This window comes from Oligoflexus sp., assembly GCF_035712445.1.
GTDB lineage: Bacteria > Bdellovibrionota_B > Oligoflexia > Oligoflexales > Oligoflexaceae > Oligoflexus.
In genome coordinates this window covers 1-56,739 of the sequence record NZ_DASTAT010000042.1, presented here as the reverse complement: position 1 = coordinate 56,739, position 56,739 = coordinate 1, and the positions used below count along the sequence as shown (strand labels likewise).

Sequence of the window (56,739 nt, the reverse complement as noted above, 5' to 3'; positions counted from 1 at the left end):
CGCACGGGGCTCATCCTGAACATAAAATGAAGGGTTCGTTCTCCACCTTCGGACGCATCCTGCGCGATCGGGAATTTCTGCGTTATACACTTTCCGGAAGTATTGCCCAGGCCGGCATGTTCGCTTACATCACAGGTTCGCCTTTTGTGTTTATCGAATACTTCGGAATACCCGCGGATAAATTCGGGTGGGTGTTCGGATCCAACGCCTTGGGTCTGATTGCTGTTTCGCAGCTGAATGCAAGGCTCTTGCGAACATTCAGTTATGAAAAAATTCTGACTGTTGCCATAAGAATCGTGGCCGTTGCCGGTACGCTTCTGATGATTGCGGGAGTTGCGAACGCAGGTTTGTGGGCCGTGATGATTCCGCTCTTTCTTTACGTGGCCACGCTCGGGGCAACATTCCCGAATGCGGCCGCGGGCGCGCTTGCCAGTCAGGGTCGGAATGCGGGCAGCGCTTCAGCTATGCTGGGTACGCTTCAGATGATGGCGGCGTCTTTGGCTTCCTTTATTCTATCCAAAATGCACGCGACTTCGGCGGCACCGATGACTGTGATTGTCGGTGTCTGTGGGTTGCTGTCGCTTTTGATTTTTACGCTTATGAAAAAGCCTCAGGAATCTAAAGAGGACATTGCAGCAGGTTGAGTTGCAAAGCGATCCGCACCTTTTCTTTCGGCTCAGCGCATTTCACAGCGCCGTCATCCACAAAGCGGTCGACCAGTGGGGAGGTGAGGGACAATTCTTCCTTGGACCAGTCGGGACCTGAAAGTCCGGCTGCCACCGTTCGGGATAGGTCCTGGGCCAGATCCTGCAAACATTCCGAGGATTTTGCGGTTCTGTAGGTGAGGCATTGGTTCCACTGGTTGAACGTGATCGGAAGGCTCTCCCGGTGAACGTTGATCGTGGCTATATTCAATTCCTGGTGTCGGCTTGAATCGAGTTTCATTCTGCGCTCCGACGCCTTGCCTTGTGACCGATTCCTTTCCGGAAACAGCAGCAAAAGCCCCAGAATAACAAGTGAAAGCGCTATGACGGTTCTTATCTTCATGGGCTCGATTCTGAATAAATCGTTCTCACCTATTCCCTCCCCTATGCCGTCATGCTTATATCAAAGCCCCGGCAAGGGGTCCATAGACCATCTTGCCTATTTGACTTACAATGTAAGAAGGTCCAGGAAATATCGTTCTCAGAGGATGAATATGGAAAATAAATCAACGATCCTGCTGGAAAAAACCATCCAAGGTCACCACCTCATCCTTAGGGCCCCCAAGCCGAGCGATGCTGTCCATGTCGCCGAATACTGGTTTGGACCCGCCAGTGCTCACCTTCTGGCCTTTACCGACGTCACGGCCTTCGGCACGAAAGAGGAAGTCCTGGCACAAACGGAAAAATTCTTCGCGAGCATCAGCCAGCAAGGACCCTGGTCCACTCTTGTCATGGACGTCGATGGCCGGCCCACAGGCAACGTTTTGATCAATGGTCTCGTTCCCGAAGAAGAAGCTCTGGTCCATGTCCACATCTGGGATCCCACCCTGCGCCGCATGGGAATTGCAAGCCTGTTGGCTCGGGACGTCTTCGCCTACTTTCTGGATGCTTTTAAGCTTAAAAGACTCATCCTTCAGGTCCAGACAGAAAACACACCCGTCATCCGTCTTATGGAATCCCTGGGTTTACAATCCGAAGGAACCTACTTCGGTAAAGCCGCTCCTATCTGCAAGGAAGGAAACTATAAGCGCTTTGTTATCCCGCGCTCTCAGTAAAGCCCGCGGTTTGAGCAAGACCCAGAAGACGTTCCAGTTCCCTGCAGTGATCGCTGAGATCCTCAAGCTTACAGGAAAGCAGTCCCGCGGCCTTTCGCGTGACCTCAAAGGCCTCCTCCCTTTGACCAAGAATGCCCAGCGTCAGAGCAAGGGCCAAATATCGTCCTGGTTTGGGTGCATCCAGGGCCAGCAGCGTTCGAAAAGCCTCCGCCCCTTCCTTGGCAAACGACCGGGCCTCCCGGAACTGACTCTCTTGAATAAGATGCAGAGCCTGATGCAGGCAGCCGAAGCCTATACTCAAAATTCCAAGAGCATTCCCCCGGGCGATCTCGGCATGACCGAGTGCGATATTCTCAAGATGCCGCCGAATCTTCCATTGTACTCCCCAGCCTCATCCAAAATTAATCGCGTGTCCATAAAACCCCTTTTCCGTCTTATTCATTCCTCCTGTTGCAGTTGCTAGGTATTCCGAATCCGACCAGAGGTCTGGTCGAAACCTAATCCAGGCAACCGATGCAGGATCAAACACATGGGCAAAATTCTTAGAAGACTTTCACGTCCCTTTTCCTCCGACGCAGCTCAAGAGGGCATGACCATCATCGAAATCCTCATTGTCATCGCACTCATGAGCACTATCATGGCCATACTGGTGAACACAATTCTAGAGAAATACGAAAGAGCTAAAATTGACCTGACAAGCGTGAAGCTGTCCCGCCTCAGCGAAAGCCTTGTCCAGTATAAACTCGATTCATCAAGATTTCCGACGACAGATGAAGGCCTAAAAGCTCTGATCGAAGCCCCCGCCGGTGCCCGAAACTGGAGAGGTCCCTACACACAATCGGACAAGCTGCTGGATCCCTGGGACCGACCCATCCACTATGAACTGATTACTGTGAAAGCCTATAAAATAGCCTCCGCTGGCCCCGATGGCGAGTTTGGGAACGAGGACGACATCACACTATAAGAAGACACTTTACTCGCGCTTTAAGGCTATAGTCATTAACCCCTAGATCCCGCGATCTGGGGATTCGTTCAATTCCTGTCGGCATCCACATACAAGATGAATTCCTCTCACACGTCGAAAAAAAACACATTCCTGCGAGAAAAATTTTAAAGATGAGGGATACCCCGGATATTTTTTATCGAAGTTTACCCTTAAAAAGGGGGGGAAGGTTTAAATGACAATTCCATCGCATTATTGAACAGGAGACTTATTATGTCTATTTTCACAAAAGTCTGCGCAGGTCTTTTGATTTCCACCCTGAGCGTTGCCGCTCAAGCCGCCCAACCTGGAACAGAAGGACAAACCCCGGTTCAGGAGCCCGGTGATATCAATGTCGAGGTGACCAATCCTACAGAAGTCATCCAGGTTCTTCATGTCGGCGTGAAATCCGAAATTAAGATCATTGACCTTGTGAAAGAAAGAAACCCCGATTCTGATCTGCAGCGTTTTGTGGATCAAATCTCTCAGGAGGTTACCGAATTCGATCAAAGACTCCAGGAGCTGGCTGCCAGCAAAAGCGTAGACCTTGCCCCTGCGCAACTGAGCGAAAATGCAAAGCAGATCGAAGCTCAGATGTCTCAGGAATTTCAGGCTCTGACCAAAAAACAGGATCAGGAATTCCGCGCAGGCGTCATCGAAGTCCTCATGAGAAAATATGAAAACGCCCTGGATCTTTATACTCAAGTCACAGAAAAAAGCATGGACGAAGCCCTCAAGACAGCTGTCTCCGAGCTTCGCCCTATCACCCAGAAGCATCTGGATGACATCAAACAACTTCAGCAAGGCACTCAGCCTTCTGAACCCATGCAGCCAGCACAACCAGATGAATAAGGGATGATAGCCTAATCACGCTGCATGCAGATGAGGACGCGTCTTCATCTGCATATTGGCTATTTTCGGGCATTTCCGGGTGGATGCTCGGCGAACCACTGGGCGATATCAGGCATGTCTTTCTCAAAGCCGCCTGGAATCGAAAAGTTCAGAAGACCAGCGCGTTTGTCGGTTCTGTTTTCGAAATCATGCTTCATTCCGGCCGGAGCAATCAGAAACGAACCCTTGGGAGCATCCACCCACTCTGTCCCCAAAAGAAAGCTCATCGTACCCTCGATGACGTAAAAAACATCGTCTTCCTCATGTGAGTGCGCGCCCGGACCCTGAGTATTCGGCTCCAGCCACCATTCCGAGATGGAATAGCGGTCGCCTGTTTCCTTGCCATCGGCTTTGAACACACTACTGATGCGCCCCATGGGATAGGACCGGCCTTCACCAGGAGGCAGAAATATGGCTTTTTTCTTCATGGTATCTCCGTGCGGAAGTCTTGTAACTCCATGATATCATGGAATATCACGCAGTGGTGAGGACGAATTTAACCCGGTGTTTATATACTTCCTAAATAAACCCGGGTAATATTCCGATAGGTCCCCATCACTGTTTTGGAGCAGCCCAATGGAAGAATCAATCCCGACCTGTACAGCCTTTGCCGGTCATAAAAAAATCGCCGCCGGACCTGTCGTCGAAGTCGCAGGCAAAGTCAAACGTTATCAGGATAAAAATCCGGACGCGCAGATTCTGATCTTTGACGACAGCAGCAGTCAGCAGGTCGAACTCGATTTAAGGGGAACGGTCGCCGATGTCCTCAGTCGCATCCCCGGAAACCAGGACCCGGACCAGGAAAAGTCGGGCCCCGGTCGACCCAGGCTGGGCGTCGTCTCGCGAGAGATCGGCCTTCTTCCCAGACACTGGGATTGGCTTGCTCTGCAGCCAGGTGGAGCCTCGGTAACGCTCAGAAAGCTGGTGGAAGAAGCGAGAAAGCAAAACAGAAGCAAGGATGCGATGCGCCAATCGCAGAATGCGGCCTACAAGTTCATGTCAGCCATGGCGGGGGATTTGCCGCATTTTGAAGAAGCGACCCGGGCCTTCTTTGCGAAGAATCGGTCGCTTTTTGAAACACTGACAGCAGGCTGGCCCAAGGACATTCGTGATCACGCTCTTAAGGTCGGTGAGCTGGCCTTTCACGATGACAAATCCGCTAATCCGTAATCTCTCGAATCACACGGCAGGGATTTCCCGCAGCGAACACTCCCTCGGGAATATCCCTGGTCACCACGCTTCCCGCACCAATGACTGAGCGGGAACCGATCGTCACGCCTGGGCAGATGATGGCCCCACCGCCGACCCAAATATCTGAACCCAGGCTCACCGGTTTCCCGAATTCCACCTCACGCCGCCGCATCGCATTCATGGGATGCATGGCAGTATAAATCTGAACAGCCGGCCCAAAGAGGCAGAAATCGCCAATATCGACTGAGCACACATCGAGCACAACACAGTTGAAGTTGAAAAAGTTCCCCTTCCCCATCCGGATATGGGATCCATAATCACAGGAAAAGGGTGGCTGAATCCAGCTGCCCTCTCCCACCGATCCCAAAAGCTTTTGCATAAGGCCAAGGCGCTCGTCCCGCGCGGATTCACGCGACACATTCAGCGCCAGCAAAAGATCACGGCAATGTTCACGCGCAGCCGTCAATTCAGGATCAAGCGGATGATAAGGCTCCCCCGCCAGCATTTTACTTCGTTCCGTTTGCATCGGATCCTCCTTCTGCAGCAGGATCAGGCTAGCTGAAACTTTGGATGGGGTCACTTGAAAATCCTAGGTCTTCACAGCCGGCTATGGATCAGCAGGAGCCCCGCAATCAGAGAAAGAGTCGGGCCTATGAAACTCTTGATGGAAAGACTATCCCTTTCATGGGGTGCTTGACGCCGCCAGAGAATAAAGAGCCAAAAAACCGCCATAGCAGCCAAGGCCAGCAGACTCTCAAATTTTTGAATACCGAAGGAATTGGCCAGTATCCCCGAACTGAAATAGCCATAAGTCGTAAGCGCGAAGTTCGGCTGATTTCTTTTGCGGAAAAGCAGCAGCATGCACACAGCGCTCATGAGCAAACCAAATTTAATCCGTGAAAGAATCAAACTCATAAGCGCAGACTGGGAGTGAAAGGAGGGCAAGTCAGGTAGCGGGCTGCCTTTTTCTAAAAAGCGATAGATGTGATTGGCCAGGTTTGGAATTTGTTCTCCAGTATTCACATTCCCCAGGACTATAATGCGATGGCCTTCCCTATCGAATACAAGATCAGCGGTATAGCCGATGGGGCTCAAAGCCCCATTATGCCAATAGACAGGCTTTTGCTCGGTCCCAATGTTTACCAGTCCCGCGAAATAGCCTCGTTCTGACCAGAGGGAAGCATAACGCGCAAAGTCACCCTGCTTCCGGGATGACAGGTAATCGACCCAAATCTTCATATCCGAAACAGTCGACACCAGGCCCCCGTCCGAAGCCTGAGGCCAATCGTACGTTCCGTGAATGTGAAAGTCATTGACCTCGTCCGAGGGGAACAGCTTCCCATGAATCGTGTTGTGTCCATAGGCCCGGCGTGATGGATCCTGAAACGTCATCCCGGTCGAAGCCATTCCAAGAGTCGTGAAGTACTGTTCCTTCACATATTCATCAAAGGGTTGACCGCTCACTCGCTTGATAATTTCTCCGAGCATAAGGAAATTGAAATTCGAGTACTGATGAACAGCACCAGGTCTGTTGCGATCCGAAATCCACTCCAGGCACTTTAAAAAATATGAGAAGCGAACCGGGCTGCCCCAATGATAGGCCAGGCCCGAAACATCCGGCAGACCCGACCTGTGAGTGAGAAGATCCTGGATGGTCACAGACCGACCGTCTTCTGTGAAAATTCGGCTATCAACCTCGGGAAAAAATTTGGCAACCGGATCATCCAGCTGGAGCAGCTTTCGATCCACCATATCCAAAATTGCAAAACCCGTGACCTGTTTGGTGATCGAACCCACTTTGAAAGTCGTTGTATCTTCAGGCATAGCGCCATCGGGAAAGCGCGTCCGGCCATAGCCCCGAGAAAGTTCCACACCCTTCATGGACACGAAAACCCGGCCCGAGAATTTTCCATCTTTCACCAATTGTGTCAGATAGTTATCAATTTCACTCAGCGGATCTTGAGCGGAAAGTTCGGCGGAATACCCCAAAAAGCTCAAAAATAGGGCGAGAAATATATGGAATTTCATAGGGTCCTTTGGGAAGTTTAAGCCAGAAAAATGCCTTCCGCCTTGCTTTGATACACGGCGGAATGCTGAACATCGAGAAGTTTAAACAGCAGACCATTGGGCCGCTGTGGGTTCCACGCTATGCCATTTTCCCAGCCTTTCAGTTCTAGACGCGCGCTTCATAATCCTTTGTGTGTGGCCTCTCTCGGGGAAGCTCGGTGGGCGTCCAGGTCGGTCCATCGGATTTAGGAATGCCGTCTTCGAAGTAAAGCTCATCCATACACATGCGCCGGGCCCGCATCTCAGGATCCCATGCATGATAGATAATCATGCGCGTTGAATCATCAGGCGCTATCGCAATCGAGCAATGTCCGGGCCCAATGACTTTGCCGGGAACAGTTTTCAAAATACGCGGAGCCTCCACGCCGGCTTCGATGGAGTATGGCCCCAGCACATGGTCCGAGGCCGTGTAATCCACCCCATAGGTATCCGTCTGCCAGCTTCCACCACTGTAAATACAGTAGTATCGTCCCCCTTCCTTGATCACAGAAGGACCTTCCAGCGTATGCCAATCAAAAATTTTTCCGTACATCGGCCGATCCGCGGCATAGAGCTGCCAATCACAATAGGATCGCAGGACAACATGCATGTTCTTCGAAAGGCGGGTCATCGTTTCAAGTTCAGACACCACCAAAGCCGTCCCCGCGCGGATCGAACCGGCGGCATCCGAACCTGTATCCAGGAAATCACGAGCATGAAAAAGATACCAGCGCCCATCATCATCCTGGAAGGGATGCGGATCTATCGCGAAAGGAACGTCCTTGGGATTGGTGAGCTGCGCCCTGTCGCGATAGGGTCCAAGCGGATGATCACTCACGGCCACCCGCAGCTGATGCAGCTTATCACCATGGCCAACCGAATAATAAAGATACCAAAGTCCACCCGCGTGGGCGATTTCAGGCGCCCAAAAATTAAGACCCAGCGCCTCGTCAGGAGCAATGAGAGCATGCCCGGCCGGCGTCCAATGAATCATGTCGTGTGATCGCAGCAGCGGGAAAATAGTCGCGCGTGTCGTATGTGGCGTCAGCCCTTCCGCATCGCCTGGGCCGGTGCCTATCGCGTAGTATTCATGGTCATGACGCCAGACGAAGGGATCTGCAAAATATTCTGCATGAATGGGATTCGTATATACTTGCATCTCAACGCTCCTCACTTTGCAATGAGCTTCAGTTCGCCAGCGCATCATAACCTTTTTTCATTGAATTCAATGAGACAAAATCAGTGATCGAAGGGATGGCCCATCAGGGCGATTTCTCCATAAGGCACTCTGCGAACGTCACATTCCGCCCGCTGCACCGGCGGCGCTGTATTACCTGAAACCCAAAGACCCCACAATAGAATGCCTCGGCTGTCATGATATCCTGAACGTCAACGTTGATCAGTGATCTCGTGGTCGCCATGGGAGACGGGCACTCTTTTGTGATAGGCTTTTGGAGTGTACTCTGAAAGGGCTGGACCACATTGGAAAAGACAAATTCATCCCGCTGGCTCCTGGATGGGCTTGGGAAACTTTGGGCATCACCGTATACCCTTCTGGGTCTGCTTTATGGGCTGCTTGGTTATGCCGTGGGTCAGGCGCTGTTTCGTTGCAGATGGTCGGCGCTGGAACCGAAAATGAAAGCCGGACACAATGCGCTGCAATTTTTGAATAATCCTTTAACGATACCCTATGCGGCGATTACCCTCGGCAACACGATTTCCTATGGTCGGGGCACTGCGCCGGATCACTGGGGAGCTTACGGCGACCCGACCGTTCATATCGGACGCCACGAAGAGGCCCACACATGGCAGTATCAACTCCTGGGACCATTCTTTATCCCATTCTACTTTCTGTGCGGCGGCGTGATTGGCCCCGCGCGCAATCCTCTCGAATATGCCGCGCAAAACTTCGGACGCGGCAGCGGATCATGGTGGCCCTGGTCAAAGGTCAAGAATCCATAGGCCATCCCATTGCGTGAGGCTTTGCGTTCCTCTCTTATAACCAAGGCCCCCAAATACTGCGTATTTGCGAGGCTCAAGATTCACAAAGCAATGCGCGATGCGGCCCTGAGGATTTTCCTTCGTTCGAAGGAGTGACCATTCGGAGCGCTCGATATCATAGGACCAAAGCTGATCGTTAAAGGCCTCTAAACCAAAACGTCCGCCAAAGAGCAGAAAGCTGCCTGTTCCCTGCGCGACCACCTCAGCACCCTGCAGTCTTTGAAAACGCGGATCCGGTATGGACGGTAGCGGCGTCCACTGCAGGGATTTCACATTCAAAAGAGCCCCATCCGGCATATGTCCGTCAGGACCGGCTCCACCCCAAACAAGAACCTTGTCACCCAGAAGCAAGGCCCTGGCATTGGCTCGCGGAGTGATCGCTGGAAGACTCGTTACAGCCTGAGTCTTCAGATCAAAAATAAAACCATCCCCGCGCCGCTCCTTGCCTTCAAAACCGCCCCAGATCAAAAGTCGTGATTCATCCAGGCCAATAGCCACATGACTCACGCGCGCGCTGATGGCCTCAGGATAGGAATGCACCTGCCAACGCGCAGCGCCCGGGCGGAAGCGCGCCCAGTTCGTGACCGGCTCGGTTCCCTTGCCGCCAAAGATCACGAGCTCCGCACCCACACGAGTCAGCGTCGCCTGTTTTCGGGCGATCATAGGTTCGGGAACGGGAAGTGAAGACCAGAATCCCTCGGAGGCATCGTAAACATAAGCATCAGCGCTTGCAGCGTTCTGTGCGGTTTCGCCGCCGAAGACATAAGCCTTCTGATCCATCAGGGTAAACGAAGCGAAATTTCGTGCAGGCGGCCCTTCCTGGGCATCCGCCTTCTGCCAAAGATTCTGAAGGCTATCATAAACAATCATGCTGGAGTTCAGTGGCGATTCTCTGCCCTCTTCAATACCACCAAAAGCCATAAAAAGCCCGCCGCTCCCACCACAAAGACTATGGGCCAGAGATCCCACACCCTGGGGCGTCGGTATGAAAGTCCATGCCGGCCCTTTTCTCCATGAGTCTTCCACGGTCTGGCATGAGCTGACAAGCAAGGTGAAGGGCACGAGAAGGCTAAGACCGAGAAACCCGATCCTATCGGTAGTATTTTGCATGAATGTCTCTTCATTTTATCGAGGGATGAGAAGAACTATAGCCCCGTACATCCCCTCTTGGCAATCGCCTGAAAGCCCGCTAATCTCCGCCCATCATTCACGCGCGCTTATTCTGGAGAAACGGTATGACAGGACGATTTTATACCTGGCTTCAAAGCCTCACGGGGCTTTTGCTGACGTCAGCTCTGCAAGCAGCCCCTGCGGAACTCCTCTTGACGAACGCCAGGATTCACACACTGAATAAAGAGAAACCGATGGTCGAGGCACTGGCTATCCAGGGCGGCCGCGTTGTGGCTACCGGCAGCATAAAGGAACTGAAAACCTGGCAAGGCCCGGCCACACGAGTTGTTGATCTCAAGGGCAAGGCTGTGTATCCCGGTTTTCACGAAGGTCACGGTCATCTGAAAGGCCTTGGTTATCAGCTTGTCCGCCTGGATATGGCGGGCATGACGTCCCTGGAAACCATCCAGGGCAAGGTGAAAGAGGAAATCAGCCACACACCGAAGTCAGACTGGGTTTTGGGTCGGGGCTGGGATCAAAACCTTTGGGCGAAAAAGGAATTTCCCACGCGTCAGGATCTGGACAAGCTGGGTGACGGCATTCCCGTTTCCCTGACACGAGTTGATGGACATGCGATCTGGGTCAACACGCTGGCGCTGAAAAAAGCCGGCATTACTCGGGATACCCGCGACCCTGTCGGTGGCAAAATCATCCGTGACGCTCAAGGTGAAGCCACGGGTATTCTGGTCGATCGCGCTATGGACCTTGTCACGGCGGTGATTCCACCCGAATCCAATGCCCAACGCGAAAAAGCCATCCGGGCCGCTCTTGCTCGCTGTGCGGAATACGGATTGACAAGTTTTCATGATGCGGGCGTCTCAGGCGAGGATATTGCCATCTACGAAACGCTCGCAGCGCAAGGTGAGTTGCCCCTGCGTTTGAATGTAATGCTGGCTGGAGCCGATGCGAAGCTCATCGATCGCTTTATGAAATCAGGTCCGCTTGTGAAGGACATGCTTCAGATCCGTTCGGTTAAACTCATGGCGGATGGAGCCCTCGGATCCCGCGGAGCGGCCATGCTGGAAGCTTATACGGATCAGCCTGGATACTCCGGCCTGGAAATCCTCACCGAAGAGCAGATCTATCAGTCGGTCAAAAGATTTGCTCAGTCCGGCTTTCAAACGGCTGTGCATGCCATCGGTGATAAGACCAACCGTAGCGTTTTGAATGCCTTCGAACGCGTGATCAAGGAGTTTCCGAAGGCCGATCTGCGTTTGCGTGTCGAGCATGCTCAGATTCTCGACGCCCAGGATATTCCGCGCTTTGGAAAACTGGGCATCATCGCTTCGATGCAGCCCACGCACCTGACCTCGGACGCGCCCTGGGTTCCAACCCGGATCGGCAACGACCGCATGGAAGAAGGCGCTTATGTCTGGCAAAAGCTGCGTCAAAGCCAGGCTGTTCTGGTCAGCGGTTCCGATACCCCTGTTGAATCCGCCAACCCTCTTTGGGGACTTTACGCGGCGGTGACCCGGCAAACGCAGAACGGGCAACCGCCCAAGGGCTGGAGCTATGATCAGCATCTGACCATGGATGAAGCTCTGGAATCCTATACGAAGAACGCTGCGTATGCCGCCTTCCGGGAAAAGGACATGGGCACGCTGGAGGCCGGAAAGCTGGCTGATATCGTGGTGCTCGATAGCGATCTGGGTCAGATCATGGCCGATAGGAAACCTCAGGATATCCTGAAAACAAAGGTTCTGATGACGATCTCAAACGGCCGCGTCGTTTATGAAAACAAAAAGGAGCTGGCTGGACTTCGAGGTTAAACGCAATCCGGTGGAAATCCACCACCGGACTCTTTCATAAACCTGACCGGGAATGAAGGGGAGAGACGTAGGTGCTGATCAGTTCTATCAGAACCGGCCGATCAATCGGCTTGGGATGAAAGTCATTGCAGCCCGCCTCCAGGCAGCGCGATCGCTCGGAACTCATGGCGTTGGCCGTCAGAGCGATAATAGGTTTGGCAAATCCCTGATCACGCAGCGAACGCGCTGCTGCATAACCATCCATCACCGGCATCTGCATGTCCATGAGGATCACATCGTGGATATTGTGAAGCGCCATTTCAATGGCCTCACGACCATTGGTGGCCAAGTCCACAGTCGCGCCCGTGGACTTGAGGATCTTGCTCATGAGCAGGCGATTGTCACCGGAATCATCCACCAGCAGTACATGAACATTGCTGAGCGTGAGCTGCGACGTCACCGCTGTCGCCGATTCAGCGACTTGATTCGGGATGGCGTCTTCTTTCACAAGGGCCATGATGCGCAGGGTGAAGGTGCTTCCCTTTCCCGGCTCACTTTTGGTCAGCACAAGGTCTCCCTGCAGCAGGCGAGCCAGCTGCTTGGAGAGTGCAAGACCCAGTCCGGTGCCTCCGAAGCGGCGCGAAATGGAACTGTCGGCCTGGGAAAAAGGCTTAAATAAAAGGCCCTGATGCTCATGGGATATGCCAACCCCGGTATCGACCACGGTAAATTCCAGGGCATATTTTCCATCGGCTGGCCTGCCGCGTCCGACGATCACGCTCACGCTGCCGCTATGAGTGAATTTGATGGCATTGCCGATGATATTGATCAGAATCTGTCGCAGACGATTGGGATCGGTCTGAATTTCCTTCGGCAGGCGGTGATCATAGACGAACTGCAGCTTCAGGCCTTTTTCACGGGCTTTCGGCGTGAAAAGATTTTCGAGGTCGACCAGCATGGAGGCGAGGGAAAAGGGCAGGATTTCAACCGCAAGTTTTCCAGCTTCCACCTTCGACATGTCCAGGATCTCATCGACGATCTGCAAAAGGCTCTGTCCATTGCGAATGATGATGCCGACCGTTTCACGTCGCGAGTCTTCATCTTCATTGGATTCCAAAAGCAGTTCGGAAAAACCCAGGATGGCTCCCAAAGGCGTGCGAATCTCATGGCTCATTTGAGCTAAAAAATCGCTCTTGGCCCGGTTCGCGGCAATGGCCTCCTCTTTCGCCAAGAAAGCCGCTTTTTCAGCGTCCCGACGAGCCTGGCGACTGGCGGACTCGCGCAGTTCCCTTTCAATGGCCGGCATCAGGCGCGCAAGGCTGCCCTTCATCACATAATCGTGAGCCCCGGCCCGCATCGCTGCGACCGCGGTTTCCTCGCCCACCGCGCCCGAGACTATGATAAAAGGGATATCCAGGTCACAGGTCTTTAAGATTTCGAGCGCCGGCAAGGCTCCGAACCCGGGAAGATTGTAATCGGACAGAATCACATCCCACGCCTCGGTTTTCAGGTGGTGCTGCAGGTCCTCAGCATTTTCCACACAATGATGCTGGACATCAAAGCGGCCTTTGCGCAGTTCGCGCAGAAGGAGCAAAAGGTCATCTTCTGAATCTTCGATAATGAGGACACGGAGACACGCCTTTTCCTGCATGATTTTCATGGCCCTTTTAAAGGTGGACGTTCATTGATGAGCAGCCAGTACATGCCAAGGTTCTTCACAGCATCCGTAAACTCGACGAAATCAACGGGTTTGGCAACGTAGCTATTGGCACCCAGCCTGTAGCCGCTGATCAGATCCTTCTCCTCTTTGGAGGTGGTCAGGATCACAACCGGGATGAGTTCCGTTCTTTTATCGGCGCGGATGCGCTCCAGAACCTGAAGTCCATCAATTTTGGGAAGCTTGAGATCGAGCAGAACAATCTGAGGCTGGACGCTGGTATTTCGCCCCTGATAGTGGCCCTCAGCGAAAAGATAGTCCAGAGCCTCGGCGCCGTCGCGGGCCACAATCACTTCATTGCTGACGTGAGCCTTGCGCAAGGCGCGTATGGTCAGGGCTTCATCATCAGGGTTGTCTTCAACCAGTAGGATGGTTTTTCCAGTCACCGAACGGTCTCCTTATCCGTATGCGTCGTAGGAAGCGTGAAAAAGAATTTGGCGCCACGTCCGACTTCGCTCTCGGCCCAGATTCGCCCGCCGTGCCGGTGGATGATTCGTCGAACCGTAGCGAGGCCTATGCCCGTGCCCGAAAATTCGTGGGCCTGGTGCAGCCTTTGAAAGGCTCCAAAAAGTTTGCTGCCATACTGCATGTTAAAGCCTGCGCCGTTGTCCTCGACGAAATAAATTATCTCGCCATTGATGCGTTCGGCTCCAAAGACAATGCGGGCCTTTTCCTGTTTGCCGGTAAACTTCCAGGCATTGGACAGAAGATTTTCCAGAGCGATCCTGAGCAGGGAACTGTCGCCGGTGGCCAGAAGCCTTTCCTGGACCAATGTTTCCACCTGACGGCTTTTATCAGACGATCGGAATTCATCAAGTATTTTCTGAACCATCTCGCTGATATGGATGCGTTCCGTCCGCATCTGGGTCCGGGTGAGTTTGGATAGATTCAAAAGATCATCTATGATGCGGCCCATCTTTTGCGAGGCTGCGCGAATTCTTTGCAGGGAATCCTGGCCTTCGGCGTCCAGCTTGTCTGCATAATCCTCGAGCAGGGCCTGGCTGAAGCCATCAATGCTGCGCAAAGGACTCCTGAGATCATGGGAGACGGAATAGCTGAAAGCCTCCAGCTCCTGGTTGGCCGCAGTCAGATTCACCGTGCGTTCGACGACTCTTTGTTCCAATTCCTCGCGCGAACGCTGCAGCTCATCCTGAATGCGCCGGGTTTCGGTGATATCACGAATCGTGATGACCACACCCTGGACGCTTTCCTTCTCGACGAAGGGTGCAGCCAGATAACTGGCTGGAAAGGAACTGCCATCCTTTCTTATGAACGTGCTCTCGCCTTCCACCATTCGCTTCTGATGCAGGACCTTATTCCAGACGGCGGTGTTTTCGTCCGCAGGGAAGACCTCGGTCAGATCCTTGCCCATCAGCTCGCTATGACTCCATCCGAGCAGGCGGGTCGTGGCCGGATTCACAAAGATGACTTTGCGATCCTGATCAAAAGCGCAGAGCCCTTCCCCTAAGCTCTTGGTCAGGGCATCCGTAAAATTCAGCTGGGACTGCAGGCGATTTCTTGAAATATTCGCCGTATCGAAGAGTCGCGCATTGTCGATCGCGATGGCGGCCTGTGGGGCAAGGCCCGCCACCAGCTTTTCGGCTGATTCGGTAAAGACTCCGGGCTTTTCATGTCCGAAGAAGAGCCCACCCAGGACCTCGCCGGTCCGCGATATCACAGGGACAGCAAGGTAACTCCGCACCGGCAGGTGACCCGCTGGCATCCCGTGGTAGGGCGCGTTATGTCCGAAATTTCCATCCCTTGTTACATCATCAAGGCGAACGATTCGCTCACCCATGAAGGTGGGGGCGAAGATTTTCGTATTGCGGGGCATGGGAAACTGCGAGAATTTTTCCCGCGGCACGCCCGATATGCAATAAAGGGTGTAAGCCTCGCCATCTTCTTTCAAAACATTATAAAAAAAGGCTCCAAACTGCGCGCCGGAAAGCTCTGTGGCGGCGTCCGTCACGGTCTGGACGATCCGATCCAGATTCAGCTCCGCCGTCAAAGACAGGCCGACTTCATGCAGTTTCTCGTTGATGCGGGCCTGCTCACGGATCTTTTGCTCCATGTTTTTATGGTCGGTGATGTCGTAGATCAGGACCCCGATGCCCAGGACTTCGTTGTCACTGATGACCGGAAAATAGTTGGCAAGGGAATGCCTGGTCTCGCCCGCATGGACCGGAATATTCAAAAGGGGTCTGCGGCTCTTCATCACCTCCATGAGGTCCAGGTTCAAATCCCGAACATCCTGAGCGTAATGCGAGCCGAAGATGGTTCCAATCACCTCGTCTCTGGGCTTGTCCATGAGTTTTTCAAAGGCATTATTGACACGCGCATAACGAAGATCCCGGTCCAGAAAAGCGAAGGCCACGGGCGCAGACATCAGAAGGATATTGAGGACTGCCGCCGACTCCTTCTCACGAAGCACGGACTCGCTGGCCTCCGTAAAGAGCCTGGCGTTCTCTATGGCCAAAGCCGCACGGGAGGCGAGGTCATAGACGAAGTCCAGATCCTTCGCGCGATAGCGTCGATCAGATTCGGCGAAGACGAGGGTGATGGCGCCCAGCACCCTGTTTTGAACCTTCATCGGCATCACGATGGCGGATTTCATGCCCAGCGAACGAATGATTTCCAGGTGTTCCGGATCGAAGGCGGTGCTCACCAAAAGTTCGTCAGGAATTTCAGGGTAAAACTGAGGGGCTCCCGTCTTCATGACGAGAACAAGTCCGTGGGCATCGCTTGGCTGCGGCGGGTATTTCTCAAAAAGCTCGAACCCGAGCGCTGTTTTTTGACTATCGGAATGGACCACGGCCAGCCGCCTGATCCGGCCGTCCTTTTCAAACATGTCGACGGCGCACCAGTCCGCGCAGACCGGCACCGATAGATGAGCGACATTCGAGAGAGTGGTTTCATAGTCGAGCGAGCCGGAGAGAAGCTGGCTGGCGTCGGCTAAAAATTTCAAACGGATTTCAGCTGTCTCGTTGATCATGAGCGGCCCTTGCCCAGCCTTGAAAACGGTTGAAATATCACGGCGATGTCCATACTTGAAAACGCCTGAGTACAAGCTTTGACGTATACTCATTCGTACCCAGGAAGTCGACATAAAAGCCAATGTGCATTGTCCAGTAGACGGTCAGCTTTGCTATGCGCTCCTGGAAACAGGAAAAATTTCATGTTAAGACTGTGAGAGGAGGACCTTTATGAAATTCGTGTCTCTCATATCTTATCCTGATCGGATGATTGCCAATCTCAATGCCAACATGCTGCGCGGTGCGGGGATCCTGGTGCAGGTCCGTTCTGATGATGCTGGTGGCGTGGATCCCGCGCTGGCCCTGGTGAACGGGGTTGAACTCCTGGTTCCCGAGGATCAGTTGGCGATGGCTCAGGAACTTCTTGCTGACGACCTGGAAACCTGATTTTTTGTCTTCCCGAATTCCTCGAACAACCCCAAACGGATGAAGCAAATTTAATACATAAGTCAAACTCATCCGTTTATATCCCTTTCACCGCCTGGTCTTGCTGGTTTTCTCCTTCACAATATTCTGCAGATTCCCTCCAGGAATTCCACTGTAGCATTTTCTGTTCATGGTCATCTGTGTCATCCAAAAATACCCAGGTTTTAAGCTTGGACACATCGCTCTGAGCCTGTTATAGCGAGATCTAGATGGTTATGTTTTTAAACAGAGACAAGGATTTTCCGCATGCTTGGGACAAGGATAATTTTCCTGATTCTATGGATCGGCCTAATAATATCGGGACAATCGACGGCCAATAATCTGCACGATCAGATGATTCGGACCGCAGTCGCCCCGATGATCGACGATGAAATCAAAAATGAATCGGCCCCCAAGAGCAAGGCGGGTCTGCAGCTTTCGCTAGTCGAAAGCCAGGAGCTGCCGGCGAACATCACCTATCGCATCCTTCCCGTGGAAACGCAGCCACCTAAGGCCCGCGAGAAAAAGGCCGCATCTCTGCTTGAGCCTGGCCTTTATGAACTCATCGTTTCCGTGGATAAGCGCGAGACCTTTCGCAAGAAATTCATAGCCTTTCCTGATTTGCAGTCGAGTCTGCGTCTCAGTTATGCGAAGGACGGCGGCTTTGCCCTGGAGCAAGGCATTCAGCTGCCTCAGTTGAAATTCAAGAAGAGCAAAAGGCAGGTGATGCCGGAATCCTATCCCGTGCTTGAATACCTGGTCGCCCTTCTGCAGGACGAGAAAGCCATTCAATCTCTGTCGGTCCTTGTGCATACCGACTCTGGCGGCAAGGAACCATCCAACATCAAGCTGACTCAGGATCGTGCGGATGAAGTGGTGAGCTATCTGAAAAAGAAGGGAGTCTCCGCCAAGCGTCTTCTGGCACTCGGCCTGGGCTCGTCACGCCCCCTCGTTCCCAATACAAGTCGCGAAAATCGTTTGATGAACCGCCGCGTGGAATATGTCGTGGAAACGGTTCAAGATAAAGTTCTGCTCGGTAAAGCCCGTTGATCAGTTCCGCAGAGCGAGTCGCGTCAGCTTCAGTTGGGAAAGGGCCACGAGTTGCTGGAGCAGCCCAGCCTGTTCATGGACATTCATCTCGTCAATGTTGCCGAGCTTAATGTTAAGAAACTCTGCAAGGTGTCCAATATCCACTTTCTGATTACCGATCGGCTGATTTCTCATGGCGCGAAACTCCCGGTGAATGGCCTGCGTACCTTAAAAGAATACTGCACGATCCATTCCGGTCAAAAAAGCTAACCATTTCCGTTGATGTTTCCAGGGTCACGCAAGAATCAGCGCAATTGAGGTATTTCATCCCACTCTTTCTGCGGGTAAGAGTCAGGCTCTTTTGGGAATCTTTTTGTCCTGAAGAAGTCGCATGAGACTCTGAGGAATCTTATCCAAAGGCAGAACATGATCGACGGCCTGCAAACGGACGGCCTCGCGTGGCATACCGTAGACTGCGCTGGTGGATTCATCCTGGGCAATGGTGGGAGCACCGGCTTCCTTCATGCTCTTCAATCCGCGGGCTCCGTCCTGACCCATGCCAGTCAAAAGAACACCGATAGCCTGAGGTCCGAGCCGTCGCGCCACGGACTCAAAGAGAACATCGACCGAGGGTTTGTGTCGATTCACTGCGGGCCCATCGCTCAGGCGGACGTGATACCCTTTGGAACCGGACTGAAGTTCCATATGCCGGCCCCCTGGGGCAATCAGCACCTGATCATTCAAAACCAGATCGCCATCCTGCGCTTCTTTTACCTGAAACGCACAGAGTGCATTCAGACGTTCAGCAAAAGGCCGGGAAAAAGCCGGGGGAATATGCTGCACGATGAGAATCGGCGGAATGGAATCCGGCAGCTGAGTCAGCACTTCAGTCAAGGCCTGAATCCCGCCTGTGGATGAACCGATGGCAACGATGATCTGTTTGCTCGTCGCTAAACTTGCCGAACGCTTGGTGATGGTTTTCGACGGCAGCGAAGGTTTCTGCCGATGGACATGCGCATCCGCAGCCTGGCAGACGTGTTCAATCAAGGATGCGCTGGAGTTTTTAAGATCCTGAAGCGTCGGCTTTTGCAGGTAATCCACGGCGCCGAGTTCAAGCGCTTCCAGCACCAAAGGCCCCTCCTCGCGCGTCACAGCGCTGATGATCACTACGGGAATGGGATATTTCGGAAGGATCTCCCGCAGCAGCTGACAGCCGTCCATATGCGGCATTTTCAGATCCAGGGTGATGACATCCGGCCGAAATTTTTGAATGGCACTTTCCACATCACGCGGATCACCCAGAGCACCCACCACTTCAAGACGATCGGACTGGGAAAAGGCCGTCGTCAGAAGCTGCCGAATGGTGAGGGAATCATCAACGATCAGCACTTTCTTCTTCGGACTTCGGAAACGCTCCGGCTGCGAAGCTCTGCTCAGGGGTGGCGGTGTTTTCACCGCCGTGGCGGTGGCCGCTCGTTTCCTGTAAATGGAAGGCCCCTGCGTGCTCCAGATCGCTGGCGGCAAACGTACCGATTCGGAATGTCCCAGGATCAATAGCCCATCCTTATTCAGGACCTGGGAAAATCCCCGGATAATCTCCTGAATGGTTTCCTGCTGAAAATAGATGAAGACATTCCGGCAGAAGATGATGTCGAACGGCCCAAGACCAAAAAAATTCGTCTCGACCAGATTGATGCGCGTGAAACGCACTTTTTCGGCGATAGACTTGCGAATTTTAAACCAGCCTTTGACTTCGCGCTGACCTTTGACGACCGCCCGCTCCACATAATCCATGGGGATTTCTTGCAGGCGGTTGTTCGCATAGACACCGTTCTGCGCCAGCGCCAGAACCTTGGTATCTATATCGGAGCCAAGGATTTCAAACCTGTCCTCTGATCCGAAATAACGATTCAGAACCATGGACAGCGTATAGGGTTCTTCACCGGATGAACTGGCCGCCGACCATACCCGCAGACGGCCGGTGCGGTGCCTTCTTTCCCATTCGGGAAGAAACGTATCGGTCAGATACTTGAAGTGCGCCGGTTCGCGGAAAAAGTCGGTTTTATTGGTCGTGATCTGGTTGACAAGATGCTGCCATTCCTTATCCTGGGCAGGCAGCGTCTCCAGAAAACGGCGATAATCGCGGATGGAAGGCAGATTGAGTTCGGCCAGGCGCGCGATCAGGCGTGCCCTTACCAGATCCGTCTTTGATGACGTCAGGTGAATACCGGAGAGTTCGTGAATCCGCTTCTGAAAAAACTTGAAATCATCGTCACTGATCTCCGGCAATCCACCATAAGTCATGCTTTCAACTCCTAGGCAGCTTCGTCAAATCCACTGTTCTGATTGCTGGGCACACCTTCAACGGATTTCACCGTATCGGATTTTTTCAGACGCGATACAGATTCTTCCGGCGCTGCACGACGGAGAGGCACCCGGGCAACGGATTTGCGTGTCGGATGGCCTGATGCCGCAACCGGCTCCAGATTGCCACGCTCCGAACCATTCAGAAGTCGCAGAAGCTCTTCCACGGAAACGCGCAGGGATTCGGCCTGATGCGAGAGTTGCTCGGATGCCGCCGCCGATTGCTGCGAAGCCGAAGCGTTCTGCTGGGTCACCTGATCCATCTGCGTGACAGCGCGGTTGATCTCGGTTATGCCACGGGATTGTTCCTGGCAGGCGCTGGCAATCTCATTGGCCATGTTATTGACTTCTGACACGCTTTCCACAAGTTCATCCAAAACATCTCCACAGCGCTTGCCGACGTTCAGACCCACTTCCACTTTTTGCTTCGAAGTCTGAATCATGCGTTCAACCCGCTCCAGACTCTGTTCGAGCATTTCGCTGATTTCGCGGGCTGCATTGCCGCTCATCTGGGCGAGATTGCCGACTTCCTCGGCGACCACGGCAAAACCTTTGCCATGCTCACCGGCACGGGCGGCTTCGACGGAGGCATTGAACGAAAGCAGTTGGGTTTTGAAGACAATATCATCGATGACCTTGGTCTTGTTGCCGATCTGACCGATGACCTTGACCACTTCACCAATTTCCTTGTTTGCAGCATCGATCTCGCCCATGGCGCCCAGCATTTCAACAATGACCTGCTTGCCGCGACCGGCTGTTTCCTGGCCGGATTTGGCGGTTTCCGAAGAGCGGGCAGCGTTGGCAGCATTCTGCTTCACCATGCTGCTCATCTCCTCGATGGACGAGGCGGTTTCCTGAAGGGACGAAGCCTGCTCGACAGCGCTGGCAGAGAGCTGCTCGGCCGTCGATGAGATTTCGGTGGCAGCGGACGTGACTTCATCCGCGCCAGTTGAAAGCTGACCAGCCACCTGGCTCATGGTCCGGCTGATGGAACTGGCCATGTAAAAACCAATCAGGAGCGCAATCATAAAGCCGGACAAAACCGTGGCGGACAGTATCCACGTCGAAACATTGCGGGTTTCTTCAGCGCGATCCCCCCATTTTTTGGCTTCATCATCCTGGAATTTAACAAGATTGTCGGTGATTTCGCGGAACTCAACGCGAGCCCGAGGCAGCTCGCCGCTGCCAATCACATCGCGCTTCGCCCGATCCTCTTCAAGGCCGGTTGTGCTCAGTTCAATGACTTTTTCCATCAAAGGGCGCAGATTTTTCCAGGATCGAACCACATCCTTCCACTTTTGCTCCTCACCTTCCGCGAATTCCACAGCCTCGTATTCCTTGGCCGTCTTCTCGAAGTCTTCGACAAATTTTTTATAGTTCTCATAGCCCTTCAAGGCTGCCTCGCGAGTGTTCTGGGTATTCACAAGGCTCAGGACAACACCAGCCATATCACGCTGGGAGATCAAAAGACGGGACAGCTTCTGAGTATTCGGAAGATTGACATTCGACACATGGCGATAGGTGTCCGAAACATTCTTCAGGGCATAGATGCCGACGCCACCGACCACCAAAAGACACATTCCACCAAAGAGAGCAAAGGCAATCAATTTCGCTTTCAGACTCCAACGATCGAACATAAAAGTCCTCATTCCAAAAAAAGTTTCAGTGTTACGCAGCGTTTTTCTGACTTTCGATAAGTTTCAAATCCTGGACGTTCAGCGCCTTGTGAACATCAAGCAGCAGGATCATCTTCCTGTCGCGATGGACAACGCCTTCGATGTAATCAATATTCTCGGTGCTCTCGATCATCGGCCGCTCGCGAATTTCCTCCTGCGCAAAGGCAAGGACCCGATTCACAGTGCCCACGGCTATGCCCAGGCAAAAGGATTCGAAATCCAGGATGATCACCGCATTTTTTTTACCAAGCTCCTGGCGCACGCCCTTGAGTTTCATGCTCAGGTCGATAATCGAGATAACCTGCCCCCTTAGATTCATAATCCCAAGGTAATAAGACGGCGTGTGGGGCATGGGGGTGATGTCAGGAATTTCTATGACTTCCTTCACCTTCAGAAGAGGCACAGAATACTCTTCTGTTCCAAGGGAGAAGATCAGATGGCGATCCTCCCGCCCCTTGACCTTGGACAGATTTACGGGTAGCGTTGTCAAGCAGACCTCCGTTCGATGATTTCTTCCAAATCCAAAATAAGAGCAGCCTTGCCGTCACCAAGGATGGCGCTGCCGCTGATGCCCGATATTTTCTTCAGGTCCTGACCCAGTTTCTTGATGACGACCTGCTGCTGACTCACGATGGATTCCGCGAGAAAGCCGTATTCCTTCTGATTGATGCGCGAGATGATGGCGACGCCCCGGCTCTGATGCCTCGATGGGACGGAATGTCCCAGAATCTGATCCAGGTGATAGAGGGGAATCGTTTCACCCCGAAGACTCATGACGTTCTGCCGATGTCCGACCAGGCTGATTTCCGCCGCGTTGATTTCAATAATTTCGTGAACCTGAGACAAAGGCACGATATAGCGCTCAGTTTCATTCAAGCGCACGACCATCCCATCTATAATGGCAAGCGAGAGAGGCAGGATAATCCGAAAACAGGTTCCCTGCCCTTCCACGGTATCGACCTGCAGCTCGCCTTTCAGCTGGCAGATATTGGTCTTCACGACGTCCATACCCACACCGCGGCCTGATACATCGGTGACCTGCGCTTTGGTGGAAAAGCCGGGTTCAAAAATGAGTTGGTGAATCTCGGCGTCTGACAGGAGAGCGTCTTCTGTAATAATAGATTTTTCCAGGGCTTTTTTGCGAATATTGGCAACACGAAGGCCATCCCCATCATCCCTCACTTCAAGGACAAGGCGCCCGGCATGATGTCGCGCGGTGAGCCAGACATGGGCCTGCGCGGGCTTGCCCGCCTTGAGCCTCAGCTCCGGAGTTTCAATGCCATGATCTACCGCATTGCGGATCAGGTGGACCAATGGATCACCGAGGTGATCAACCACTGTCTTGTCCATCTCGATGTCCTCGCCCGAGGTGTGAAAGACGACGTCCTTCCCAAGGGATTTTGAGGTATCTCTCACGACTCTTTGCATTTTTTGAAAGGTCGGCTGCAGCGGAACCATGCGGAGGCTCATCGAGGACTCCTGGATCCGCCTTGTGATCTTGCCGAGTTGATCCACGGTTTTTTGCAAAAGATTCGATGGAATCAGATGCTTGTTCTGCCTTAAAACAGTCTGCAGAATCACAAGTTCGCCGACATCATTCACAAGTGCATCCACCCGATTCAGGCTGACCCGCAGGGATTCATCCTTGTGCCCGGCCGCCACGACCTGGACGGGAACGGGGTTGTCATGGAACTCATGAAAGCCTTGCATGGCAGCGGCTGGGGTCGCGACCGACAGGTCCGGTTCTTTAGGCTTCAGGTTCTGAAGGCGCAGCAGCAGCGGAAGGAATTCGATGGTACTTTGGTAATTCTGATGAAGACGCTCAATCCAATTGATAAGAAGGTCGTGACATTGAAGGAGCAGGTCCACCGCATGCGAGTCAACCGCCAGTTCACCTTTCTTAAGCCTTAGCAGCATGGATTCCATTTCGTGCACGAAGGAACCGAGTTCGTCCAGTTGAACGGCTTTGGATGCCACGCGGCTTGATGCCCGAATGTATAAATTTTTTTTGAGGTCGATGCCTACCCGTGGACAGAGCGAAGATGAAGCTGAGGATGAAAAGCAGGATCACGGAACGCGAGGGACGTTAGAGTTGGCGCTTTGTGGGCCGAATCACTCAGCCCGCGACTTCATTCATAAGGACTAGTCTCTGCCAAATTTTATAGCATCAGCTGCGATCCATTGCGTCAGACATTCAAAGACCAGAGCTGCAGTTCCGAAAAACGCCAGGGCATAGGGGGCCAGGATCTGAACAAAGTTCAGATACGGAATCGTCGGCTTGGAAAAAAACCAGAGGATCGCGCTAAAGACGCAGGTCCAAAGAGTGGCGGCCATAAGACCAGCCTTGACGGCATTCCATAAACTTTTGCGTGCTGCTGCGAACATGAGTGTCTGACCTCCCCTTGGAATTGGGTTACGCGAGAAGAGACGATGGGCAGGAAAATATATTGCTGATATTTTGCGGCGCCTCAAGTTTTCAGCAGCTGACCAGAAATTTGACAGACTCATCAAATGCAAGCCCCCGATATTCATGAATTAAATTACAGACCGATTTTTGCTTGAAGTGCCCCGTCGCTTCGCAGGCGACTGCTCCTTCTCCTGCTGTTTCCGTTGCTGAGGTAATTCCATGCTGCGAATACTTTGTTGTGTTGTTGTACTCACTGCCTGCACGGAGCGTTTGACTCCCTGGGCGGTTACGGTGCCGGATGATTACAAAAATCTCACCGACCGCAATCTGGCTAAAGTCGAGGCTCTGCCCGATCCAGAATTCCCTGTTCGCCTGGCTTTGTTGGGTGACCCTCAAGGAACTCCCTATGACCTGGAACGAGTCGTCGAAAAAATCAATGACCGTGATGATGTGAGCCTTGTCCTCGTGCTCGGGGATCTGACCGATTATGGTTTGCAGCATGAATACATCTGGGCTGCGGAAGCCTTGGAAAAGCTGCGGGTTCCGAATTTGACCGTGGTTGGCAATCATGATGCCATCGCCCACGGCAAACGCATCTATCGGGACATGTTTGGGCCTTTTGATTACACCTTCGGCTTTGCCGGCTTGAAATTTGTGATGTTCAACAACAATCAATTCGAGTTTGGCGACACGAATTTTTCCTGGCTGCAGCAGCAGCTTGATCGTAACACCATCACCGCCTCGCATATCCCGCCTGTGGTGGATGCACATCGCGAAGAGCAGGTTTCGCTTTGGAAAGGCAACAACAGCGAAGCCGGTATTCTGGCTTCGCTCCATGGTCATCGGGGCGGCAAGACCGATTTCTTCTCTGTGGAAGATGGCATTCCCTATTACATCGTCCCCAAGGTGGAAGGCGTCCGCTATTCGATCATGACGATTAACGAGGATCGCTCCATCCAATTTGACCTCTGCCATCTCACCTGCAGCGAGGACAAGTAATCATGAAAAAAGCATGGGCTCTGTCCATCGGTCTTCTGTTTCTTGCGACCCCGGCTCGGGCGGATGTGTTTCTGAACACCCAGCATGCGGCGTACGCAGGCTATGCCGCGATCGGCCTCGGTTATGTCGGCTCGACTTTTGGTGCCGATGCGCTTTATGGGTGGACGCCGCAGCGTCTCGCAGGCCTTGATGTACGGTCCTTGACTGTGAAAGGTCTTTGGTATCTTTTCACGGTGGGTCATGAGGCGGAAGTTTCGCTGCGCCCCTACCTTGGACTCGGGGCGATTTACAGTCCGGATGATGAACTCTTCCTGCAGCTTCCTGAGCAGTATCCCAAAGGCTACTATGTGCCCTCAGCTTTACGTCCCACGCTCTTTACGGGTCTGCGCCTGAAGCTGAATCCGAGTTTCAGTGCGTCGTTGGAATATGCTCTGCTGGATTCCGAGCTGGCTTTTGTGAAAAATCGCGGAGGCATTTCGTACAATCAGGTGGGCAGTGTAGGCTTTGCTCTGCACTATAATTTTTCAGTGGAATAGATCACTCGCACCGTACAGGCCAGGGAAGGTTCTCCAGAGTGCAGCCATCATTCCCGCAGCGGAGCTGAATGGGAAACTCTCCACACCCTGGTCGGGCTCGAAACGAGCAATGAAAATTGGGCCCGGCCTTGAACGTGAATTCACTTAGGACAGCATCCTTTCCATAACGCCGACAGGGAAAACCGTGCAAAAGGGTTGTGTGGGATGCAGCGTCGATGGAATAGGTGGAAATCGGACTCTGCACTGTATGTTCTTCTTCAAGAACACTCGATATTTCCAGATTCAACGCAGCATCACGGGTATTTTCGACGTCAATGCGCAGAAGGCCGCCCTTGACCCCTGCTACGAAAACATCGCAGGCCATCAGAAGAGGAAGGCATAGAGCCGCGATCCCTCGCATGGTCACTCTCCCAAATCAATTTGAATAAAGACCCGCATATAGATAAGGCCGATTTCATCAGGCCCTGCATAGGTAGGCCGCTCATAGAAATAAAAATCATCGACCACGATCCCGCGAGGTCGTGAAAGATTGGTCTGATCGGCTCCACTTTCATAGTCAACAGACCCGGCGGAAACACGGGCCATTCCTGCTTCCAGACCAAAATTCACATGATTGTTGAGTGGCTTCACGAAACCGGCACCAATGCGGGTATAAAGAAGATTCCAGCGGGCCTGGACGTTATAGTCGCTGTCATCTTCAAAAAGAACGCGCCGACTCCCCTTGCCTCTATAATGCGAAAGGCCGGCTTTGAGGTAAAAATCCGGAAACCGCCAGGCCAGGGCCAATGACCAGGGATGACCGAGAAGATTCTTCTTGGAATGAACGCCATAGCCAAGTTCTGTGCTCAGATCCTTCCAGTTGACTCCGGTGTAGACGCCAAGACCGTGATCCGAGTGACTTGTCCCAGCATCTGCGCCGGCATAGAAGGTCTGCGCCCCGAGCGGTGAGGTCAGCAGAATAAAAACGATGACAAGAAAGGTTCGACCCACCATCAAGCCGCCGGTCGACTGCGCGGCAGAATCCCGACCTTCCGCCCCAGGCGGCCGATCACATCACGCAGACCTTGAACAAAACGTTCCTCTTCCTGAACGGTATTTCCCATGAACTGGCAGCCGTGGATGATCTGCCCCGAATCCAAAACCCGCGACCAGCAGGTCTTCACCCGGATTTCGTGAGCCGGTTCACCCTCGCCCACATCAAGGCTCAAACGCAAAGTCTCCTCGCGATGGAGCCTCTGGTTCAGAATAATCGCGACGCCACCCACCGAGAAATTGACCAGGGCCGCCTCGCCCAAGGCTGTCTGAAGCGTGATGTAGTCACTCGCCTCAAGATACCAGCGTGGTTCATTGGTATAAAGCTTGTGATACTCCCCATAATAATCCAGCGCAGAACGCAGGGAGCCATCAGCTTCATGAAAGGGATTGTACTCAAAGCAGCGAATAGGCTTTTTATGGTGTTTGATGTGAATTTCCTTGCTGCTCACACCCGGATCGCGCGGAGAAAATTTGGCCAGAAGATCAAACGTGGAAAGACCCAGCATGATTCGATAGGGAGCACAGGCATGTTCCAGGCGCGCGGTAAAGTTAACGCCGTTGCCAATCAGCGTAAAATCAATGCGGCCTTCCGTCCCCAGGTTTCCGATATAAACGGTCGCTGTATTGATCCCAATTCGCAAGGGAAAGACCGGCTTGCCACTGCCTTTCAAAGCCTCGGCTCGCCGCAGAGCTTCCTTTTGAATTTCGATCGCACATAAAAGCGCCTGATCCGCGTGCCCCACCTGGCTGGCTTCCCTATCGAAATGATAACCAAAGAAAGCCAGCACACCATCACCGAGACTCTTATCCACCAGTCCACCAAACTCATGGACCTTTTCCACGATATATTCCAACTGGTCCTTCAGCTGCTGAAAGGCTTCCTTGGCCGTCAGGCGTTCGGTGGTCAGACTGAAACCCACAATGTCCACGAACATGATGCTGACGATCTGCTCGACCGGATCGCCATGCAGGATCTTCGGATTGCGGGCTATGCTGTCGGCAAGCTCAGGCGATAGCGCACCGCGGAGGCTGCTGATCAGTATGCGGGATTTATGATTTTCCGATCGCATGCGTTCCAGCAGCACCACACTGCCTCCCAAACCCACAGCCAGGCTGCACCAGAGCCAGGGTAGAATCAATCCCTGGTAGCTGAAGAGCATGAGTCCCAGAGCAGGCAGAAGAAGGGTCAAACCCATGATGACAAGCGCTGCGATCCAGGGCGGCAGGAAAAGAGCGGTGATAGCAGCCCCGCCCAGAGTCACAGTCAAGAGCGCGACGTTCCAGCTCAAGGATTCCTTCAGCCAGGAGTTCTGAAGCGCGCTGTTCAATAGCGCCACCCCAAAGTATCCGCCCTGCAGGCGACCCACCGGAGTATCCTTCCAATCGGTATTGCCGGTGAACATCGCGGGCAGGATGACCACGATATCGTCCGGTCCGACATCAGTTTCAGGTGTTCCCTGCTGCAGTCGCTGCAGAACAAATTTCAGGCTTTTGGTTTTGCCGCGTGCAACATAGTCTTCGCGCTCATTGAAGTTGATGGGAATCAGGTTGCGATGATTCAAGGGAATCACCTGCTCACCCAAAAGCAGTTCCTGCTGCTGGACCTTAAGACTGCCGAGACTTAGAAAGGCGGCATGGGGAACAAGGGACTGGGGATCTATGCGAATGAAAGGTCTTGCATAACCAAAGTCGCTGTTAGTGATGTGCCCGATACGGAAGGCATCGCGAAGAAAAGGATGGGGACCATAGAAATATCCCTGTTCAATGGGTGGCCATGCCGGAGCATCTTTCAGATAGTAGTCAGGATGAAAGAGCGACATCATCCGCCGCCCTGGTAACTGCAGAGCCGATATAAAGCCGCCCGAGATGACAGGAACACCAAGCGCTCGCATGCCATCCACAAAGGCCTTCGCTTTATTCGGATCGAGCGGGTCGTAAACACGTTCCTGAAGCGGCAGACTGAAGAGCTTATCTATGTAGAGCGCCCGCGGATTCCTGGCCGCAAAATGCGCGGCCAGCTTTTGCCAGCCATCCAAAGTGAGATCATGGTAACCGAGATAGCTCACGGTCTGGTCATCAAACGCAAAGATCTTAATACGTGGATCCAGCGTTGGAGTTTGACCCATCCAGGCGCGAAAGCGGAATTCGAGAGGCCGACTGACTTGTTTGGAAATATAATCCTGGACCGGCGTGAAATAAAGCGCGAGAAAAGCAAGGCTCAGAAGACCCGCAAGCAGGGCTGGAAGGAATCCAGGTTTGTCAGGTGTCGCTCGGGACATCCTTGTCCTTCCTTTTGCGCTTAAAGCGCAGCGGGCGTTTCAATGGCCACGACAGCCACTCCGGTATCGGCCATGGTGATGAAAATAAAGTCGCCAAAGATTTTGACCCGCGTCGGGAGTCCGGCGACCAGCATCTGATTCAGAATCAAAGGATGAGCAGGGTCGCTGATATCAATAAGGCTGACCTTACGCACGGCATCGACGGCCACAAGGTACTTGCCGGTGGCGGCCATATCCAAAACCTGCGGCAAACTCAGTCGGCCCAGTATGCTGAGGGTACTGGGGTTTAAGGCATTCACGGACATGATCCCGGTGCTTTTCTCGGCCACATAAAGGCGGCTGGCATGAAAGAGAACTTTTTCACCTGAACCATCAAGCTCCACGCGACTCATAAGATTGATGCGATCGTTTTGGGTGATATCATAGCTGGAAATTCCCGTGCGGCAGAGTCCATAAGCAACCGTTCCGGAAATCTGAATGGCGAAGGCATTGGGCGTGCTGTCATCCGGCCCCAGAGCGCCGGTGACTTCATAGCGAGGCTGCGCCTGCTGGATATCAAAGCGTGAGATGCCGGGGCGTGTACCATTGTCTCCTGTCGCTTCCTGGGTCACATAGATGTTATTCAGATTTGCCGCCACGGCGATGCCATTGGTCACGCCGCGTGCATCGGTCATCTGAAGCGTAAGGTTCAAAGGATCGAGGACACCGAGCCCTGCAGCGCCCGCCGCAACATAAAAGCGGCTCCCTGCTTTGATAATCGAATTGATGGTTCCCGTTCCATTGACCCGGGTATTGGCGCTCAAGCCGTTTGCAGCGGACCAGTTTAAAATTTCGATGCCGTTGCCATCCGCAACGTAGGCAGCCGTTCCATCGATCACGATATCACTGGCGATGTCGGGGGTATTATAGCTGAAAAGAAGTTTCAGGCGCGGCGTGTTTACGGTCAGAAGTGGAACCTGACGCGCCTCCGGGATTAGAACTGGAGCCATGGCCGCCTGATAGACACCAAGGCCTTTGGGCTGAAAGCTAATGGAATCGGCCTTGACCTCAAGGTCCTTTCGCGGAATCAATCCATAGAAGGCTTCGCCTTTTTCCGTCGTCATTTGATAAAGAACGACAAGATTATTTTCCGAAGGCAAGGCGTTTTTGGGGACCACAAGCTTGATGGACTGCACCATGGCATCGGTAACCTTTTCCTGAGCCCGGATGGCAATGGCTTTGCCGGCTTCCAGGATTCCTTTGGGAATGGAAAGATAGGTGCCTGTGATGTCGGTGGCAATCGAGGCCTCCTCACCCACTTCAAAGTTGGTGAAGTCACTGGGATCACCGCCTGGATATTCCACGCGCGGAATTGCATCCTTCGGCGCTGCGGTCGGTGTTTTGGTGGATGGTTCGGGGTTCACGCTTTTGCTGTTGCTGCTGGGCGTTTTCCCGAAATTCTCGTTTTTGCACGCCACGGTCAGCAGCATGATGGCGCTCATAACTGAGGCAAGAGTGCGGCGATGGAGATGATTCATACTCAATTCTTTGCACCCGTATAAATCGGTGACTCTTGAGTTCTTTTCGGAGAAACGTATCAGTTTCTTGAAGGGAATTCGGAAAATCGAAAAAAGACCTGAGAAGAAATAAGAAAAAAGCGGAGGTCTTGTTCTATATGGCGGAAATCAGGGAAGGAAATCCCGGGGTCCTGGGACCCCTGCGTTCTAGCGCTGCGTATTCATCACAGGAAGAAGCTCGGGATGCTTCCAAAGAGCAGGAAATTTTTCCGTGTCCTGTGACGTCGCCAGCTGAAAATCCTGAAAATCAAAGCCCGGTGAAACCGTGCAGCTGACGAGGCTGTAATCCTCGCGACCAGCCGCAAGGCGCGATCCAAACCAGCATCCGGCGGGCACCATGACCTGCGGATGCTGACCGGCCGCGATATCAAGGCCCAAAAGCAGCCTCTTTTCACAGTCATCATTCAAAAGCACAATGACTTCCAAAGGCGCGCCGGCGTGATAAAACCAAAGTTCATCGCTTTTAATGCGGTGCCAGCGCGAAACCTGACCAGACCGTAAGAGAAAGTAAATGGCTGTTCCGTAGCAGCGCTCCCCCTTCATGCCGGTCGGGAGCGAGGATTCCGCGATCAGGCCGGAAGAGCGATAGCTCTCCCGATAGTAACCGCCCTCGGGATGCGGCGTTAGATTCAAACAACGGATCCACTCGTCTGCTGTCCTTGCCTGGGCCATGTGACGCTTTCCCCTTATCTGGTTGGTGAGTCTCGCAGCATACTGCGCACCAGTTCAGCATCATCCGTTGGCTGCTGGCAACTGCCTTTTTCACAAAGATAGTAAAGCGTCCTTCCGCCTCGTGTGTCTTTGCCGGATAGGTTCGGACACAGGTCAGCCAGACTTTCATCCGCTTTCAAAAAGACAGCGTGTGGAGTAAAAGCCGGACTCAGCTCGGGCCAACGGAGATCCTTTTCTGGATGCTCCGACGCGATGACCACTTCCCAGTGCTGCCCGCTGATCCAATCCAGCGCCAGCATCAACATCGGAAAGGAACCGGGAAATCTTTGCATCAGGTCGGCGGTCTTGCGCAGAATCTGCTCGGCCTTGGCTTCCCGCTCCAGACTGCCGCTCATCGCGCTCAGTCGCAGGATATTCCAGGCGCTCAGACTGTTGCCCGCTGGCGTCGCGTTATCCAAAAAGTCCTTGCCGCGCAAAAGTACGGTTCCATCCTCGCCATCATGATCGAAGTAAGCGCCGCCCAATTCATCCCAGAAAAGTTCATCCTGCTTATTCTGCAGTTCAATCGCAGCCCGTAGCCACTTCGCATCAAAGCTGGCCTCATAGAGTTCGATAAGTCCGAAGATCATGCCGGCATAATCTTCAAGATAGGCATTGAAACGGGTCTGACCGGCTCGATGAGACCTTTGCAGACGCCCATCTTTCCGCATGCGCGTGAGCACGAAGTCAGCCGCTCTTTGCGCGCTTTGCAGCCAGGCAATTTCACCGAAGACTTTATGAGCCTTGGCCATCGCGCCGATCATAAGGCCATTCCACGCGGCCAGGACCTTATCATCCCTTAGGGGACGCACGCGTTTTTCCCGGACCTTCTGCAATTTTTCAATCAGGTCGCGATAGATGGGATCGGCCATGGTTGCAAGCCGCGGCCTTTTCTGCTGATGCAGAATATTGGCCCTTTGCACCGCCTTCAGTCCAGCCGCCTGCTCCAGCTCTTCCACGCGCTGATCAACATGAAAGTTGCCTTCGTCCTTCACTTCGAAATAGCCGCGGAACTGCTCCAGCTCTTCGGGATTGAAGATCTGTTTCAGCTCGTCCATCGACCAGACGTAGAACTTGCCTTCGGTTTTTTCACTGTCCGCGTCCTCTGCCGAGTAATAACCGCCCTCGGGGCTTTGCATATCGTGCATGACGTAATAAAGCGTCGTGGCAACGACATCGCGATAGTCATCGGAACGCGTGATCTGATAGCCTTCCGCATAGGCCAAAGTCAAAAGCGCATTGTCATAGAGCATTTTTTCAAAGTGCGGCACGAGCCAGGTGGCATCCACGGAATAACGGTGAAACCCACCCCCCACATGATCGCGCATCCCGCCGCGAGCCATGCCATCCAAAGTGCCGATCACGGCTTCGCGGGCACGCTCATCGTCTTCGTTTCGGGCAATGCGCAGGAGAGCCATCAAAGCCATGGCCGGCGGAAATTTCGGAGCGCTTCCGAAACCGCCCCATTCCGGGTCATAGGCCTTGAGTTCCCGCTCCAAAAAACCTTTCAAAGGCCGAGTATCGAAGTCCTTTTCCTGGCTGACTTCATCCTCCACCATTTTCAGGTGTTCCATCAGTTCAAAGGCGCTGTCTTCGATATCCTGCTGCTTATTCTTCCAGACTTCCGCAAGACGTCCGAGAATCTGCTTAAACTGCTCGCGTGGAAAAAATGTTCCGCCCCAGAAAGGCTTCCCTTCCGGAGTCAAGGCCGCGGACAGGGGCCAGCCGCCCCTTTGGTTCATGGCCTGCACAGCCCGCATATAAATCGCGTCCACATCGGGACGTTCCTCGCGATCGACTTTCACCGGCACGAAATATTGATTCAGGATGGCCGCAACGTCCTCTTTTTCAAAGGAATCGCCTTCCATCACATGGCACCAGTGACAGGTTGCGTAGCCAATGGAAAGAAATATGGGTTTATTCTCCTGGCGGGCGCGCGCAAAGGCTTCCTCGCCCCAGGGATACCAATCCACGGGGTTATGAGCGTGCTGCAGCAAATATGGAGAAATTTCCTGTGATAACCGATTCATAAGCCCCTCCTTCAGCGATGGTTCGCCCCCAGAGTGTAAGGTTTCCTGACAGCTGTCGAGGGAAGAATCTTACGGTCGCAAATAAAGTCCAACGAAATCAATTTGTCACAGGCATATTGACAGGCACAGGGATTGCTTTATAATCCGCAGAACTGGCCGAATCCCGTTGAGCTGGGCCAGAAGCGGAATTGATGTGGAGTTCTTATGCGGATGTTGAAGTCGTTTTTGCATTGGATGTGGATGATCTCGGTTGCTGGTGTACTCTCCTCGTTTTTTCTTTCCAACGTGTCCTTCGCGGCCGCTGTGAAAGCCTGTAAAAAACTCAAGGAAAGCTCCTTTGTGGATGCCAGTCGTGACCAGGGCAAGGACAAAAAAGTCTTTTGCACCGTCACCCCCCGTCTTGGCACTGTCGGTGATTATGTTGAAATCAAAAACCAATATAATTACATTGTCGCAGTGGGTCGTGTGATCAAACAAGGCAAGGCCGCGACGATCGTCGTTCTCACGAAGTACAATCGTGACGAAGGTTCGATGGCCGGATACCCTGCCATGCTGCGGATCAACGAAAACCAGGATTATTGGACGGCAACCAACGCCCCCTTCTGATGCTCCAGGCATGATCGGTGAGACCTCGATCGGTCAGACCTCGGTCAGTCAGAGCTCGATCGGGGCATCTCATTTGAGATCCCATGAACGAGCCCCTCGATCTTTCTGTCGTTATCATCGCCTTCAATGAGGAAGCCAATCTTCCTCGTTGTCTCAAAAGCCTTCCCCCAGGCAGTGAAATCATCGTGCTCGATTCCGGCAGTACGGATCGAACTGCGGCCATCGCCCAGGAATTCGGGGCGCGGGTCTACCAGCGCCCTTTCACCAATTTCGCCGAGCATAAGAATGCCGCTCTCGCGCATGCAACGCGCCGCTGGGTGCTTTCCGTGGATGCGGACGAGGAACTGGACGCCTCCTTGCGGGATGCGATTTCAGGGGCCATTTCGGACGCTGAGGCAGGGGTTCAAGCGTACCGCGTGCAAAGGCGGCTCGTCTTCATGGGAAGGCGCATGCATTTCGGAAAAACACGGGACTGGCCGGTCCGGCTTTTTTTGCGAAGTGAGGGCCGGTACGTCGGCAGCATTCACGAGGAACTGAAAGTACCAGGCCGCGTGGCGCGACTTGCGCAGGGACTTCTTTGGCATTATAGCTACCGGGATCTAAGCGATTATTTCGTACGCTTCAACCGCTACACCACGGCGATTGCCGAGCGGCATATGGCGGAAGGCAAGCGCGTGCCGATGCTGGGCCATCTGCTGCGGCCCTGGCTTGAATTTGTCTCGCGCTATGTTTTCCGTCTGGGCTTTCTCGATGGCTATCCTGGTTATACCTACGCTTTGATTTCCTCGCTCTACGCCTATATCAAATACGCGAAAATCATCGAAAAGAGGCGCCCTTCATGAGTCAAGGAGTTGCCTGGATCCTTTGTTCCAACCGCTGGAACAGTGCCATCACGGAATACGCCTTGAGCGCGGCGCGGGCTCTTCGGCTGAACGGCTGGACTGTGTTTTTTTCAGGGCTGACGGATTCACCGGGGGAGCGTCGGGCGCGATCCTACGATCTTCCTGGGGATTCCTTCGTTGATTTCGGCCTGAAAGAAAGCCTCAAGCTGCGGCGTTTGAAAAAGAGCATAAACCCTGATGCCGTCCTGCTCTTCGGCGGACCGGAGACTTTTCTCGCACGCTTTATCCCGCGAACTTTGCGGGTGCGATTTCGAGGCCAGGACAGGGATGTGACCGATCGCCTGCCGCCGCTTAAAACGCGCCTGAACATGCAGCACTGCGTGGCCATGCTGGTGCCTGCCAGGATTCTTGAGGAACGCTTTCAGAACATCATCTGGCAGCCGGTCTGGTCTGTGGCGCTCGGCATTGATTCGGGGAAGTTTTATTTTCATCCCGAAGCATTCGCCGAGGTCAGACGTCCCACTCTTCGCATATTGGGTCGACTCGATCCCATCAAAGGGCATCAGACTTTTTTCAGTATCTTTCGCCAGGTGCTGCGGCTCTGGCCGAAGAACCGACCCGAGCCCTTCCTGGAAATCATCGGTGAAGGCGCAAATATTTCCCCCGAGCAGCTGCGCCGGATGGCGGCTGATCATCGCCTGCGGGAAGGGGAAAATTGGCGTCTGCGCGCGGAACGCGTCGATCGAATCGGTGAAGTGATGAGCGCCACGGATTTGGCTGTGATTTCAAGTTTAGGATCGGAAGTGATCTGTCGGGTGGCCGAGGAATTTTTGCTCTGCGGCGTGCCGCTCTTTGTTTCGGGTGTGGGGTCTTTGGAGGAATGCCTGAGCGATAAAAGCTTTGGCAGCAGTTACCGTGGACTCAGTGAAGAACGGGCGGCCACGCTGCTGACGGAAAAACTGTGGCAGGCGTCGCAGGAGTCCACGAGCCAAAGGCAGGCCCGGGCCGAGGCCGCGCGGCAGCTCTTTAGCCTCGAAACCATGGGCAAGGAACTCAGTACTATGCTGGACGCGCTACGCTCAGGGGATCCAGACGATTAAGAAATTCCACGATGGCATCCCGATAGTCAGGGATATCCACAGGACTGGCGCCATGTCCACTGTTGGGAAGCTGAACCAGCTCCGCCTTGGGAAGACGATCCATCATTTTCTGCGCCGCGGCTTTGCTGAGAAGTGAGCCTTCCTGTTCCCCGCGGAAAATCAAAACAGGAACCTGAATCTCCGGCAGTCGATCGTAAAGATCGCATTCGACTGATTCCTTCTGTATACGCTCCAAAGCAAAGGGGTGCGCCCATAAAAATTGGGCGGCTATCATCCTCTGCACCCACTGACGCGAAAGCTGCGGATAGATGGGCTCGGCATCATCCAGGATGAGCCCTTTGACCCGGCCTGGATTATCCAGGGCATGCTGAACGGCCAGCGGCACGCCGCGTGAGAAGGCGTACAGAAAGTATTCCTGCAGTTTATAATGCTCGACCACGGCCGTGATATCGAGGCAGCGGGACGCGAAATCATAATGGCCTTCGCTGGGACTGGAGCTTCCACCACAGCCGCGATGACTGAACGCGATGCCCGGCCTTGGCTGAATCATTTCGATGCGCTCGGCAAACATCGAAGCCGTTCCGATCATGCCGGGAACTGTCAGCATCGGAATTCCGCCGTCAAAACTTTTGCTGCGGAGCATTTCCAGATGCACGCCATCCGTCGTCGAGCAACCGTCCTCGACGAGCTTCGGATAGGCGTTATACATGCTATCGTCTTTCCAGGCATTCATGGCGACGTTCCTATCCAGGCACGTGGTTTACTGCCGTCCGCTTTGGCCACAAGACCCTGGGCTTCCATCGCCTCGACGATGCGAGCGGCGCGGTTGTAACCGATCTTCAGCATGCGCTGCAGATAGGAAGCGCTGATCGCGCCCTGACGCTGGGCAATGGCAATGGCTTCACCCCACTTGGGATCACTGCCTCCGGGCGCGTCCGCAGCCGCTTCAAAGCCCGAGGGATTCGACTGTCTTTGATATTCTTCATCAATCCATTCCATCGCGCTCGCATCGTAATGCGGCTCACTGGATTTTTTGATGTGATCGACCATCGTGACGACTTCCTCATCGGCAAGGAAGGCGCCTTGAATGCGTTCCAGTCGTGACGAACCGGGTCTGAGGAACAGCATATCACCTTTCCCCAGAAGACGCTCCGCGCCCATGCTATCGAGAATGGTGCGGCTGTCGATCCGGGAAAAGACCTTAAAGGCGATACGGCAAGGCAGGTTGGCCTTGATCACGCCGGTGATCACGTCCACCGAGGGTCTTTGGGTTGCAAGGACGAGGTGGATGCCGCTGGCTCGCGCTTTCTGCGCAAGGCGCTGGATCGAGGCTTCCACATCCTTCGAGGCCATCAGCATAAGGTCGGCCAGCTCGTCGATCACAACCACGATAAAGGGGAGTTTGCCGATATCGGTATCAGGGAAACGCTCACGGATCGCATCCTTTTGCTCGCTCGTCGCGTTATCCCAGAACTGATTGAAACCCGTGAGATGACGGACGCTGGCGGTTTCCATCAGCTGATAACGGCGGTCCATCTCCTGACAGGCCCACTTCAGAGCGAGTGAGGCTTTTAAAGGCTCAGTGATGACGGGCATCAGAAGATGGGGAATGCCTTCATAGATCTTAAGCTCCAGGATCTTCGGATCGACGAGGATCATGCGCACCTGCTCGGGCCTTGCCTTCAGGATTAAGCTTGTGAGCAGGGCATTGATGGCCACCGATTTACCCGATCCCGTCTGACCCGCCATCAGAAGGTGAGGCATGGCCGCAAGGTCACAGCAGATGGGTTCACCGTTCAAGGCCTTGCCCAGGGCAAAGGTCAAAGGCGATGCGGGATTTTGAAATGCTGCATTCTGAACAAGGTCGCCCAGAAATACCGTGTCGCGTTTTTTATTGGGAACCTGAACACCCAGGGCGCGTTTGCCGGAAACGGGGTGGATAAAGATGGAGTCGACCCGCAGAGCCAGGGCGATATCATCCAAAAGCCCGGTGACCTTGGCGAGCTTGGTGCCGGCGTGCGGTTGAAATTCGTAAACAGTGACAACGGGTCCTGGTTGAATGGCGATGATTTCGCCACCGATCCCAAATTCACTGAAGGCTTTGACCAGGGACTCTGCGGTCTGTTCGAATTCTTTTTTCTGTCCTTCGTCAATCGCGGCTACGAAAGGGCTAGTGCGAAAGAGTCCAGCCGGAGGCGGCTCGTACTGAGCCTCGCTGTTCTCTTCAGGAATATCGAGGGCAAGAGGCTCGGAGGCTTTGACGTCGACGGCAGGCGGCACATCCTTTTTTAAAGGAGGCTCAGGAATCATGCCTTCATTTCCAAAGGGCGCTTTGATGGTGATGCCTGCCAGTGCTTCCTGAAGAGGGGCCACGGCAAAAGCGGGTTCCAAAATTTCGTTGCGTGCGGGGGGCGTATTTTGAACCTTGGCTTTTTTCTTCCACTGAAAGCGGCTCCAAAAAGAGGGCTTTGCAGGTTTCGCAGTCTGACGCTCCAGCCAGCGATCACGAATTTTTTCCAAGAGCGGTTTCACGATAGGCTGACGCCGTATCATGACAAGGCCCAGAAGCAGGCTCGCAACCAGAAAGATCGTCAGACCCGCGGCCCCGACGCCGAAGGTGAAGGCCTTGTGCATGTAAAAGCCAGCGGCGCCCCCGGGCAGATATTTCAAGCCTTCAATGGAAAGATCAGGAGCCCATTCCGTCGCGGCCATGAGCAGGTTCACAAACAGCAAAGCCCAGCCCAGTATGCGCGACTTGCGGAAGGCATCCGTCTGGCCCAGGACACAGGCCACGCTCATCCAGAGCCAGGGCAGGGGAAGCAGAAATGCCACCACCCCGAGCCTATAGATAAGCGAAGCCGCAAGATAGGACCCGAGCATGCCGCCGACGTTTTGTGGCGATCTTGGGGGAAAGGAGTAGTTATAGCTTGAGGGATCAAATGGGGAAAAAGAGATCAGAGAGGCAAGCGTGAAGGCGCTGCCTATCAAAATAACCAGCAGGACGATTTCCTGAGAGTAACCGTCTTCCGGCCGGATCAAACGAAACCGGCGCAGAGCCTGCCACATGCCTTTGGATTCTGATGAGGAGCTGGCGTCTGCCATGAAAGCCTCTTGATAGCGATGAAGGTTTTAAAGCTACTCTTCATCATATCAAAAAACGCCAGTCCCGCGTTTTGCTCAGTGCATCGAGATCTTGTTTTCTTCCCGCAGGCTTTGCATCATCTTGAGATAAATGGCAAAGAGCTGCTTTTGTTCATCTTGGGGTAAAAAGCTGATCATGGTGCGGATGGATTTCAGATCCGGGGCCGCGAAAAGATGCACACAGAATTCTTCCAGAGTCTCATTTGCTGCACCTTGCAGCACAGTCTCTTCGTTGATCGACTGAAGCAGGGACTTCGAAAAGAGAATGTGATGCCCGCGCATCGCTTCCTGGAAAATCACGCGCCAGAGTGGGGGGAGAAAGGCAGGTTGGGCATACTGATCCATCAATAGGTCTTCGGACAGGGACGACATCGTTTTCATGGCTAACAGCTCCGCAGGGGGTCTCAACAACAACAACAGCCGATTCCCTAAGAGCAAGTCCCTGTCCCAAATCCAAATAGCAGTAATGACAGGCGATGAACCCGCCTTGCCTGTCTATAATCCTGACACCCGTAGTGCTTCAGCCCAGAAGGCCTATCCAGGTCCTATTTTGGAATATGGAGCCGGCGTTGAAAAAACCTTCCCATCTGCCCGAAATTCAAAGCGATAGCGCTGGGGACCGACTTTCAATAGACGGAGGACATACTCCTGGCCACGATAGGACCTTGTCCACGCCTCCAAAGCCTCTTCCTGTGATGGCAGGGCTTCCTCCTTCCACAGATGATAACCCGCCGTGAATTGGCGACCGTCATGGACAAGGGGATAGTAGAAAACCGCGTAAGCCAATTCCTCAATGGGAAGTCGCGCATTCCTCTCCGTCTCAATCCATTCCCGATACGACGCCGCCCTTGTATAAACTCCAGGCTGAGTCGGATCTCCACAGCCCGTCCCCCAGCTTACAATCCCATAAAGTTGGCCTTGCAGAAGCAGAGGCCCGCCTGAATCCCCATCACAGCTATCCGATAAGGGCGCTGACGCACATATCTGCTGGCCGATGACGAATTTATAGGGTCCACCCAGCGCCTCGCATTCATAAGCCGGCACTTCGTTCACATAAGCCGACTGAATCTGATCAGGGTATGTGTGACCCTTGCGACTTGTGTTTCCAAAACCTAGTAAATGAAGCGGCTCCTCTGCCCTCCCCTTCACGCTCATCGCTGCGGTTTCATTCCCATTATCCCGCTCCAAGAAAAGCAAAGCCACATCATGCTGAAAGCGCCGATTATGATACTGCGGGTGTACGCGAACGGCTTCGACCCGAATGGGCTCGGGTCGATTCTTCAAATCCGATACCCCCAGCCACACTTCAATAGGTCCGGACGCATTACTTACACAGTGCGCAGCTGTTACTGCGAGATTCTTTCCAATCAAAGTCCCACCACAAAAAGGACTAGATTCTCCAGGCTCATGCAGGGCCACAAAAAAAGGAGGAGCCGCGGCCGGCTCCCCTCCAATCACATCCAAATGTGCCGACTCCTGAGAGCAGGCTTTCAAAAAAATAACCATGAGCGGTAGAAAAACCAGCCAGCGGCGAAGAATACAAAACATCAGCGTTTTCCTTCCCTAAGTGGACGGAGGAAAACCTAGGCGTTTCCATCAGAAATAGCCAAGGACATGGAATGAGATTAGAAAAGAGTGGGCAGATGGCTTGGATAAAGGGCATGAACGGAATGATCGACTTGAGTTTCCCTTCCAGCGAGCCGTAGGAAGTGCCTGGCTGGACGATTACGAATATCCTTCCAAAAAGTTCAGGGGATTCATCGCGAATTTTTCGTAGTTTTCTTGTGTGATCATGATTTGTCGCGATTGCGGAAATTTTTCTTTGAACTTCGCAAGACCCTGAAAAGACTTTTTGCGTCCGGATTTGACTTCAATCGCCAGGACATTACGTCCCTGCTTTAGAACGTAGTCAACCTCATGGGAATCCTGGCGCCAGTAATAGACTTCTCCTGGTAGCCGGAGCAGATCCAATCCGACGATAAGTTCAAACCTGCGTCCCTGTTCGTTACTGTCAAGCTTCGTGTCCCCACTCGCAAATGTGCAAAGGGCAGGCGCAAGTGGCATAATTTTAGGACTCGATGATTTTTTTTGAAGCGGATTTGTGCTGAACTTTTGAAGTGTTTTGACAAGGTAAGCACCTTCAAGGATATCAATATAACTCTGAACTGTTTCTATGGCGCCTGGATCTTGGAGCTGTCCCACCAGTTTTCTCAAGCTAATTTCGGCGGCCGGATAATTGCAAAGAAGCTCAAAAACCTGACGAAAGAGAGATGGTCTCGCTATACGACGTAACTGAAGAATGTCTTTTTCCAGGACTGTTTCAATAATGGAGTCCTTCAGATAGCGGTACCAGCGTTGGGTATCATGGCGATAGGCCGCAGCACCAGGGTATCCCCCAAACAGCAAAAAATCATCCAGTGTAAAGCCAAAGGCAGCATTGGATTCAAATAAGTTCCAGTGATAAGCCCGAATCAATTCAAAGCGACCAGTTAGACTCTCTGAAAGGCCTGTCTGTAGGGCTAATGAGCTTGAGCCTAAGAGTACGATCTTGAGTCCACTTTTAGTCCTCACATTTTCGTCCCAAAGCTTTTTTATGAGCTCAGACCAGTTTGCGACTTTTTGGATTTCATCGAGAATCAGCAGACTGCCTTTTCCCAGGTTGGCAGCAATAAACCATTGTTCTTCGATCCAACTCCAATCGCTGGCGAAGACTGCATCAGCGGACGCATAGTGATACGGAACTTTGCCTTCAAGATGTTGAGTGACCTGTAATATGGAGGTTGTCTTGCCTACTTGGCGCGGACCCAGGATGACCTGTATCAGGGGACTTTCTTCGGCCAGACGCTGCTGTATTGTTCGTGTATAATCTAAATAAATCATCGTGTTATCGCTCAATATTGAAAATGTCGAGTCGAGTCGACAAAAATATAGAGGAAGTCCGAAATTTTCAACCGAATATTGATATCTACAACAATATCGGTTTTGTAAGGATAGGATCATTCCCCAGCTCGCAAAAGAGCCCGCATGCACACAACCAGAAAAAAGAAGAGCCGCAGCCGACTCCCCTGCAATCACCTCCAAACGGGCAATATAACAGGCTGCAGCGAAGAAGAAAGAGCCTTGGCGTATTCCTTCCCAGCGTGCGCCCCGGAAAACAAAGTGGTCTCATCGCAAAAGTTTAAGGACATCGAGTGGGACTAGAAAAGAGTGGGCAGGTGGCTTGGATAAAGGGCATGAACAGGAAGCTTCTGTGTGCTCAGTTCCTCGGCATATTGCTTGGCATAAGGGCCGGTCACAAACACTTCACGAGGACCCACGCTTTGAATGATCGACTTGAGTTCCCGTCCATCTCCAGAGCTGCTGATAAAAAAACGTTCAGCCACGGGACGACGCAGGTCCGGCCAGGAGGTCTGCAGGGTGGATTCCTCCACACAGAAAATCGGACCTTCGGGCAGCGGTCGACGATCATTCGGCTTCGAGAAGGTGCTGAGCGGCAGGATCATCACCTTTTTATCCCGGAGCCTCTTATGCAGCAGACTATAGTGACCAAGGTCCGAGCCGTACATTCCATAGATCTGATTGATGCGGTAGATGCTCTTGTGAACGGCAGGCTCGATCCCATGCTCGGTCAGAAACCGGCAGATTTCCTGGGCCACGGCATAGGGTTCACAGAGAATGATAGGATACTCCCCCAGCTCAAGTCGCTGCTGAAGGGCTTGCAGCAGGCGATCCTTCTCCTTTTTGCGGCTCGGATGATGATGCGCCGGATAAGGGTGCCTCGCGCCCAGAATCAGGGTGTCGGCGTGTTTCAGCTGCATCAGGCGGGTGATCCCGGTCTTTTGCGGCTGCAGCTGCGGGGCATAGAGGAGCGAACCCTGCCGTTGTTCCACCCAAAGTGAAGCGGCCCCGAGTCCGGCTCCGGACGGCAAAAGTTCCATCCTGAGCTGTCCCAGAGAGACGATCTGATTATAGGGGCAGATGAGAGCGTTGAGTTTGATGTTGTTGATGGCCAGAAGCTTGACCGTTTCTTCCGTACTGATGACCCGCGCCTCGGTGCGACCACTGAGGCAGCAGGCCGAAGACAGAAACGACAAATCACGCGTAAAGCGCGCGTCCAGCCAAAGAATGGAGTCCAGAATCTGAATCCCATCTTCAGTCGCGCGCAGTTGCCAGCCTGAAATGTCCGTGTCACTCGCTTCCATAAACGTCCAAAGCGTGCATCTTACCTAAAGGTTTTATAATGAGCTGGGGGCTCTGGGTCAAGTTGGTGCGATAGTCGGAGAGATTAAAGTATGAATTCGGCCTGTCCACACGGGCCAGACAGGCGGCAGGGGAACTTCCTCCAGGGGCGCAATGGGCTCAAACCACTCGGGAAATGTTCTCACTGTTCTCGTAACGGACGTGATAGGTCATACGCCAGTAAAAGACGTTAAAAGGTGTGACTCCTTTGATGCTGCCACTGTTAAACAGCTTGTACAGGGCGACATAATTGAGATAGGCCTCTAAAACCTTATTGAAGTGCTGCCGTGAAGTTCCGTATTGGGCCGCCATGATCATCACCTCCTGTCCCATCCTTTCGGTGAAGACCTTTTGAACTTAAGCCAATTTCGTAAGACTGACGTGATCCTGCTTTTAGCTATGAAATATCAGTCTCTTAAGCTCTGAGCAAAAGCTGCCGCCCCGCAGCGCATGAGCACTCTGTTATCCTGGAAACACGGACAAGTTTGGAGTTCTACGCGTGACCACAATAGTCCTGAGCGTTGCAGCCGTCCTGGTGGGCCTTGGTCTCGCCATGATCGTGCGTGGCTATTGGATGAGCCGCTACCCCAAACGAGCATGGTCCTATCGCAGGCGCTACCAGCAGCTGATCGCGCGCATTGATCTGGCTGTCCTCAAGGTCAATACCCTTGGTAATCTTGTGCCTCATGTGAAAAACGCCCGCGTTCTTGATGACTTTGAGTCCTGTCTCCGCATGATGGAGACGCTTCTCACTGCGCTTACCCGTACGCCGAACTTCGGTTTTGACCCGAAGCTCATCAACCAGGTGAACCCGCTCGTCAAACGCGTCGAGACGAAAATCGAAGACACATACCGTAAATTCAAGCGTTCCATCGAAGAGCGTCCCCTCTTCTCAGGCCTTCTGGCTCGCTGGCAGGAAGAAACCGCAGTCCCTGCTCAAGGCTGCTACTTCTGCAGCCGCCCCTTCATGCGAGCCTACTTCAAAGCGGCTACCATCAAGGTCGACGGCATCAGCCTTCGGGTCTACGGCTGCCACATCTGTGTCGCCGAACTCAAATCCCATAAAAGGGTCAAAGTCCTATATTTCCAGGACCAGGGCCGCCCTGTGCACTGGTCGCTGGTGGATAGCTATAAGCCCATGGAACAATACTGGGACCTCAATCGCCGGAAACCCGACTATCAAACTCCGGAGATTGAGCTTTTGGACGAGAAGCACTGACTGTCCGCGCGTCATCCGACGACGCGCCCCCTCGGACCCAGGATGCACTCCGCGTCATCCGATGATGCGCTCCCTCGGACTCAGGACGCACGCCGCATCATCTGACGATGCGATCTCTTGGGTGACCAGTCCCACTCCCCCGTCGTCATCCCCCGGAGGGGGATCCCCGACCGGGTGACCAGTCCATCGAAATGGACTTCCCCTTCGCAGGGACCAAGAGTAGACATGAGGCTGTAGATTTTTCCAGAGGAGACCTCGTTATGACAAAACCTGTTCGCGTTGCTGTGACCGGTGCCGCCGGTCAGATCGGTTACAGTCTGCTGTTTCGTATCGCTTCCGGTGAACTCTTCGGACCAAACACCCCGGTCCGCTTGCATTTGGTCGAATTGCCAGCTGCCATCAAAGGTGCCGAAGGCACAGCCATGGAACTCGAAGACTGCGGTTTCCCCACACTGGACGGCATCGAGATTCACGATAATCCAGAAAAAGGCTTCGAAGGCATCAACTGGGCTCTCCTCGTCGGCAGCAAGCCCCGCGGTCCCGGCATGGAACGCAACGATCTGATCCGCGACAACGGTCCGATCTTTGTGGCTCAAGGCCGCGCCCTCGCACGCGCTGCTTCAGACGTACGCATCTGCGTGGTCGGCAACCCTTGCAACACCAACGCCCTCATCGCTCAGCACAACTGCCGCGAAGTCCCGGCCACCCGTTTCTCGGCCATGACCATGCTCGATGAAAATCGCGCCAAAGCTCAGCTGGCCCTGAAAGCTGGTGTGAACGTCGGTCAGGTGAAAAACCTTGCCATCTGGGGTAACCATAGCTCGACCATGGTGCCTGACTTCGATAACGCCCTTATCGGCGGCAAGCCTGTGACCCAGGTCATCACCGACCGCAACTGGCTCGAAAAAGATTTCTTCGCCACCGTTCAAAAACGCGGCGCAGCCGTCATCGCAGCCCGTGGCAAGTCCTCCGCAGCCTCCGCGGCCTCGGCCTGTCTAGATCACGTCAAACGTTTCCTCACCAAAACACCCAGCGGAGAATGGTTCTCGGCGGCTGTTCCGAGTGATGGAAAACTCTATGATATCCCTGCCGGCCTGATCTACTCTTACCCCGTTCGTTCCAACGGCGATGGCACCTACGAGATCGTCAAAGATCTTAAACTCACGCCATTTGCCAGGGAAATGATCAGTAAGACCACGAAAGAGCTGCTCGAAGAGCGCGAAGTCGTGAAAGATCTGCTCGGCTGATACACGTCGGATCAGGCGACCGACCTTCGGTCGCCTTTTATTCTGCGTCAGCTGGAGGATGCAAGATGCGTTTCGGACTTCTCCCGGTTCTGTGTTTTGTCAGTTGGTGTTCGGCCTGCAGTACGCCGGCTTTTTTAAGCAAATACTCAGGCAATCGCAGCAATCAGGAAGTGCAAGCCGCCGCAGCCCCAAGTGCGGTCTCCCCGCAAACTCCAGCGAAAGCCGCTCCGGCACCCGCTGCGGCTCCAGGCGCCCGCACCCCACGCCCGACCATCTTCGCCGTGGACCAGGGCACCTTCCGCTTTCAACTCGGTTACGACCGCGTGTGGGAAGCGACCATGGACGTTCTTCTGCGCAACTACAATCTCGCGATTGCTGACCGCAATAACGGTTTGATCACCACCGAATGGGATTCCTATTACCTCGATGGCAAAGTCCATAGAAACAAGGTTTCCATGCGCCTCAAGCGCCTGGGCGGCAGCCTCGTTGAAGTCACCATCTTCAATAACGTCGAGATGCTGAGTAAACTCCCTGACGGCGGCATCACCGAAATCTGGCTTCCCACCGACAAAAATAAACCAGAAATCGGCCGTATTATCCAGAACATGGCCATTGCCATGGGTCAGCCGCGCCCGAACCTGCCTCAGGAACTGATGGCCGGCAGCGTTCCCGCTGCGGAAAAACGTGGTCTCTGAGAGAATTCTTACCCAATTCTGCGGTAAAATACTTCCCAAGTTGACATTGGCCCGTCCATGCTTACCTTGAATCAGGCGCATGGATGTCTTGTCAGGATTAACCTTGTTGGGAGTTCACAGTATGGCTTTTATGAAGAGAATCCTGCTCTTTGCGGCAGTCAACATCGCGATTGTCGTCACAGTTTCAATCGTTCTGAATCTTCTGGGCGTGCAACCCTATCTGACCAGCCAGGGCCTCAACATGGGTTCGCTCCTGGTCTTCTGTTTGATCTGGGGTATGGTCGGCTCGTTCATTTCCCTTTTGCTGTCGAAAAAAATAGCTGTCTGGACCATGGGTGTGGAAATCATCGACCCTCGCTCCAGTGGCCGCACGGCAGAACTCGTGCAGATGGTCCACCGTCTGGCCAAAGGCGCAGGACTTGAGAAAATGCCGGACGTCGGCATTTACCCCGGCATGGAAATCAACGCCTTCGCTACGGGCCCAACGAAAAACAATTCCCTTGTCGCAGTCTCCCAAGGTCTCTTGAACCGCATGGACCGCGAGGAAGTGGAAGGCGTTCTGGGTCACGAGGTCGCGCACATTGCCAACGGTGATATGGTGACCATGACTCTGATTCAGGGCGTGGTGAACGCTTTCGTCATGTTCTTTGCCCGTATCGCAGCCTATGCTGTCAGTCAAATGCTGCGCGGCGATCGTGAAGAAGGCGAAGGCCTCGGACATTTTGCTTATATGATGACCGTCTTTGTCTTTGAAATTTTCTTCGGCATCCTGGGCAGCATGATCGTCGCCTGGTTCTCGCGCTATCGTGAGTTCCGCGCCGATGCCGGTGGAGCGAAACTCGCCGGTCGCAACAAGATGATCCGCGCTCTTCAGCGTCTCAAGGCCAATGCTGAACTTCCCGAGGAAGGCGCGCCGGCGATGGCCGCATTCAAAATCTCCTCGAAGAAAGGCGGCTGGCTGCATCTTTTCTCGACTCACCCATCGCTCGACGTGCGCATTGCCCGTCTGCAGCAGTACGTAGCCTAAGCTTCGGCCGGCACGAGCCGGCCCGCCTCTGCCCCGCCGTCCTCACCTGCCGAAATCTCTTGCGAAAAAAGCGTTGCCAGACTCCAGCGAGCTATTATAAAACCCTTGCTCAAGCTTCGTGTCTCTGAGGGCATCCTTCCCTGGAAGATATGGAGGGATGGCCGAGTGGCTTAAGGCGGCGGTCTTGAAAACCGTTGTGGGGTAACTCACCGGGGGTTCGAATCCCTCTCCCTCCGTTCGCAGAGCTTGAAGAATTGATTTGTTCGGAGAGATGGCAGAGTGGCCGAATGCACGTCCTTGCTAAGGACGCGTCTGGGTAACTGGACCGAGGGTTCGAATCCCTCTCTCTCCGCCACCAATTTCCTCTTCCTTCACTAATTTTTCCCCTTCATCTTGAATACACGAAACCCCGTATTTCATGGCATTTTGTGGCAACATGCAACTTTTTGGTTGCGTTTAAAACGTGCGGTGCTAAAGTGCAACCAGGAGGTTGCCTATGACACAGAGAATTCAACGCACCATCGACATCAAAGCTCCCCTCTCACGCGTCTGGAAGGCGCTTACGGATTCCCGGGAATTTGGTCAGTGGTTCCGCGCAAAGATTGATCAGCCGTTCAGAATTGGCGAGACGTCCACAGGATTCATGGCCTATCCTGGCTACGAGCATCTCAAGTGGGAGGCCAAGGTCCTTAAAATGGAGCCGGAAAAACTTTTTTCCTTCCTCTGGCCGCCGTATACCGAAAATGCCTCCGTGGATTTGAGTCAGGAGCCCTGGCAGCTGGTCGAATTCCGGCTTGAGGAAATTCCGGGCGGAACCCGGCTAACGGTCACGGAATCCGGTTTTGAGAAACTCAGTCCAGCCATCCGGGACGACGCACGACGCGGCAATGAGCAGGGTTGGGACATCCAAATGAAGAACGTGTTGGACTATGTCACGCAAAATCCGTGAAGCCGCTCTCAAACGCCAGGCCGAAGTCTTTGCAGCCCTCGGCGATAAAACCAGACTCACTCTCGTCCGGCAACTTGGCGACGGGGAGCCGCGCTCCATTTCCAAACTCACCGAGGGTTCCGACGTCACGCGTCAGGCCATCACCAAGCATCTGCACGTGCTTGAGGAGGTCGGCCTGGTCCGGCAGATGAAGTCGGGCCGTGAGAGTCTTTATACATTGAACCCCGAGCCCTTGGATGAAGCGCAGGACGCCCTCCAGAGCATGGCCCGACAATGGGATGAGGCCCTGGTGCGTTTGAAGTCCTTTCTGGAAGACGGCCGTTAATCCTTCTCTTCCAGAATCATCTTCAGTTTCAAAAGATCCTCAAACACCTGATTGGCGTCGCTTTGCAGATTCTCCAGCGACATGCCCGGTCTTTGAAAGAGCGTGAACACCACTTCACTTTCCGTATCATTGCGCAAAACCCTCATGGGATTGTGCACGACCTCCCCGTTCGGCAACGTGACGTCATGATCCAAAATCCCAAAGCTGTTCTCGGGGGCAAAACGTATCTTCACCTGACCCATGGGCGAGTCTGCGACCCAGGTTTCCCCCACCCGTCGAATGCTGCCGCTTAATCCCGCCGCCCACTCGGGTAAATTTTCAGGCTTGGCAGCATAGGCGTAAACCTTATCCGGCGTGCGGTTGATGCTGATGCTTACATGCTGTACAGGCCAGCTCATGGAATCCTCCCATCTTTTTTGACGCATAAATTTCAGAAATTCCCAAAACCATCGTGCACCAGGCCGAGGCTTGACAAAATACGTCATTATGCTAATGAAATTATGACGCAGAAGAGAGTGTGTCCATGAGTTTTCTGCTACGCTTTTTTGTATAAAAATTAGGCAGGATCGCGAGGTTTTTTTCTGGTCATTTTTTGTGCGTCAGTTTTTTTAAATTTAAGTTATCCACAACTTTTTCGTTTTTCTGTGGATAACTTTATTTCACATCCGTTTTGACGTCTTTTAAGCCCGAAATCTGTATAAATAATAATCATATTCGAAACTATGGATCATCTGATCGAAGGGTCGCTTCAAGATCATGCGGAGCATGGCTTTCCGTCCTTGCCTCTTTTTCAAAGGCTCATACAGCCGCATACCTATGAACAGATGAAATCACGCGTGAAGCCATTCATTCGATTTAGTGAAAGACTTGCAGCTCTTTGCTTCCAGCCAGTCCATGCTTCACCCGCAGGGCAGCATTCAGGACCGTATTCACCCCTAAACTTCCGGTGAAAAGAAAAAGCTCTCGAATCCCCGTCCGCGCCAGCCCAATCAGGATCTCTTCGAGCATGGCTCGACTGGCTTCAGGGTTCTTCGCATCAATTCCAAAGTAAACGCCAATCCGAGTAGGCTTCAGCGCCTCAATCGTTTTCAGGATAAGGCCTTTAGCCTCCTGCCGATCATTCTTGCAGAGCGTTTCCGGCACCAGATAAAACTGCCGAACGCCTTCACCGCTGCTGTCCGAGAGCATCAGGGCCTGCTTTTCATCGAGCCCGCGCTCCGTGAGGAGTTTAAACACATCCTCAATCCGTTCGAGGGCAAACACTTCCCGAGCCCCCGCCCCCCCTTTCCTGTAGAGTCCGATCCAAAAGGGACAATCCGCCTTATCCTCCGGACGCGTGATAATCAGCGAAAGGACATCAGACTCCGGATTCGCGATTCCCACGTTCGCAGGAGCCACCTGAGTCCCGCTCATCGTCTTGGACATGGACCATCCTCCTATGAAAGCTCAGCTCTATTCTAGCGAACGCGCGCTAATCTCTCCAATATTATTGGTGAGTCGTAAAAATGCGCGTTTCTACCAAATCTGTCTCAATGTGGAGATTAATTTTTAGGTTTGACTTTCGGCCCGCGTTTCCCCGTTCTGCGGGAAACCCTCTCGACCTCGTGCAGCTGCTCATTCAGCTCGAGCCAAATAGCATCCAACTGAGCCTGCTCTTTCAATAAACCATTTCGTAGCTTCAACCTAAGACTCGAAAGCGCCGTCTTATTCTTAAACGTTTTCGAAAATTCCCAAGCCGGATGCACCTTCGCATACTTCAGCTCCGCCCCCAGATCCCTATTCCTCAAATCAAGAGCTTTCTTCCGCCGAATAATCTCCCCAATCGCCGCCGTCTTCCAGGAAAAAACCTCCTCACCTCCCCCTTCAACCCTCTTCCAAACCTCCTCTAGCCCCTCCAAATCCCTATCCCGATAAGCCTCCTGCACCCTCTGAAAAAGCTCCTTCTCCTCATCGCTCTGATTCGGATTCGTATCTGGATGCAGCTTCAACGCAAGCTTATGATAAAGCCCCTTCAAACTCCTCTCGAGCCCCTCATCCCTCTCCTCCTTCTCCTTCACCCCACCCCCATAAAACTCCTCTTTCGCCTCATCAAAAATCCTCTCAAAGTCCTCTTCCACTTTCTTCCTGCTTCGACCCTGATTGCTCCCGCGTCGCGCCTCTCTTTCCTGCTCCTCTTCAACCTCAATCTCCCGCACCACCTCCGACCAAAACTCCTCCAGCCTTTCCTTCCCCTTTACCCCCTCCAAAATCCTCAAACTTTCACCCAGACTCACATCCTTATATTCCGCGTAAGCCTCAATCTGCTCCATCCAGTCCGTCAACTCCGCCACGGCTCCACGCGACTTCTGCAGCTGCACAATCTCTCGCCCAAACTCCCCCTCATACCAAAGCCTATACCGATCCTGATCCGATTCCGTAAACTGGTGCAGTTCTCTCGTCGCCTTATCAAATTTTCTAAGTGCAGTCTGATAAGCCCGCCAGACTTTTTCGCGGAGGGGTTCGCTATCCACGAGGACGAGCTTTGTACAGTGACTGATGTTTTTTGAAGCTGGTCCTCTTGAACGTGCACGCTGCTTTTTAGGCGATGAATTTGACATAAGCTCTCCAAAGATCAGAGCTTGTTTATAGTAAAAAGGTGCGAGTAAAAGCCAGTGACAAAGCAAGAGTCAGGAATAAATATTTGGCCTATCAAAGTGACTTTTCAAATTTCCTTTAACACGTTGTCAAGACTGATGACTTTTCCTCGTCCTGAAAGTATTGGATATGTTTCTCTGTCTGGAACTACAACGTAGAACTCATCAATTCCAATCTCGTCGAGCGTGTTTCTGGTGTGTTCTGCTAATTTAGGTTGGGATCCTGTTTTGAATTCAAGACCTAGAGTTTTCCGTTATACTGGCATACCAAGTCAATTTCCTCGCCGGTGTGAGTACGATAAAACCCGAATGACGGTTCCCGTATACCAAGATGCTGAATAATGTTCTCGATGGCGTAACCTTCCCAGAAGGCTCCATAACTCGGATGGCTATAGAGGCTTTCAAAGGTCTGCAAGCCAAGAAGGGAAGCCAGAATCCCAGGATTTCTTAGATATATTTAGGTGATTTGACCTGGCGCTTTTTGATGTTTACTTCCCAGGGTTGTAGAAGTTGAATCATGAAAGTAGATAAAAGTGTATCGATGTAGGATTTGACGGTTGGATGAGTTACATCAAGTGATCCGGCGATCTTTGAATAGTTGACAATTTGCCCATGAAAGTGAGCACACATCAACCAAAGTCGCCTCATCTGCGTGGCGGGTGTTTTGATTTGCAAAAGAGCGAAGTCTCTTTCCAGGAATGTTTGGATAAACTGCTCGCGCCAGCTCCATGATAAGTCATCTGAAGGAGCAAGAAAGCTATCTGGACATCCAGCACGCTGCAATACCCTTTGAAATATGGAGGCTCCAGCAGTCGATGCTACCTGCTGAATTTCCTTCCAGTTGAACGGTAACACTTGATGATAGGCGATCCGTCCAGCCAGCGATTCGGAACTCTGCTGGAGCAGTTCGACAGAAGCTGAGCCAAGAAGTAAGAAGCGCCCAGGGACATTTTGAGTGGGACCCATCAGTGATCCCGAAGGCTTGTCGAATAGACTATTTCGGAGTATATTCCGAAATAGTCTAACTTTTTCGGATTGCAGTCCGAAAAAGTTGAGACACCTGTAACCCACTGGATATGTTGGAATTATGCAACGTCGAATTCAAAAAATACTGACCCAAGACTTTGGCAAAAAGATCCAGCTTCTTAGTGGCCCACGTCAAGTCGGCAAAACCACTTTGAGTCAACTGATCACTTCCGACTACCAATATCTCAACTTCGATCGAGCTGAGCACCGACAACTTATAGTAGAGGCTGCTTGGGATCGTAAGCGGAAGCTTATAATATTCGATGAACTGCACAAGATGTCACGTTGGAAACAGTGGCTTAAGGGCATCTATGACACAGAAAAGAACGGGCCCTCGCTTTTTGTGACTGGGAGTGCCCGTCTTGATACCTATCGAAAAGTGGGTGATTCGCTTGCTGGGCGCTACTTTCAATATCGACTGAACCCCTTGACTCTTAATGAACTCAAAAGCGTAGGAGAGAACTTCCAGGCTCAGGAAAGCTTTATGCGCTTAATGAATTGCAGCGGCTTTCCCGAACCTTATCTTGACGGTTCGTCCATCTTCTATCAGCGCTGGCGAGCGACGCATCTGGACATCATTTTGCGCCAGGATCTGGTGGACTTGGAAACCGTTTCAAGCATCCAGGGAATCGAACAGCTCATTTACCTTTTAGCCCAGCAGGTGGGGTCGACTGTCTCTTATAGTTCCCTAGCACGCACGCTTCAGGTAAGTGATAAGACCATTAAGCGCTGGCTTGGAATCCTGGAAAGTCTGTTTGTCTTGTTTCGTGTCACCCCCTATGTGCACAAGCAAAGCCAGGTTATCAGCAAATCTCCAAAGTTCTACTTCTATGATATCGCTAGAGTTGAAGGCAGTGAGGGAGCTCGCTTTGAGAATCTGGTTGCTCTTGCGCTGCAAAGTGAGCTTGATTTTATGAAAGATTCTTTTGGAAAGGATCTGACTCTCCAATTTTTGCGTAAGAAAGATGGGCGCGAAATCGACTTTGTGATTGCCGATCGCACCCGAGTCCACGCGCTTATTGAATGCAAATGGCGTGATGGAGCGCGGTCGTCAAATTTCGGGTTGGCCCAGGAAGTTGCAACAAAGAATGTACTTATGGTTCAGTTGGTTGCCGAGCTGGATCAGGAAAAGACTTTTGCAGATGGCTGCGAAATAAGATCTGCACCTGAATGGTTGAGTCAGATGCAGGGTATGACCACTTTTTTTAAGGCTGCGCCGCTGTAAAAGTATACTCGTCAAGATGTCCCTTACATCCGCCCAACTACGCCCCTCCTACTGGATATTTGCGCGTGGTCTGCTGCCCAACTGTCAGGCCAAAGGAGTGGGCGGTGCGCTCTGAATTCATTGCAAGTAATCCGTAGGTATCCAGACTTTGTACTTTATCTCTCAGCATCGAATACCGAAGCCATCAGTTCAATCTCTGAAGGTCTGATTCCTAGCTTCTTTGCCTGCATGCGCCACCCTTTTCGAACCGCATGGAAATGTTGGATGACATCTTCCGCTTCCCTTGGATTTACTTGAAAATAAGGAGCCACCGATTGTGCGCATTCCAGACTCAATGAGCTGTCGTCCTCATCGATCGTTAAAGTCAATCCCACGGCACCCTGAATCGGGTTGATATCAAAGGCCGGCGACAGGTCCCACCCTTTGTGATCGAAGTTGTAAAGGAATCCATGATTTCGTAGATGATCATCCGTATTGGAGACAAGTATGGAAAAGACGATGCGCTTCCATAATTCGTGAAGTTGTGCCTTGGGGGTCCCGCTTTGGGAAATAATGAGTTCGGCCAAGTCCAGATAGCTGGTTTCTTCGCTCTCTCCGTCCTTTTTCCCCAAAAGCGTCATGGCCGATGCGTAAGCATATCGCTTTTTATTCTCACCGCGATCAAAACGTTTGGTTAGAAACGTGTGATGCTTCGAACCAAGCTTCACCGCTTTGGACTCTGCGGTATTCAGCCCACACGCCCTGGCTAGCGAAGCCGTAACTTCCTCCCAGCCACCAACGTCAATATCATCACGTGCACTCGGAAATTTCGCGATCCAAAGCGCACCTGAGGGATCCACGACATTGGCTTTGGGGCGCGCCCCACCTAAGGAAGCGCCGGGTCTGAAGAGGATGGCCAATGCCTCATCAATTTTGGCTTCATCATCTCTTTCCAGTGTGAGAGCCGCATTCTCTAGCTTTCTTAAATCTGCTATCGGGGGCGCGGGACTCTTATGATCGTCTTCCAAAAACGGACCAAATGTATCCTTTTTAAAACGAAGTCCCCCCATTCGCCCAGAATCATCGACACCCAAAAGAAAATCGAGTTCCAGGAGCGTTCGTTCGGGGCGTCCTTCTTTTCGCGCAATCATCTTTTCTCTTCGCAGCATCAGGCGACGCCCCCATCGATCGGGAGCTGCATCTGAGAAGATGCCAAAGAGCGATTTCCCTTGTGGATAACTTTTCCCCATCACCAAAGGTAGGTCAGGATCAAGCCTGGGATTGTTGTTGCGGAGCAGCCAGGACTTATCAAATTCAAATGAAAAGTTTTCTTTTCCTTTGAGATAACTCGCCGACAGTACACCCATGAGTTGAGGCTCGGGCAGAGGCGACCAGGATGCATAAACAAGAGCCTCGACTTTCATAATGTTTCCTTGCGTGTGCCAGCGAGCGTTTTGATATCCTGCAATTTACGACCTTCGGGATCATCTGCAGCCAATAGCGCAAGATCATCCGCCAATCCCAACGCAAAAAGCACAGATGCATAGTGACCTATGGAAACACTGGATGAGCCTTTCTCAATGGCGACCAAGGTTCCACGCGCAATACCTGCTCTTTCTGCAAGATTTTCCGTTGTCCAATGTCGCCGACGACGAGCCAAACGAATGTTTTCCCCGGTGATTTTGAGGGCCCGGACGACCTTTGGGAAAAGGACGGCTTTTGTCTTCCCTTTGTTCACCATGTTAGTCATAATCTCCATTTTTGTTCTATTTTATGAACAATTTGTCTTTTATTTCTTAGTTTAGCACGAAATTGGTTAGAGTTTAAGGTATTTTGTTCATAAAATTGATCAATAAAAACAATTTTGTTCGATTTTACTCACAAAAATGTCCGCACTCCTGTTGGCTAGCGACGTAGACTTTAGACTACCGATCCCGAGTAAAGAGGATCGTTGGAAACATGTGTGACATTCGAAGTTTGCACTGGCAAATGGCAGACATTTGGGCCTCAAGCTTGAGCGAGGGCCCGCCGCAACGCTCTTCGCTCACTGTCCTTTAGGGATCAGTGGGTGATTGGTTGAGCCAGCTTCTGGTCATGCTTTATGTATTAAAATCAGATAGTTGACTGATTAAAGTTATACCGATTAATGGTCAATTTTCTGAAATCATTTAGAAAAATCACACGATGGGCGATGAACAGCGAATCTGCAATGGCAAGCAAGTATGGGGATTCAAATATAATCCTAGATCCCCGAAACTCCTCCTTGCCGTCCTGACGAGACATTATCTCTATTGTCATTCAGTCGTCATTCCCGTTTCACCCCAGGGTAAAAATCTACAGTTTGCCGGATTTAAAGTCAGGCCAAAGGAGCGTAAATCGTTCAGCATCAGTCCCATGGAGGGGGCTGCTTCAGGCAGGATCCTGATCTTGAGGAAATGGAAAGGCTTCGCTGCGATCCGATGTTCCGCGAGGTCAATGGCAGGCTTGGGAGCTCGACGAGCTAAGGTGATTATCTGCGCAAATTTTCTGGATTTCATCTGGAGCGATTGAATCAGGATCTTTGTCGCGTGGCCGGGGAATTCCATCTCCGCAGCGGTTCTGCGGAGCGTTTGATATTGGATATCGATTCGACGGGTCATGAGCAGTATGGTGTGAAGATGAAGGGTCTGGCCTATAACTGCAAAAACGGGTGGGGCCTGGATTCCATTGAAGTGTTTGATCAGAAAGGTTTCCTCCACTACCTGAATGTGCGTGAAGGCAATGCGTTCACCGCCGATGATGCTCCCTTTGTGATCAGTGAGGTGGCTCGCCACCTCCCACGACAAGCGGTTCGCCGCCGGCCTCTTTTGCGAGCGGATTCGGGTTACTGCAATAATGCTGTGTTTCAAGCCTGTGAGCAGAATGGCTTTGGGTTTCTGGTGG

The 56,739-nt window shown here is 52.8% G+C and carries 56 protein-coding genes, 2 tRNA genes and 1 pseudogene (1 of these 59 only partly in view); 24 read left to right on the top strand and 35 right to left on the bottom strand.

Translation table 11 applies throughout. The annotated features are described in order from the left end of the window. On the top strand, positions 1-644 hold the 3' portion of the coding sequence (locus tag VFO10_RS08995) for a Bcr/CflA family multidrug efflux MFS transporter (protein ID WP_325139198.1). Its footprint begins 589 nt before the window's first position; only the last 644 of its 1,233 coding nucleotides appear in the window; the start codon falls outside the window, past its left edge; the stop codon is at positions 642-644. On the opposite strand, the gene VFO10_RS08990 is transcribed toward VFO10_RS08995, so the two are convergent. Further along, positions 619-945: a hypothetical protein gene (locus VFO10_RS08990; protein ID WP_325139196.1), complete on the bottom strand. Its 327-nt coding sequence runs from the start codon at positions 943-945 to the stop codon at positions 619-621. The two genes, VFO10_RS08995 and VFO10_RS08990, sit on opposite strands and share 26 nt — an antisense overlap. A 253-nt stretch (positions 946-1,198) precedes the next feature. Here VFO10_RS08990 and VFO10_RS08985 point away from each other — a divergent pair, with 253 nt between their 5' ends. Next, the gene (locus VFO10_RS08985; protein ID WP_325139194.1) at positions 1,199-1,759 is read left to right on the top strand and encodes a GNAT family protein; all 561 of its coding nucleotides are present in this window, start codon (positions 1,199-1,201) and stop codon (positions 1,757-1,759) included. Here VFO10_RS08985 and VFO10_RS08980 read toward each other — a convergent pair. After that, the gene (locus VFO10_RS08980) at positions 1,740-2,060 is read right to left on the bottom strand and encodes a hypothetical protein (RefSeq protein WP_325139192.1); all 321 of its coding nucleotides are present in this window, start codon (positions 2,058-2,060) and stop codon (positions 1,740-1,742) included. The two genes, VFO10_RS08985 and VFO10_RS08980, sit on opposite strands and share 20 nt — an antisense overlap. A gap of 228 nt (positions 2,061-2,288) precedes the next feature. On the opposite strand from VFO10_RS08980, the gene VFO10_RS08975 reads away from it, so the two are divergent. Continuing rightward, positions 2,289-2,723 carry a type II secretion system protein GspG gene (locus tag VFO10_RS08975; protein ID WP_325139190.1) on the top strand — a complete coding sequence of 145 codons (435 nt, stop codon included), beginning with the start codon at positions 2,289-2,291 and terminating at the stop codon, positions 2,721-2,723. 252 nt (positions 2,724-2,975) lie between these two features. Beyond that, entirely contained in the window at positions 2,976-3,593 is a 618-nt protein-coding gene (locus VFO10_RS08970; RefSeq protein WP_325139187.1) for a DUF4142 domain-containing protein, read from the top strand. Between the two features lie 59 nt (positions 3,594-3,652). Here VFO10_RS08970 and VFO10_RS08965 read toward each other — a convergent pair whose 3' ends face one another. Beyond that, positions 3,653-4,060, bottom strand: coding sequence for a cupin domain-containing protein (locus VFO10_RS08965; protein ID WP_325139186.1), 408 nt, complete (start codon positions 4,058-4,060; stop codon positions 3,653-3,655). A gap of 148 nt (positions 4,061-4,208) precedes the next feature. Between VFO10_RS08965 and VFO10_RS08960 the strand changes: the two genes are divergently transcribed. Then, positions 4,209-4,802 carry a DUF2239 family protein gene (locus tag VFO10_RS08960; protein ID WP_325139184.1) on the top strand — a complete coding sequence of 198 codons (594 nt, stop codon included), beginning with the start codon at positions 4,209-4,211 and terminating at the stop codon, positions 4,800-4,802. Here the strand turns inward: VFO10_RS08960 and VFO10_RS08955 are convergent. The 3 genes from VFO10_RS08955 to VFO10_RS08945 form a co-directional block, all read right to left on the bottom strand. Then, positions 4,792-5,349, bottom strand: a complete 558-nt coding sequence (locus VFO10_RS08955; protein WP_325139182.1) for a sugar O-acetyltransferase — start codon at positions 5,347-5,349, stop codon at positions 4,792-4,794. The two genes, VFO10_RS08960 and VFO10_RS08955, sit on opposite strands and share 11 nt — an antisense overlap. A gap of 71 nt (positions 5,350-5,420) precedes the next feature. Further along, the gene (locus VFO10_RS08950) at positions 5,421-6,851 is read right to left on the bottom strand and encodes a serine hydrolase domain-containing protein (RefSeq protein ID WP_325139180.1); all 1,431 of its coding nucleotides are present in this window, start codon (positions 6,849-6,851) and stop codon (positions 5,421-5,423) included. Between the two features lie 145 nt (positions 6,852-6,996). Beyond that, positions 6,997-8,028 (bottom strand): glycoside hydrolase family 43 protein, encoded by a 1,032-nt coding sequence (locus tag VFO10_RS08945; RefSeq protein ID WP_325139178.1) that lies wholly within the window; start codon positions 8,026-8,028, stop codon positions 6,997-6,999. A gap of 323 nt (positions 8,029-8,351) precedes the next feature. Here VFO10_RS08945 and VFO10_RS08940 point away from each other — a divergent pair, with 323 nt between their 5' ends. Next, positions 8,352-8,831, top strand: coding sequence for a hypothetical protein (locus VFO10_RS08940; protein ID WP_325139176.1), 480 nt, complete (start codon positions 8,352-8,354; stop codon positions 8,829-8,831). On the opposite strand, the gene VFO10_RS08935 is transcribed toward VFO10_RS08940, so the two are convergent. Next, a complete protein-coding gene (locus tag VFO10_RS08935; RefSeq protein WP_325139174.1) occupies positions 8,811-9,980 on the bottom strand; it encodes a Kelch repeat-containing protein in 1,170 nt (389 codons plus the stop codon). The genes VFO10_RS08940 and VFO10_RS08935 overlap by 21 nt on opposite strands. Before the next feature lie 125 nt (positions 9,981-10,105). On the opposite strand from VFO10_RS08935, the gene VFO10_RS08930 reads away from it, so the two are divergent. Further along, a complete protein-coding gene (locus VFO10_RS08930; RefSeq protein ID WP_325139172.1) occupies positions 10,106-11,809 on the top strand; it encodes an amidohydrolase in 1,704 nt (567 codons plus the stop codon). 34 nt (positions 11,810-11,843) lie between these two features. On the opposite strand, the gene VFO10_RS08925 is transcribed toward VFO10_RS08930, so the two are convergent. Genes VFO10_RS08925 through VFO10_RS08915 form a run of 3 tightly spaced genes read right to left on the bottom strand, consistent with a single transcriptional unit; the run spans position 11,844 to position 16,497 of the window. Beyond that, complete coding sequence (locus tag VFO10_RS08925) at positions 11,844-13,448, bottom strand: response regulator (protein ID WP_325139170.1); 1,605 nt, start codon at positions 13,446-13,448, stop codon at positions 11,844-11,846. Next, positions 13,445-13,891: a response regulator gene (locus VFO10_RS08920; protein WP_325139168.1), complete on the bottom strand. Its 447-nt coding sequence runs from the start codon at positions 13,889-13,891 to the stop codon at positions 13,445-13,447. Before VFO10_RS08920 ends, VFO10_RS08925 begins: the two co-directional genes overlap by 4 nt. Further along, positions 13,888-16,497 carry a GAF domain-containing sensor histidine kinase gene (locus tag VFO10_RS08915; protein ID WP_325139166.1) on the bottom strand — a complete coding sequence of 870 codons (2,610 nt, stop codon included), beginning with the start codon at positions 16,495-16,497 and terminating at the stop codon, positions 13,888-13,890. The genes VFO10_RS08920 and VFO10_RS08915 overlap by 4 nt, the downstream gene beginning before the upstream one ends. 211 nt (positions 16,498-16,708) lie before the next feature. On the opposite strand from VFO10_RS08915, the gene VFO10_RS08910 reads away from it, so the two are divergent. Continuing rightward, the gene (locus VFO10_RS08910; protein ID WP_325139164.1) at positions 16,709-16,924 is read left to right on the top strand and encodes a putative signal transducing protein; all 216 of its coding nucleotides are present in this window, start codon (positions 16,709-16,711) and stop codon (positions 16,922-16,924) included. 285 nt (positions 16,925-17,209) lie between these two features. Next, positions 17,210-17,992, top strand: coding sequence for an OmpA family protein (locus tag VFO10_RS08905; RefSeq protein ID WP_325139162.1), 783 nt, complete (start codon positions 17,210-17,212; stop codon positions 17,990-17,992). Here VFO10_RS08905 and VFO10_RS08900 read toward each other — a convergent pair whose 3' ends face one another. From VFO10_RS08900 to VFO10_RS08875, 6 genes are all read right to left on the bottom strand, one after another. Further along, complete coding sequence (locus VFO10_RS08900) at positions 17,993-18,166, bottom strand: hypothetical protein (protein WP_325139161.1); 174 nt, start codon at positions 18,164-18,166, stop codon at positions 17,993-17,995. Positions 18,167-18,322: 156 nt separating this feature from the next. After that, positions 18,323-20,275: a chemotaxis-specific protein-glutamate methyltransferase CheB gene (gene cheB / locus VFO10_RS08895; protein WP_325139159.1), complete on the bottom strand. Its 1,953-nt coding sequence runs from the start codon at positions 20,273-20,275 to the stop codon at positions 18,323-18,325. Positions 20,276-20,286: 11 nt separating this feature from the next. Further along, positions 20,287-21,972: a methyl-accepting chemotaxis protein gene (locus VFO10_RS08890; protein WP_325139157.1), complete on the bottom strand. Its 1,686-nt coding sequence runs from the start codon at positions 21,970-21,972 to the stop codon at positions 20,287-20,289. 31 nt (positions 21,973-22,003) lie between these two features. Next, positions 22,004-22,501, bottom strand: coding sequence for a chemotaxis protein CheW (locus VFO10_RS08885; RefSeq protein ID WP_325139155.1), 498 nt, complete (start codon positions 22,499-22,501; stop codon positions 22,004-22,006). Beyond that, entirely contained in the window at positions 22,498-23,988 is a 1,491-nt protein-coding gene (locus tag VFO10_RS08880) for a chemotaxis protein CheA (protein ID WP_325139153.1), read from the bottom strand. The genes VFO10_RS08885 and VFO10_RS08880 overlap by 4 nt, the downstream gene beginning before the upstream one ends. A 165-nt stretch (positions 23,989-24,153) precedes the next feature. After that, positions 24,154-24,396, bottom strand: coding sequence for a hypothetical protein (locus VFO10_RS08875; protein WP_325139151.1), 243 nt, complete (start codon positions 24,394-24,396; stop codon positions 24,154-24,156). Positions 24,397-24,637: 241 nt separating this feature from the next. Here VFO10_RS08875 and VFO10_RS08870 point away from each other — a divergent pair, with 241 nt between their 5' ends. Together VFO10_RS08870 and VFO10_RS08865 are read left to right on the top strand one after the other, a co-directional pair. Next, entirely contained in the window at positions 24,638-25,417 is a 780-nt protein-coding gene (locus VFO10_RS08870) for a metallophosphoesterase family protein (RefSeq protein WP_325139149.1), read from the top strand. 2 nt (positions 25,418-25,419) lie between these two features. Further along, a complete protein-coding gene (locus VFO10_RS08865) occupies positions 25,420-25,953 on the top strand; it encodes a hypothetical protein (protein ID WP_325139147.1) in 534 nt (177 codons plus the stop codon). 1 nt (position 25,954) lies between these two features. Here VFO10_RS08865 and VFO10_RS08860 read toward each other — a convergent pair whose 3' ends face one another. From VFO10_RS08860 to VFO10_RS08835, 6 genes are all read right to left on the bottom strand, one after another. Then, complete coding sequence (locus VFO10_RS08860) at positions 25,955-26,353, bottom strand: hypothetical protein (protein WP_325139145.1); 399 nt, start codon at positions 26,351-26,353, stop codon at positions 25,955-25,957. 2 nt (positions 26,354-26,355) lie between these two features. Continuing rightward, on the bottom strand, positions 26,356-26,946 hold the full coding sequence (locus VFO10_RS08855) for a hypothetical protein (RefSeq protein ID WP_325139140.1): 591 nt from the start codon (positions 26,944-26,946) through the stop codon (positions 26,356-26,358). Further along, positions 26,946-29,267, bottom strand: a complete 2,322-nt coding sequence (locus VFO10_RS08850; RefSeq protein ID WP_325139138.1) for an adenylate/guanylate cyclase domain-containing protein — start codon at positions 29,265-29,267, stop codon at positions 26,946-26,948. The genes VFO10_RS08855 and VFO10_RS08850 overlap by 1 nt, the downstream gene beginning before the upstream one ends. 20 nt (positions 29,268-29,287) lie before the next feature. Further along, the gene (locus tag VFO10_RS08845) at positions 29,288-30,784 is read right to left on the bottom strand and encodes a hypothetical protein (RefSeq protein ID WP_325139135.1); all 1,497 of its coding nucleotides are present in this window, start codon (positions 30,782-30,784) and stop codon (positions 29,288-29,290) included. A 186-nt stretch (positions 30,785-30,970) separates the two neighbouring features. Continuing rightward, entirely contained in the window at positions 30,971-31,495 is a 525-nt protein-coding gene (locus tag VFO10_RS08840) for a cupin domain-containing protein (RefSeq protein ID WP_325139134.1), read from the bottom strand. A 14-nt stretch (positions 31,496-31,509) separates the two neighbouring features. Continuing rightward, entirely contained in the window at positions 31,510-33,564 is a 2,055-nt protein-coding gene (locus tag VFO10_RS08835) for a thioredoxin domain-containing protein (RefSeq protein ID WP_325139132.1), read from the bottom strand. Positions 33,565-33,768: 204 nt separating this feature from the next. On the opposite strand from VFO10_RS08835, the gene VFO10_RS08830 reads away from it, so the two are divergent. From VFO10_RS08830 to VFO10_RS08820, 3 genes are all read left to right on the top strand, one after another. Beyond that, positions 33,769-34,170: a hypothetical protein gene (locus VFO10_RS08830; RefSeq protein WP_325139130.1), complete on the top strand. Its 402-nt coding sequence runs from the start codon at positions 33,769-33,771 to the stop codon at positions 34,168-34,170. A gap of 83 nt (positions 34,171-34,253) precedes the next feature. Beyond that, positions 34,254-35,012 carry a glycosyltransferase family 2 protein gene (locus VFO10_RS08825; protein ID WP_325139128.1) on the top strand — a complete coding sequence of 253 codons (759 nt, stop codon included), beginning with the start codon at positions 34,254-34,256 and terminating at the stop codon, positions 35,010-35,012. Beyond that, entirely contained in the window at positions 35,009-36,112 is a 1,104-nt protein-coding gene (locus VFO10_RS08820; protein WP_325139126.1) for a glycosyltransferase, read from the top strand. The genes VFO10_RS08825 and VFO10_RS08820 overlap by 4 nt, the downstream gene beginning before the upstream one ends. On the opposite strand, the gene VFO10_RS08815 is transcribed toward VFO10_RS08820, so the two are convergent. From VFO10_RS08815 to VFO10_RS08785, 7 genes are all read right to left on the bottom strand, one after another. Then, positions 36,072-36,845, bottom strand: a complete 774-nt coding sequence (locus VFO10_RS08815) for an alpha/beta hydrolase (protein ID WP_325139124.1) — start codon at positions 36,843-36,845, stop codon at positions 36,072-36,074. The two genes, VFO10_RS08820 and VFO10_RS08815, sit on opposite strands and share 41 nt — an antisense overlap. Continuing rightward, positions 36,842-39,214: a DNA translocase FtsK gene (locus VFO10_RS08810; RefSeq protein ID WP_325139123.1), complete on the bottom strand. Its 2,373-nt coding sequence runs from the start codon at positions 39,212-39,214 to the stop codon at positions 36,842-36,844. Before VFO10_RS08810 ends, VFO10_RS08815 begins: the two co-directional genes overlap by 4 nt. 75 nt (positions 39,215-39,289) lie before the next feature. Continuing rightward, on the bottom strand, positions 39,290-39,634 hold the full coding sequence (locus tag VFO10_RS08805; protein ID WP_325139122.1) for a hypothetical protein: 345 nt from the start codon (positions 39,632-39,634) through the stop codon (positions 39,290-39,292). A 153-nt stretch (positions 39,635-39,787) separates the two neighbouring features. Beyond that, positions 39,788-40,759: a serine protease gene (locus VFO10_RS08800; RefSeq protein ID WP_325139208.1), complete on the bottom strand. Its 972-nt coding sequence runs from the start codon at positions 40,757-40,759 to the stop codon at positions 39,788-39,790. Between the two features lie 219 nt (positions 40,760-40,978). Beyond that, positions 40,979-42,133: an ATP-binding protein gene (locus tag VFO10_RS08795; protein ID WP_325139121.1), complete on the bottom strand. Its 1,155-nt coding sequence runs from the start codon at positions 42,131-42,133 to the stop codon at positions 40,979-40,981. A gap of 317 nt (positions 42,134-42,450) precedes the next feature. After that, positions 42,451-43,455 carry a hypothetical protein gene (locus tag VFO10_RS08790; RefSeq protein WP_325139119.1) on the bottom strand — a complete coding sequence of 335 codons (1,005 nt, stop codon included), beginning with the start codon at positions 43,453-43,455 and terminating at the stop codon, positions 42,451-42,453. 157 nt (positions 43,456-43,612) lie between these two features. Further along, complete coding sequence (locus tag VFO10_RS08785; RefSeq protein WP_325139117.1) at positions 43,613-43,804, bottom strand: hypothetical protein; 192 nt, start codon at positions 43,802-43,804, stop codon at positions 43,613-43,615. A 187-nt stretch (positions 43,805-43,991) separates the two neighbouring features. Between VFO10_RS08785 and VFO10_RS08780 the strand changes: the two genes are divergently transcribed. From VFO10_RS08780 to VFO10_RS08745, 8 genes are all read left to right on the top strand, one after another. Continuing rightward, positions 43,992-44,711, top strand: a complete 720-nt coding sequence (locus VFO10_RS08780; RefSeq protein ID WP_325139115.1) for a hypothetical protein — start codon at positions 43,992-43,994, stop codon at positions 44,709-44,711. A gap of 260 nt (positions 44,712-44,971) precedes the next feature. After that, positions 44,972-45,958, top strand: coding sequence for a malate dehydrogenase (locus tag VFO10_RS08775; protein ID WP_325139113.1), 987 nt, complete (start codon positions 44,972-44,974; stop codon positions 45,956-45,958). 65 nt (positions 45,959-46,023) lie between these two features. Further along, positions 46,024-46,653 carry a hypothetical protein gene (locus tag VFO10_RS08770; RefSeq protein ID WP_325139111.1) on the top strand — a complete coding sequence of 210 codons (630 nt, stop codon included), beginning with the start codon at positions 46,024-46,026 and terminating at the stop codon, positions 46,651-46,653. Between the two features lie 121 nt (positions 46,654-46,774). After that, complete coding sequence (htpX, locus tag VFO10_RS08765) at positions 46,775-47,680, top strand: protease HtpX (protein ID WP_325139109.1); 906 nt, start codon at positions 46,775-46,777, stop codon at positions 47,678-47,680. Positions 47,681-47,831: 151 nt separating this feature from the next. Beyond that, positions 47,832-47,916: transfer RNA gene (locus tag VFO10_RS08760), tRNA-Ser, on the top strand. 29 nt (positions 47,917-47,945) lie between these two features. Further along, positions 47,946-48,035: transfer RNA gene (locus VFO10_RS08755), tRNA-Ser, on the top strand. 141 nt (positions 48,036-48,176) lie between these two features. Next, complete coding sequence (locus VFO10_RS08750) at positions 48,177-48,629, top strand: SRPBCC family protein (RefSeq protein WP_325139108.1); 453 nt, start codon at positions 48,177-48,179, stop codon at positions 48,627-48,629. Continuing rightward, a complete protein-coding gene (locus VFO10_RS08745) occupies positions 48,610-48,954 on the top strand; it encodes a metalloregulator ArsR/SmtB family transcription factor (RefSeq protein ID WP_325139107.1) in 345 nt (114 codons plus the stop codon). Before VFO10_RS08750 ends, VFO10_RS08745 begins: the two co-directional genes overlap by 20 nt. Here the strand turns inward: VFO10_RS08745 and VFO10_RS08740 are convergent. The 4 genes and pseudogenes from VFO10_RS08740 to VFO10_RS31390 form a co-directional block, all read right to left on the bottom strand. Next, the gene (locus VFO10_RS08740; protein ID WP_325139105.1) at positions 48,951-49,352 is read right to left on the bottom strand and encodes a hypothetical protein; all 402 of its coding nucleotides are present in this window, start codon (positions 49,350-49,352) and stop codon (positions 48,951-48,953) included. The two genes, VFO10_RS08745 and VFO10_RS08740, sit on opposite strands and share 4 nt — an antisense overlap. A 457-nt stretch (positions 49,353-49,809) precedes the next feature. Beyond that, a complete protein-coding gene (locus tag VFO10_RS08735; protein ID WP_325139103.1) occupies positions 49,810-50,379 on the bottom strand; it encodes a hypothetical protein in 570 nt (189 codons plus the stop codon). A gap of 116 nt (positions 50,380-50,495) precedes the next feature. After that, complete coding sequence (locus VFO10_RS08730; RefSeq protein WP_325139101.1) at positions 50,496-51,551, bottom strand: J domain-containing protein; 1,056 nt, start codon at positions 51,549-51,551, stop codon at positions 50,496-50,498. Positions 51,552-51,828: 277 nt separating this feature from the next. Beyond that, positions 51,829-52,235: pseudogene (locus tag VFO10_RS31390) on the bottom strand (DUF4143 domain-containing protein). Positions 52,236-52,674: 439 nt separating this feature from the next. Between VFO10_RS31390 and VFO10_RS08720 the strand changes: the two are divergent. Further along, a complete protein-coding gene (locus tag VFO10_RS08720) occupies positions 52,675-53,838 on the top strand; it encodes an ATP-binding protein (protein WP_325139098.1) in 1,164 nt (387 codons plus the stop codon). Between the two features lie 155 nt (positions 53,839-53,993). Here VFO10_RS08720 and VFO10_RS08715 read toward each other — a convergent pair whose 3' ends face one another. Both VFO10_RS08715 and VFO10_RS08710 read right to left on the bottom strand, forming a co-directional pair. Further along, the gene (locus tag VFO10_RS08715; protein WP_325139096.1) at positions 53,994-55,241 is read right to left on the bottom strand and encodes a type II toxin-antitoxin system HipA family toxin; all 1,248 of its coding nucleotides are present in this window, start codon (positions 55,239-55,241) and stop codon (positions 53,994-53,996) included. Beyond that, on the bottom strand, positions 55,238-55,567 hold the full coding sequence (locus VFO10_RS08710) for a helix-turn-helix transcriptional regulator (RefSeq protein WP_325139094.1): 330 nt from the start codon (positions 55,565-55,567) through the stop codon (positions 55,238-55,240). Before VFO10_RS08710 ends, VFO10_RS08715 begins: the two co-directional genes overlap by 4 nt. A gap of 796 nt (positions 55,568-56,363) precedes the next feature. Between VFO10_RS08710 and VFO10_RS08705 the strand changes: the two genes are divergently transcribed. Beyond that, the coding region (locus tag VFO10_RS08705; protein ID WP_325139092.1) for a transposase at positions 56,364-56,739 on the top strand (376 nt) is incomplete at its 3' end.

Bases quoted from the DNA above. Each gene is read 5' to 3' on its own strand.
- VFO10_RS08815 (WP_325139124.1), bottom strand. From the start codon at position 36,845: ATGAATGCCTGGAAAGACGATAGCATGTATAACGCCTATCCGAAGCTC.
- htpX (WP_325139109.1), top strand. From the start codon at position 46,775: ATGGCTTTTATGAAGAGAATCCTGCTCTTTGCGGCAGTCAACATCGCG.
- VFO10_RS08720 (WP_325139098.1), top strand. From the start codon at position 52,675: ATGCAACGTCGAATTCAAAAAATACTGACCCAAGACTTTGGCAAAAAG.
- VFO10_RS08770 (WP_325139111.1), top strand. From the start codon at position 46,024: ATGCGTTTCGGACTTCTCCCGGTTCTGTGTTTTGTCAGTTGGTGTTCG.
- VFO10_RS08860 (WP_325139145.1), bottom strand. From the start codon at position 26,353: ATGCGAGGGATCGCGGCTCTATGCCTTCCTCTTCTGATGGCCTGCGAT.
- cheB (WP_325139159.1), bottom strand. From the start codon at position 20,275: ATGACTTATGGTGGATTGCCGGAGATCAGTGACGATGATTTCAAGTTT.
- VFO10_RS08935 (WP_325139174.1), bottom strand. From the start codon at position 9,980: ATGCAAAATACTACCGATAGGATCGGGTTTCTCGGTCTTAGCCTTCTC.
- VFO10_RS08715 (WP_325139096.1), bottom strand. From the start codon at position 55,241: ATGAAAGTCGAGGCTCTTGTTTATGCATCCTGGTCGCCTCTGCCCGAG.
- VFO10_RS08750 (WP_325139108.1), top strand. From the start codon at position 48,177: ATGACACAGAGAATTCAACGCACCATCGACATCAAAGCTCCCCTCTCA.
- VFO10_RS08745 (WP_325139107.1), top strand. From the start codon at position 48,610: ATGTCACGCAAAATCCGTGAAGCCGCTCTCAAACGCCAGGCCGAAGTC.
- VFO10_RS08825 (WP_325139128.1), top strand. From the start codon at position 34,254: ATGAACGAGCCCCTCGATCTTTCTGTCGTTATCATCGCCTTCAATGAG.
- VFO10_RS08775 (WP_325139113.1), top strand. From the start codon at position 44,972: ATGACAAAACCTGTTCGCGTTGCTGTGACCGGTGCCGCCGGTCAGATC.
- VFO10_RS08875 (WP_325139151.1), bottom strand. From the start codon at position 24,396: ATGTTCGCAGCAGCACGCAAAAGTTTATGGAATGCCGTCAAGGCTGGT.
- VFO10_RS08840 (WP_325139134.1), bottom strand. From the start codon at position 31,495: ATGGCCCAGGCAAGGACAGCAGACGAGTGGATCCGTTGTTTGAATCTA.
- VFO10_RS08785 (WP_325139117.1), bottom strand. From the start codon at position 43,804: ATGGCGGCCCAATACGGAACTTCACGGCAGCACTTCAATAAGGTTTTA.
- VFO10_RS08945 (WP_325139178.1), bottom strand. From the start codon at position 8,028: ATGCAAGTATATACGAATCCCATTCATGCAGAATATTTTGCAGATCCC.
- VFO10_RS08905 (WP_325139162.1), top strand. From the start codon at position 17,210: ATGCTTGGGACAAGGATAATTTTCCTGATTCTATGGATCGGCCTAATA.
- VFO10_RS08740 (WP_325139105.1), bottom strand. From the start codon at position 49,352: ATGAGCTGGCCTGTACAGCATGTAAGCATCAGCATCAACCGCACGCCG.
- VFO10_RS08730 (WP_325139101.1), bottom strand. From the start codon at position 51,551: ATGTCAAATTCATCGCCTAAAAAGCAGCGTGCACGTTCAAGAGGACCA.
- VFO10_RS08890 (WP_325139157.1), bottom strand. From the start codon at position 21,972: ATGTTCGATCGTTGGAGTCTGAAAGCGAAATTGATTGCCTTTGCTCTC.
- VFO10_RS08790 (WP_325139119.1), bottom strand. From the start codon at position 43,455: ATGGAAGCGAGTGACACGGACATTTCAGGCTGGCAACTGCGCGCGACT.
- VFO10_RS08955 (WP_325139182.1), bottom strand. From the start codon at position 5,349: ATGCAAACGGAACGAAGTAAAATGCTGGCGGGGGAGCCTTATCATCCG.
- VFO10_RS08835 (WP_325139132.1), bottom strand. From the start codon at position 33,564: ATGAATCGGTTATCACAGGAAATTTCTCCATATTTGCTGCAGCACGCT.
- VFO10_RS08970 (WP_325139187.1), top strand. From the start codon at position 2,976: ATGTCTATTTTCACAAAAGTCTGCGCAGGTCTTTTGATTTCCACCCTG.
- VFO10_RS08985 (WP_325139194.1), top strand. From the start codon at position 1,199: ATGGAAAATAAATCAACGATCCTGCTGGAAAAAACCATCCAAGGTCAC.
- VFO10_RS08845 (WP_325139135.1), bottom strand. From the start codon at position 30,784: ATGAATCATCTCCATCGCCGCACTCTTGCCTCAGTTATGAGCGCCATC.
- VFO10_RS08710 (WP_325139094.1), bottom strand. From the start codon at position 55,567: ATGACTAACATGGTGAACAAAGGGAAGACAAAAGCCGTCCTTTTCCCA.
- VFO10_RS08820 (WP_325139126.1), top strand. From the start codon at position 35,009: ATGAGTCAAGGAGTTGCCTGGATCCTTTGTTCCAACCGCTGGAACAGT.
- VFO10_RS08830 (WP_325139130.1), top strand. From the start codon at position 33,769: ATGCGGATGTTGAAGTCGTTTTTGCATTGGATGTGGATGATCTCGGTT.
- VFO10_RS08795 (WP_325139121.1), bottom strand. From the start codon at position 42,133: ATGATTTATTTAGATTATACACGAACAATACAGCAGCGTCTGGCCGAA.
- VFO10_RS08930 (WP_325139172.1), top strand. From the start codon at position 10,106: ATGACAGGACGATTTTATACCTGGCTTCAAAGCCTCACGGGGCTTTTG.
- VFO10_RS08850 (WP_325139138.1), bottom strand. From the start codon at position 29,267: ATGTCCCGAGCGACACCTGACAAACCTGGATTCCTTCCAGCCCTGCTT.
- VFO10_RS08870 (WP_325139149.1), top strand. From the start codon at position 24,638: ATGCTGCGAATACTTTGTTGTGTTGTTGTACTCACTGCCTGCACGGAG.
- VFO10_RS08805 (WP_325139122.1), bottom strand. From the start codon at position 39,634: ATGAAAACGATGTCGTCCCTGTCCGAAGACCTATTGATGGATCAGTAT.
- VFO10_RS08855 (WP_325139140.1), bottom strand. From the start codon at position 26,946: ATGGTGGGTCGAACCTTTCTTGTCATCGTTTTTATTCTGCTGACCTCA.
- VFO10_RS08975 (WP_325139190.1), top strand. From the start codon at position 2,289: ATGGGCAAAATTCTTAGAAGACTTTCACGTCCCTTTTCCTCCGACGCA.
- VFO10_RS08925 (WP_325139170.1), bottom strand. From the start codon at position 13,448: ATGAAAATCATGCAGGAAAAGGCGTGTCTCCGTGTCCTCATTATCGAA.
- VFO10_RS08900 (WP_325139161.1), bottom strand. From the start codon at position 18,166: ATGAGAAATCAGCCGATCGGTAATCAGAAAGTGGATATTGGACACCTT.
- VFO10_RS08735 (WP_325139103.1), bottom strand. From the start codon at position 50,379: ATGTCCAAGACGATGAGCGGGACTCAGGTGGCTCCTGCGAACGTGGGA.
- VFO10_RS08800 (WP_325139208.1), bottom strand. From the start codon at position 40,759: ATGGTTATTTTTTTGAAAGCCTGCTCTCAGGAGTCGGCACATTTGGAT.
- VFO10_RS08915 (WP_325139166.1), bottom strand. From the start codon at position 16,497: ATGATCAACGAGACAGCTGAAATCCGTTTGAAATTTTTAGCCGACGCC.
- VFO10_RS08810 (WP_325139123.1), bottom strand. From the start codon at position 39,214: ATGGCAGACGCCAGCTCCTCATCAGAATCCAAAGGCATGTGGCAGGCT.
- VFO10_RS08910 (WP_325139164.1), top strand. From the start codon at position 16,709: ATGAAATTCGTGTCTCTCATATCTTATCCTGATCGGATGATTGCCAAT.
- VFO10_RS08960 (WP_325139184.1), top strand. From the start codon at position 4,209: ATGGAAGAATCAATCCCGACCTGTACAGCCTTTGCCGGTCATAAAAAA.
- VFO10_RS08990 (WP_325139196.1), bottom strand. From the start codon at position 945: ATGAAACTCGATTCAAGCCGACACCAGGAATTGAATATAGCCACGATC.
- VFO10_RS08965 (WP_325139186.1), bottom strand. From the start codon at position 4,060: ATGAAGAAAAAAGCCATATTTCTGCCTCCTGGTGAAGGCCGGTCCTAT.
- VFO10_RS08865 (WP_325139147.1), top strand. From the start codon at position 25,420: ATGAAAAAAGCATGGGCTCTGTCCATCGGTCTTCTGTTTCTTGCGACC.
- VFO10_RS08950 (WP_325139180.1), bottom strand. From the start codon at position 6,851: ATGAAATTCCATATATTTCTCGCCCTATTTTTGAGCTTTTTGGGGTAT.